The 57,671-nt window shown below is 53.3% G+C and carries 46 protein-coding genes and 1 tRNA gene (1 of these 47 running past the window's edge); 24 read left to right on the top strand and 23 right to left on the bottom strand.

Features of this window, described 5'->3' with window-relative positions; translation table 11 throughout:
- Together V8L71_RS10775 and V8L71_RS10770 are read left to right on the top strand one after the other, a co-directional pair.
- On the top strand, nt 1-1,891 hold the 3' portion of the coding sequence (locus tag V8L71_RS10775; protein WP_176304469.1) for a DUF294 nucleotidyltransferase-like domain-containing protein. 20 nt of this gene lie to the left of the window's left edge; the window shows 1,891 of its 1,911 coding nt (coding positions 21-1,911); its start codon lies off the left edge, out of view; it ends in the stop codon at nt 1,889-1,891.
- A 1-nt stretch (nt 1,892) separates the two neighbouring features.
- Nucleotides 1,893-2,618, top strand: a complete 726-nt coding sequence (locus V8L71_RS10770; protein ID WP_176304470.1) for a 3'-5' exonuclease — start codon at nt 1,893-1,895, stop codon at nt 2,616-2,618.
- A 70-nt stretch (nt 2,619-2,688) separates the two neighbouring features.
- Here the strand turns inward: V8L71_RS10770 and V8L71_RS10765 are convergent, their stop codons facing one another.
- From V8L71_RS10765 to V8L71_RS10750, 4 genes are all read right to left on the bottom strand, one after another.
- The gene (locus V8L71_RS10765) at nt 2,689-4,329 is read right to left on the bottom strand and encodes a BCCT family transporter (protein ID WP_176304471.1); all 1,641 of its coding nucleotides are present in this window, start codon (nt 4,327-4,329) and stop codon (nt 2,689-2,691) included.
- A gap of 241 nt (nt 4,330-4,570) precedes the next feature.
- A complete protein-coding gene (locus V8L71_RS10760; RefSeq protein WP_336274123.1) occupies nt 4,571-5,446 on the bottom strand; it encodes a glycine betaine ABC transporter substrate-binding protein in 876 nt (291 codons plus the stop codon).
- A gap of 140 nt (nt 5,447-5,586) precedes the next feature.
- Complete coding sequence (locus V8L71_RS10755) at nt 5,587-6,414, bottom strand: ABC transporter permease (RefSeq protein ID WP_176304473.1); 828 nt, start codon at nt 6,412-6,414, stop codon at nt 5,587-5,589.
- Nucleotides 6,414-7,616, bottom strand: coding sequence for a quaternary amine ABC transporter ATP-binding protein (locus tag V8L71_RS10750; protein ID WP_336274122.1), 1,203 nt, complete (start codon nt 7,614-7,616; stop codon nt 6,414-6,416). The genes V8L71_RS10755 and V8L71_RS10750 overlap by 1 nt, the downstream gene beginning before the upstream one ends.
- Before the next feature lie 419 nt (nt 7,617-8,035).
- Between V8L71_RS10750 and V8L71_RS10745 the strand changes: the two genes are divergently transcribed.
- Nucleotides 8,036-8,485 carry a hypothetical protein gene (locus tag V8L71_RS10745; protein ID WP_336274121.1) on the top strand — a complete coding sequence of 150 codons (450 nt, stop codon included), beginning with the start codon at nt 8,036-8,038 and terminating at the stop codon, nt 8,483-8,485.
- Nucleotides 8,486-8,647: 162 nt separating this feature from the next.
- Here V8L71_RS10745 and V8L71_RS10740 read toward each other — a convergent pair whose 3' ends face one another.
- The 5 genes from V8L71_RS10740 to V8L71_RS10720 all read right to left on the bottom strand — a co-directional run bounded on the left by V8L71_RS10740 (nt 8,648) and on the right by V8L71_RS10720 (nt 14,753).
- Nucleotides 8,648-10,048 carry a sigma-54-dependent transcriptional regulator gene (locus V8L71_RS10740; RefSeq protein ID WP_101145249.1) on the bottom strand — a complete coding sequence of 467 codons (1,401 nt, stop codon included), beginning with the start codon at nt 10,046-10,048 and terminating at the stop codon, nt 8,648-8,650.
- A gap of 11 nt (nt 10,049-10,059) precedes the next feature.
- Nucleotides 10,060-11,505 carry an ATP-binding protein gene (locus V8L71_RS10735; protein ID WP_336274120.1) on the bottom strand — a complete coding sequence of 482 codons (1,446 nt, stop codon included), beginning with the start codon at nt 11,503-11,505 and terminating at the stop codon, nt 10,060-10,062.
- A gap of 53 nt (nt 11,506-11,558) precedes the next feature.
- Nucleotides 11,559-12,755, bottom strand: coding sequence for a PQQ-dependent sugar dehydrogenase (locus V8L71_RS10730; protein WP_101145251.1), 1,197 nt, complete (start codon nt 12,753-12,755; stop codon nt 11,559-11,561).
- 130 nt (nt 12,756-12,885) lie between these two features.
- Nucleotides 12,886-13,761, bottom strand: coding sequence for an AEC family transporter (locus tag V8L71_RS10725; protein WP_008958165.1), 876 nt, complete (start codon nt 13,759-13,761; stop codon nt 12,886-12,888).
- A 77-nt stretch (nt 13,762-13,838) separates the two neighbouring features.
- Entirely contained in the window at nt 13,839-14,753 is a 915-nt protein-coding gene (locus V8L71_RS10720; protein ID WP_101145252.1) for a LysR family transcriptional regulator, read from the bottom strand.
- 190 nt (nt 14,754-14,943) lie between these two features.
- Here V8L71_RS10720 and V8L71_RS10715 point away from each other — a divergent pair, with 190 nt between their 5' ends.
- The gene (locus V8L71_RS10715; RefSeq protein WP_336274119.1) at nt 14,944-16,902 is read left to right on the top strand and encodes a ligand-gated channel protein; all 1,959 of its coding nucleotides are present in this window, start codon (nt 14,944-14,946) and stop codon (nt 16,900-16,902) included.
- A gap of 151 nt (nt 16,903-17,053) precedes the next feature.
- Here the strand turns inward: V8L71_RS10715 and V8L71_RS10710 are convergent, their stop codons facing one another.
- Nucleotides 17,054-19,186 carry a TonB-dependent receptor domain-containing protein gene (locus V8L71_RS10710; RefSeq protein ID WP_336274118.1) on the bottom strand — a complete coding sequence of 711 codons (2,133 nt, stop codon included), beginning with the start codon at nt 19,184-19,186 and terminating at the stop codon, nt 17,054-17,056.
- A 311-nt stretch (nt 19,187-19,497) separates the two neighbouring features.
- On the opposite strand from V8L71_RS10710, the gene V8L71_RS10705 reads away from it, so the two are divergent.
- The 5 genes from V8L71_RS10705 (at nt 19,498) to V8L71_RS10685 (ending at nt 25,234) form a co-directional block, all read left to right on the top strand.
- Nucleotides 19,498-20,409, top strand: coding sequence for an ABC transporter substrate-binding protein (locus tag V8L71_RS10705; RefSeq protein ID WP_431313177.1), 912 nt, complete (start codon nt 19,498-19,500; stop codon nt 20,407-20,409).
- Nucleotides 20,410-20,483: 74 nt separating this feature from the next.
- The gene (locus tag V8L71_RS10700) at nt 20,484-21,428 is read left to right on the top strand and encodes a FecCD family ABC transporter permease (RefSeq protein ID WP_336274147.1); all 945 of its coding nucleotides are present in this window, start codon (nt 20,484-20,486) and stop codon (nt 21,426-21,428) included.
- Nucleotides 21,429-21,466: 38 nt separating this feature from the next.
- Nucleotides 21,467-22,564, top strand: a complete 1,098-nt coding sequence (locus V8L71_RS10695) for a FecCD family ABC transporter permease (RefSeq protein WP_431313176.1) — start codon at nt 21,467-21,469, stop codon at nt 22,562-22,564.
- Complete coding sequence (locus V8L71_RS10690) at nt 22,561-23,388, top strand: ABC transporter ATP-binding protein (protein WP_336274115.1); 828 nt, start codon at nt 22,561-22,563, stop codon at nt 23,386-23,388. The genes V8L71_RS10695 and V8L71_RS10690 overlap by 4 nt, the downstream gene beginning before the upstream one ends.
- Before the next feature lie 34 nt (nt 23,389-23,422).
- Nucleotides 23,423-25,234, top strand: coding sequence for an ABC transporter ATP-binding protein (locus V8L71_RS10685; protein WP_336274114.1), 1,812 nt, complete (start codon nt 23,423-23,425; stop codon nt 25,232-25,234).
- 17 nt (nt 25,235-25,251) lie between these two features.
- Here the strand turns inward: V8L71_RS10685 and V8L71_RS10680 are convergent, their stop codons facing one another.
- Nucleotides 25,252-25,842 carry a hypothetical protein gene (locus tag V8L71_RS10680; protein ID WP_431313175.1) on the bottom strand — a complete coding sequence of 197 codons (591 nt, stop codon included), beginning with the start codon at nt 25,840-25,842 and terminating at the stop codon, nt 25,252-25,254.
- Nucleotides 25,843-25,987: 145 nt separating this feature from the next.
- On the opposite strand from V8L71_RS10680, the gene V8L71_RS10675 reads away from it, so the two are divergent.
- The 3 genes from V8L71_RS10675 to V8L71_RS10665 all read left to right on the top strand — a co-directional run bounded on the left by V8L71_RS10675 (nt 25,988) and on the right by V8L71_RS10665 (nt 30,124).
- A tRNA-Ile gene (locus V8L71_RS10675) sits at nt 25,988-26,064 on the top strand.
- A 346-nt stretch (nt 26,065-26,410) separates the two neighbouring features.
- On the top strand, nt 26,411-27,454 hold the full coding sequence (locus V8L71_RS10670) for a hypothetical protein (protein ID WP_336274112.1): 1,044 nt from the start codon (nt 26,411-26,413) through the stop codon (nt 27,452-27,454).
- A 669-nt stretch (nt 27,455-28,123) separates the two neighbouring features.
- Entirely contained in the window at nt 28,124-30,124 is a 2,001-nt protein-coding gene (locus V8L71_RS10665; RefSeq protein ID WP_336274111.1) for a TonB-dependent siderophore receptor, read from the top strand.
- Between the two features lie 77 nt (nt 30,125-30,201).
- Here the strand turns inward: V8L71_RS10665 and V8L71_RS10660 are convergent, their stop codons facing one another.
- From V8L71_RS10660 to V8L71_RS10650, 3 genes are read right to left on the bottom strand one after another with little or no spacing between them, the layout of a single operon-like run.
- Nucleotides 30,202-30,534, bottom strand: coding sequence for an AzlD domain-containing protein (locus V8L71_RS10660; RefSeq protein ID WP_336274110.1), 333 nt, complete (start codon nt 30,532-30,534; stop codon nt 30,202-30,204).
- The gene (locus tag V8L71_RS10655) at nt 30,531-31,253 is read right to left on the bottom strand and encodes an AzlC family ABC transporter permease (RefSeq protein ID WP_336274109.1); all 723 of its coding nucleotides are present in this window, start codon (nt 31,251-31,253) and stop codon (nt 30,531-30,533) included. Before V8L71_RS10655 ends, V8L71_RS10660 begins: the two co-directional genes overlap by 4 nt.
- Complete coding sequence (locus tag V8L71_RS10650; RefSeq protein ID WP_336274108.1) at nt 31,250-31,780, bottom strand: helix-turn-helix domain-containing protein; 531 nt, start codon at nt 31,778-31,780, stop codon at nt 31,250-31,252. Before V8L71_RS10650 ends, V8L71_RS10655 begins: the two co-directional genes overlap by 4 nt.
- A gap of 143 nt (nt 31,781-31,923) precedes the next feature.
- Between V8L71_RS10650 and V8L71_RS10645 the strand changes: the two genes are divergently transcribed.
- Nucleotides 31,924-33,228, top strand: a complete 1,305-nt coding sequence (locus tag V8L71_RS10645; RefSeq protein WP_336274107.1) for an MFS transporter — start codon at nt 31,924-31,926, stop codon at nt 33,226-33,228.
- Nucleotides 33,229-33,282: 54 nt separating this feature from the next.
- On the opposite strand, the gene sstT is transcribed toward V8L71_RS10645, so the two are convergent.
- The 3 genes from sstT to V8L71_RS10630 all read right to left on the bottom strand — a co-directional run bounded on the left by sstT (nt 33,283) and on the right by V8L71_RS10630 (nt 35,770).
- Nucleotides 33,283-34,506 carry a serine/threonine transporter SstT gene (gene sstT / locus V8L71_RS10640; RefSeq protein ID WP_336274106.1) on the bottom strand — a complete coding sequence of 408 codons (1,224 nt, stop codon included), beginning with the start codon at nt 34,504-34,506 and terminating at the stop codon, nt 33,283-33,285.
- Nucleotides 34,507-34,670: 164 nt separating this feature from the next.
- Nucleotides 34,671-35,012, bottom strand: a complete 342-nt coding sequence (locus V8L71_RS10635; RefSeq protein ID WP_336274105.1) for a hypothetical protein — start codon at nt 35,010-35,012, stop codon at nt 34,671-34,673.
- 134 nt (nt 35,013-35,146) lie between these two features.
- Nucleotides 35,147-35,770, bottom strand: coding sequence for a CDP-alcohol phosphatidyltransferase family protein (locus tag V8L71_RS10630; protein ID WP_336274104.1), 624 nt, complete (start codon nt 35,768-35,770; stop codon nt 35,147-35,149).
- Between the two features lie 274 nt (nt 35,771-36,044).
- Here V8L71_RS10630 and V8L71_RS10625 point away from each other — a divergent pair, with 274 nt between their 5' ends.
- The 7 genes from V8L71_RS10625 to V8L71_RS10595 all read left to right on the top strand — a co-directional run bounded on the left by V8L71_RS10625 (nt 36,045) and on the right by V8L71_RS10595 (nt 44,940).
- Nucleotides 36,045-37,694, top strand: a complete 1,650-nt coding sequence (locus V8L71_RS10625; RefSeq protein WP_336274103.1) for a DASS family sodium-coupled anion symporter — start codon at nt 36,045-36,047, stop codon at nt 37,692-37,694.
- 186 nt (nt 37,695-37,880) lie between these two features.
- A complete protein-coding gene (locus V8L71_RS10620) occupies nt 37,881-38,396 on the top strand; it encodes a CinA family protein (protein ID WP_336274102.1) in 516 nt (171 codons plus the stop codon).
- 40 nt (nt 38,397-38,436) lie between these two features.
- Nucleotides 38,437-39,258 carry an NAD(+) synthase gene (gene nadE, locus V8L71_RS10615; protein WP_336274101.1) on the top strand — a complete coding sequence of 274 codons (822 nt, stop codon included), beginning with the start codon at nt 38,437-38,439 and terminating at the stop codon, nt 39,256-39,258.
- 89 nt (nt 39,259-39,347) lie between these two features.
- Nucleotides 39,348-40,493, top strand: coding sequence for an exonuclease SbcCD subunit D (locus V8L71_RS10610; RefSeq protein WP_336274100.1), 1,146 nt, complete (start codon nt 39,348-39,350; stop codon nt 40,491-40,493).
- The gene (locus V8L71_RS10605) at nt 40,490-43,555 is read left to right on the top strand and encodes an AAA family ATPase (protein WP_336274099.1); all 3,066 of its coding nucleotides are present in this window, start codon (nt 40,490-40,492) and stop codon (nt 43,553-43,555) included. Before V8L71_RS10610 ends, V8L71_RS10605 begins: the two co-directional genes overlap by 4 nt.
- Before the next feature lie 153 nt (nt 43,556-43,708).
- The gene (locus V8L71_RS10600; RefSeq protein WP_336274098.1) at nt 43,709-44,452 is read left to right on the top strand and encodes a tellurite resistance TerB family protein; all 744 of its coding nucleotides are present in this window, start codon (nt 43,709-43,711) and stop codon (nt 44,450-44,452) included.
- A complete protein-coding gene (locus V8L71_RS10595; protein WP_336274097.1) occupies nt 44,452-44,940 on the top strand; it encodes a phosphatidylglycerophosphatase A family protein in 489 nt (162 codons plus the stop codon). Before V8L71_RS10600 ends, V8L71_RS10595 begins: the two co-directional genes overlap by 1 nt.
- 113 nt (nt 44,941-45,053) lie before the next feature.
- Here V8L71_RS10595 and V8L71_RS10590 read toward each other — a convergent pair whose 3' ends face one another.
- The 6 genes from V8L71_RS10590 to V8L71_RS10565 form a co-directional block, all read right to left on the bottom strand.
- Nucleotides 45,054-46,436, bottom strand: a complete 1,383-nt coding sequence (locus tag V8L71_RS10590) for an NAD-dependent succinate-semialdehyde dehydrogenase (RefSeq protein WP_336274096.1) — start codon at nt 46,434-46,436, stop codon at nt 45,054-45,056.
- Between the two features lie 249 nt (nt 46,437-46,685).
- On the bottom strand, nt 46,686-47,480 hold the full coding sequence (locus tag V8L71_RS10585; protein ID WP_336274095.1) for an IclR family transcriptional regulator: 795 nt from the start codon (nt 47,478-47,480) through the stop codon (nt 46,686-46,688).
- A gap of 96 nt (nt 47,481-47,576) precedes the next feature.
- Nucleotides 47,577-48,869: an NAD(P)/FAD-dependent oxidoreductase gene (locus V8L71_RS10580; protein WP_336274094.1), complete on the bottom strand. Its 1,293-nt coding sequence runs from the start codon at nt 48,867-48,869 to the stop codon at nt 47,577-47,579.
- Nucleotides 48,870-48,881: 12 nt separating this feature from the next.
- Nucleotides 48,882-49,610, bottom strand: a complete 729-nt coding sequence (locus V8L71_RS10575) for an amino acid ABC transporter ATP-binding protein (RefSeq protein ID WP_022522436.1) — start codon at nt 49,608-49,610, stop codon at nt 48,882-48,884.
- On the bottom strand, nt 49,607-50,272 hold the full coding sequence (locus V8L71_RS10570) for an amino acid ABC transporter permease (protein ID WP_022522437.1): 666 nt from the start codon (nt 50,270-50,272) through the stop codon (nt 49,607-49,609). Before V8L71_RS10570 ends, V8L71_RS10575 begins: the two co-directional genes overlap by 4 nt.
- 120 nt (nt 50,273-50,392) lie before the next feature.
- Nucleotides 50,393-51,181, bottom strand: coding sequence for an ABC transporter substrate-binding protein (locus V8L71_RS10565; RefSeq protein WP_198556143.1), 789 nt, complete (start codon nt 51,179-51,181; stop codon nt 50,393-50,395).
- 406 nt (nt 51,182-51,587) lie between these two features.
- On the opposite strand from V8L71_RS10565, the gene V8L71_RS10560 reads away from it, so the two are divergent.
- From V8L71_RS10560 to V8L71_RS10545, 4 genes are all read left to right on the top strand, one after another.
- Complete coding sequence (locus tag V8L71_RS10560; RefSeq protein WP_101147720.1) at nt 51,588-52,760, top strand: iron-containing alcohol dehydrogenase; 1,173 nt, start codon at nt 51,588-51,590, stop codon at nt 52,758-52,760.
- 76 nt (nt 52,761-52,836) lie between these two features.
- Nucleotides 52,837-54,258 carry a hypothetical protein gene (locus tag V8L71_RS10555; protein WP_101147721.1) on the top strand — a complete coding sequence of 474 codons (1,422 nt, stop codon included), beginning with the start codon at nt 52,837-52,839 and terminating at the stop codon, nt 54,256-54,258.
- Nucleotides 54,259-54,352: 94 nt separating this feature from the next.
- Nucleotides 54,353-55,951 carry a sigma 54-interacting transcriptional regulator gene (locus V8L71_RS10550; protein ID WP_336274093.1) on the top strand — a complete coding sequence of 533 codons (1,599 nt, stop codon included), beginning with the start codon at nt 54,353-54,355 and terminating at the stop codon, nt 55,949-55,951.
- Nucleotides 55,952-55,975: 24 nt separating this feature from the next.
- Nucleotides 55,976-57,439, top strand: coding sequence for an NAD-dependent succinate-semialdehyde dehydrogenase (locus V8L71_RS10545; RefSeq protein ID WP_336274092.1), 1,464 nt, complete (start codon nt 55,976-55,978; stop codon nt 57,437-57,439).
- Nucleotides 57,440-57,671: the final 232 nt, after the last annotated feature.

Raw genomic sequence — 57,671 nt, 5'->3', positions numbered from 1 at the left:
AATACGCCAGCATATGGGGCGGTTTCCCCCGTTTGATGGGCTGTCGGATGATCTTCTCGATGCCATCGCAGAACAGGTGGAAGTGAGCTATTTCAAAACTGGAAGTAGTATTTTAGAGCTCAATGAGACGTTAAGTGACCTTTGCTATATTCGCAGTGGCGCTGTAGAGGTCTATCGTAGCCAGGGAGAGCTATATAACCGCCTGGGTGAAGGCGATATTTTCGGTCACTTTAGCCTGCTGCGTAACCACAAAGTGCGCTTCCCAGCCCAAGCGATTGAAGATACTTTAATCTACTTTATCCCTAACGCAGTCTTCCAACGTCTGTGTGAAGAAGATGACCATTTTGCTGATTTTGTTGAGCTAGAACGGCCACGGCTAGAAACCGCCGCCGAGCAGCAAAAGAAATCCAATGACATGATGGTCACGCGGATACGCAAACTGCTGACTCGATATCCGGTAATGGTTGAAGTTTCTACCAGCGTTCAGCAAGCCGCTCAGCAGATGAGCGAAGCCCAAGCCTCTGCGCTATTAGTATTGAAAGAGGGGAGTGACAACCCACGCTTCAGCTTCAAAGACAGCGAGGGCCAAACATGGCAGATGTGCGGAATTATAACCGATAGTGATTTTCGCACTCGCATTGTGGCTGAGGGGCTATCGCCACAAACTAAAGTGGGCGAAGTGGTTTCCTCGCGCTTAATTACTATTCAATCAGATGCCTCGGTCTATGAAGCCATGCTGACGATGCTGCGCAGTAATGTGCATCACCTGCCTGTGCTCTATCGTCAGCGTCCGGTAGGCGTCGTGCATCTTTCCGATATCATTCGTTATGAAACCCATAGCGGTCTCTATCTGGTTAGTAATATTTTTAACCAATCCAGTACCCAAGGGTTAGCACGCTTAGCACCGGATGTACGCGCGGCGTTTGTACGAATGGTACAAGAAGGGGCCAATTCTCAGATGGTGGGTAGTGCACTTTCCACCATCGGGCGTAGCTTTACCCGCCGGCTGCTAGAAATGGCCGAAGCGGAACTAGGTCCGCCGCCAGTGCCTTACTGCTTTATGGTCAATGGGTCCATGGCGCGCAATGAGCAGAGCATTGTTACCGATCAAGACAATGCGCTGATCCTCTCCGATGAATTTGTTCCCGAACAGCACGACGCTTACTTTCACGCCTTGGCGAAAATTGTTAGCGATGGTTTGGACGCCTGCGGCTATACCTATTGCAAAGGTGACGTGATGGCGACCAATACACAGTGGCGCCAGCCATTAAGTGTTTGGAAGCGCTATTTTCAGGATTGGATGGCCAATCCGACGCCAGAAAGGCTGCTGCACAGTTCGATATTCTTTGACCTGGATAGCTGTTATGGCGAAGACCACTATGTAGAAACGTTGCAAGACCTGATTGCTGAAACAGCACCCAAATCGCCGCTATTTTTAGCCGCCATGGCGCGAAATGCCTTAAACCGCACACCGCCGTTAGGGTTTTTCCGTACCTTTGTTATGGAGCAGGACGGCAAGCATAACAACTCCATTAATCTAAAACGGCGGGGCACCGCACCGATGGTGGATTTGGTACGTATCCATGCCTTGGCTTGCGGCTCCAAAGCGCAGAACTCTTTCCAGCGTTTGAATGACATTGGAAACACCCAGTTATTAGCGACCGGGATGAGCGACAAATTGAGCTATGCGTTTGAGTTTCTGTGCATGTCACGATTGCGCCATCAAATGATCGACCTGCAAGAAGATCGTCTACCGGATAACAATATTGAACCGGAGAATGTCGAGGATAGCGAGCGCCACACCCTGAAAGACGCTTTCCAGGTGCTTAGCAATGCGCAAAAATTTCTGAAGTTCCGCTACCCGATGCCCGCTCAGCGGCAGGGGCGCTGAGATGTTTGGAATACGACCACGTCAGAAAATCACTCAGGCCGATTGGGCGGGCTATATGGCCCAGCGGGCTCAGCAGGCAGACAGTTCGGCGATCCAGCAGTTTTTCAGTACCCCGCTACCTGATCCGGAAACCCCGATTGCCGAGGTGCCTATGGTGGCACTTGATATGGAAACCACCGGGCTGGATGAGCGGCGCCATGCCATTGTCAGTATTGGTCTTGTGCCGTTTACCCTTAATCGCATTAAGCTTGCCGAGCGGCGCTACTGGGTGGTGAATCCTTCGCGGCCGCTGGCGGAAGCCTCGATTGCCTACCACCACATTACCCACTCAGAGATTGCCCAGGCGCCAGATTTAGACGTAATATTGGATGAGGTGTTAGCGGCGTTAGCGGGTCGATTAGTCGTCGTTCACTTCCGCAGTATCGAGCGGCCTTTTTTAGATGCCGCTGTCAAAGCTCGCCGTGGGGAAGGGGTGCTGTTTCCTATGATCGATACCATGTCGCTGGAGGCGCGGCTCCATCGTCAAACGCTTTGGGCACGTTTTCGTCGTTGGTTGGGCCGCCCACCGGTTTCGATACGTTTGCACGCTAGCCGCGAACGCTATGGTTTGCCTGCCTATCAAGGCCACCACGCCCTGGTGGATGCGCTGGCGACGGCAGAGTTACTACAGGCGCAAATTGCCACCCATTACCGGCCCGATACACCCTTAAAAGATATTTGGTGTTAAAGGCTATCAATAAAAAACGGGCAACCCACTGGGTTGCCCGTTTGCTTTACGGCGTAAGTAGACCGAAGGCTTAAACCGCTTTTGGCTCGCTCATCAACCCTTTGATAATGGCATAACACGCCACTAGCAATATGATGGTGAACGGGAAGCCGGTTGATACAGCCATGGTCTGGAGTGCCGTTAGGCCACCGCCGAGCAGTAGTGCAATGGCAATCGCGCCTTCAATGATCGCCCAGAACACGCGCTGTGGTTTCGGTGCATCGACCTTACCGCCCGCGGTAATCGAGTCGATAACCAACGAGCCGGAGTCAGAGGAGGTCACAAAGAAGATAATCACTAAAATGATCGCGATGAACGAGGTGATTTGTGACAGCGGCAGCTGCTCCAGCATGATGAAGAGCTGCAGATCGACGCCAGCGTCACGTACGGCTTCAATACCCTGGCTGACATATTGGTCAATGGCGGTGCCGCCGAAGGTGGTCATCCACAGTACAGATACCACAGAAGGCACGATCAATACGGATACCAGGAACTCACGAACGGTACGACCACGCGATACCCGGGCGATAAACATGCCGACATACGGAGACCAGGAGATCCACCATGCCCAGTAGAAGGCCGTCCAGCCTTGGCTGAAGTTGGCATCTTCACGGCCAAATGGGTTTGATAGCGCCGGCAGGTGAACCGCATAGTTCCAAAGGTTCTCAAAGAAACCGGTGGCAATCAGCAGCGTAGGGCCAACCGCGATCACAAAGAACAGCAGTAGCGCGGCCATTACAATATTGATTTTGGACAGCAGCTGCACGCCCTTATCGACACCCGCTAAGATGGAGCCAATCGCGATGATCGTAATACCAACGATCAGCAGGATCATGGTGATATCGCTTTCCGGCGCGCCGAACAAGTAGGTAAGGCCTGCAGCGGCCTGAGTGGCACCTAAGCCCAGTGATGTGGCTAGGCCAAATAGAGTGGCGAAGACGGCCAGAATATCAATGATATGGCCTGGCCAGCCCCAAACACGCTCACCCAAAATCGGGTAGAACACTGAACGCATGGAGAGCGGCAGGCCCTTATTGAACGAGAACAGTGCTAGCGAAAGCGCCACGACCGCGTAAATTGCCCAGGGGTGAAGGCCCCAGTGAAAGATCGTGGCCGCCATGCCTAGTGCAGCCGCCCCTGCGGCATTACCCTCAGCGCCCGCCAGCGGAGCCCAGTCTCCACCGTCAAAGGATGTGCCAAAGTGAGTCAGCGGTTCATTGACGCCGAAGAACATCAGGCCAATGCCCATGCCCGCGGCAAACAGCATTGAGAACCAGCCCATATAGGTAAAATCAGGCTTGGCATCGGCCCCACCAATGCGGATTTTACCTAAGGGAGAAACAATCAGGCCTAAGCACAAAATGACGAATATATTAGCAGCTAAAATAAAGAACCAAGCTAGATTGCCGGTCAAGAAGCCGAAAATGGCGTCATAAATAGGCGCAATAGTGTCTTGCAGCGCAAGTGTTAGCACCACAAACAGCAATACAACGACTGCCGAAATGCTAAACACCTTCCCGTGCAGGTCAAGATTGAGACCCATGGTGTTCGTGGTGATGTTGTCTTGCCCGATGACATAATCGGTGTCAATCAGATTCGCCGCACCCTGTGGGGCAGGTATGCCTTCAGAGACCTGCTCTTCAGGGGGGCGTTTATCGTCGTGGTTATCCACTGGAGCCTCTCTATTTCGATCAAGGTATGTCAATCAAAAGATGTTGAACAAAAACCAAAATGTGGTCATCAACCAACATTGCATGGCGTACGTTAAGGCGCACAATAGCAAATCTGTTAAAACAGTGTTCAACGTATTGTGAACCATAGCGCTTAATACGGTGCTTAACACAGCACTTAAAACGGTACTTACAACGACAACAGAGGGCCGAAGCCCCCTGCTATAGCTTGCTCGTATAGTTTTAGCTATCGAGCCACTGTTCCACTACGTCTTGGTTGTCTTCAACCCACTGCTTTGCGTTCTCGTAGGGGTCGCTGCCATCTTCCTGATTCATCAGCATGACTTCCCCCATCTGCTCTGGCGTCCATTCGAAAGCATCGAGAATGGCATAGGCTTCTGGCATGTCTTCTTCCAGGCCTTCGCGAACCGCGGTATGGATCTGCTCTGCACCACCGTAGACATTTTCAGGATCTTCTAGGTATTTGAGGTCAAAGCGGGCGAACATCCAGTGAGGCGTCCAGCCGGTAACAACAACGTTTTCTTCGTTATTAATGGCACTCGAAAGCGCTGCCGTCATCGTGGCGCCACTACCGCTACGCAGTTCCAGGTCAAGGTCATAGGTATCCACAACCTCTTCGGACAGCGACATTAAGCCTGCGCCGGGGTCAATACCGATGATCTCGTTATTAAAGCTGTCAGTGTTATCGTTAAGGTCAGCAATGGAGTCGACGTCGGTGTACTCAGGTACAACGAGGCCTAGCTTGGTGCCGTCCAGGTTGGGACCCAGGTCTTCTATGCTATCACCCAAGCGTTCCATGTAATCGGCGTGAGTGGTTGGCAGCCAAGCGGCAACGATAGCATCCGCATCGCCAGAAGAGAGCGCTTGGAACATGGCAGCAGCAGAAAGCGAGGTGAGATCCACCTCATAGCCTGCTTGCTCAAGTACTGCGGCAACCACGTTGGTGGAAGCAACTTCAGATGACCACTCGACGTAGGCCAGGTTAACGGTGCCTTTCTCTTCCTCGGCTTGCGCTGTACTGCTGATAGCGATGCCTGTACCAGCTAACAGTGCCAGTGAAGCGATACGGATACGGAGGTTCAATGTGCGATGTTTCATTCACTTTCTCCCTTGGGTATACATTTATTAATGTGACGATTTGCTGCCAAACACAGCATGCTTAGCCAGAAGCGACTTAGCAAGCGGTTGGCTCAACGCAGTCGCTTCTGCCGTTTTGCTTAATTGATGCATTTTTCCGGTTATCGGGTCTTTCTCAGTGATTGCGTCAAGCGGTCAAGCAGCATGGCTAGAATAACCACCGCAATGCCCGCTTCAAAACCATCGCCAGGACGCAGACGTTGAATAGCGCGCCATACTTCGCTGCCCAAACCATCCGCACCGATCATGGCGGCAATCACTACCATGGAGAGCGCCAACATGATGGTCTGGTTGATACCCGCCATGACTGTGGGTAATGAAAGCGGCAGCTGTACTTTGAACAGTTTCTGACCCCGTGTAGCGCCATAAGCATCAGCGGCTTCGATGAGCTCTACAGGAACTTGACGAATACCCAGCGTGGTAAAGCGAATCGCTGGTGGCATCGAAAAGATGACCGTCGCAAAAATTGCTGAGACGGAGCCAATGCCGAAAAACGGAATCGCGGGAATCAAATAAACAAACGCTGGCATGGTTTGCATGAAGTCCAGAATCGGCATTATCACGCGGTAAAGCCGATTGGATAGCGCCGCAGCGATGCCCACAGGTAATGCAATGACCACTGCCACCATGGTGGCAAATACCACCAGCGTGAGCGTTTCGATCATTGGATTCCAGAGGTCTAGGTTCCAAATCAACGCTAAACCAGCGACAGCGCCTATTGCTAAGCGAACGCCCGCCAGTTTCCAGCAGAGCAGGGCTATCAAACCGAGCAGTGCCCACTCAGGCAGCCACATTAGGCTGTCGTTTAAAAAATCAATGCCGGTTTGAGTGAAGCGTGAGATGCCACGGGTAACCAGGGAGTATTCGCTGGTCAACCAGGTCAGGCCGCTTTCAATCCAATCACCTAGCGGGATGCGTGGGATTTCCATTATTGCTCTCCTGCTCGTGCCAGTTCATCAAGTACTGCGCCTTTTACCACCACGCCAAGCAGTTGCTCTTGCTGATCAATCACGGCAATAGGGAAGCTCTTTTCACTAAACATGGCAAACAGGTTATGCAGCGGCTCATCCATAGGGACTTTGCGGAAATCTTGGGTTAAATAGGGAATGATTGAGTCAGCCCCTTCTTCAATCGCACGGCTAGCGGCATCCACCTCCAGCAGGCCGAGCAGACGACGGTCGCGATCAACGACATAGATAGAGTCGATAGTGTGGTCGCGCATACGGTGCAGGGCGGTACGCGGGCCATCGCTTTCGCGGGCGGTGGTGCGTAGCGGACGCATGGCGCTTTCAGCGGTCAGAATACGTGACCGATCAACCCCTTCGATAAAGCGCCGCACGTAGTCATCCGCAGGTTTAGTCAGAATTTCTTCCGGCGTGCCGATCTGCACCACTTCACCATCTTTCAGCAGCACGATGCGATCACCAATATTGAGCGCCTCATCCAGGTCATGGGTGATGAAGACGGTAGTCTTTTGCATTTTGGATTGCAGTTGCAAAAGCTCTTGCTGCATGTCTTTACGAATCAGCGGGTCGAGTGCGGAGAAGGCTTCATCCATTAACAGCACGGTGGCATCGTTGGCCAACGCACGGGCTAGGCCAACGCGCTGCTGCATGCCGCCGGAGAGTTGATTGGGGTAGGCGTCTTCCCAGCCCTCCAAGCCAACCTGTTTCAGCGAGTCATGAGCAATCTTGTGCCGTTCTGCTTTCTCTACGCCGCGAATTTCCAAACCGAACTCGGCATTCTGCTGCACAGTGCGGTGAGGAAATAGCGCGAAATTCTGAAACACCATAGAGAAGTGGCGGCGACGGCACTCCAGCAACGCTTTCTCTTTCAGCGTCGGGATATTTTCACCGTCGATGACGATCTCACCTTCGGTCGTTTCAATCAGGCGGTTAAGGCAGCGAATCAACGTCGACTTGCCTGACCCTGAAAGCCCCATGATAACCAAAAGTTCGCCTTCATAGACATCAAACGAAATATCCGATAGCCCCAGCGTCTGGCCTGTTTTCTCCAGAATTTCCGGGCGCTTCATTCCCTGGTTACGTAGCTCGATTGCTTTTTGAGGGTGCTTGCCAAAGACTTTGCTTAAGCCGCGCACTTTAATTTTGACGGGTCGTGTCTCGTCCATCGGCGGTGCCTTTTTGTTGAGCAGAATGAATGTGCATTGATGGCAGCGTTAGCCGCGGCACAACGTCATTCATAAAAGAAAAGATAACTTGTGTTGGTTAATTTATTAATAATTATTATACATAGGCAGGGCCTATGTGTCACAACGGCTCGCTCAACGGGGCAATTAACGCTACATGTGTCATTTTTTACCCACCTGATTTCAATCAGCTGCCGTCGATGCTGATATTTATTATTTTTTTAACGTTATGATTTTAAAGTTTTTGTTTTATTTATGTGGAAGTTGGCACATTAAATGAATGTGCTTGGTAGCCGAGTCACTATTTGTATAAGCCAAATTTTCATTTAATCAGGTGAACGTTTTATTAATTATATGTTGCAGAGTAGAGATTAACGGTTTCATCAATGGAGGTGGGTGATATGGATAATCAACATGACCAAATTGAAAGTCGGCAAGCTACTAAGCGCCCACGATGGTTAACGATGTGCATGATGGCAACAGCAGCAAGTGTCATCGTATTGGCTGGTTGCGGCGATAATGAAGAGCCAGCAACGCCCGCGGAAGAGCCTTCTCCGCTGGAGCAAGATGCCACCACTGAACCTGAGCCGAGCATGAGTGAAGAGCCTGCAATGGAGCAAGATTCAGGTTCAGAAGGGTCCATGACTCAAAGTTCAGGCGCGGAATCTGAAGAGCCTATGGCGTCTGAAGAGCCTATGCCTGAAGACACAATGGCTGAGCCCGCCACGGGAACAATGAACCCCGAAGAAGATGAAGCGGGTTTCGGTGAAGGCACTGACCCGATGCCGGGAGACAGTGAAGATACAGATACCACCCCAGATGACGATGGTGAGGAAACCAGTAATCAGTAATGGCTAGACATTAGTAATTGTTAGTGTACCGCTCCCTACGATGGTAAATCGCATCAGCTGTCTGTTCCCTGCGGCTGCTCCACACGGTTTGCCATCCTTTCCGCCCCCGCGCCCGCGGGGGTTTTTTTTATCCTGTTTAATCAGCTAGCAGGGTCGCGTTAATTACTCTTCATTATCTTCAAGGCGGCGGTAGAGTGTTCTGCGTGCGATGCCCAGCACCTCTGCGGTGCGCCGTTTATTGCCCCCTGTGGCTTCCAAGACTTTGTTAATATAACGTTTTTCGACTTCTTCCAAGCTGGGCCAGCGGATCGGAGGCGGGGCTGGCAGTTGGCCGCCCGCGAGTAGTTCGCCACTGACGGAAGGCACTATAGGCGTGCCGGTTTCCACCGTTGATTGCTCCCGCAGGCGCTCGGGTAAATCCTTGTGGCTTAGCGAGCCATCTTCGCTCAGCGTAACGCCGCGCATAATGGCGTTTTCCAATTCGCGCACGTTGCCGGGGTAGGCGTAATTGAGCAAATTACTGAGTGCTTCGGGTTCGATTTTCTCAATCTGCTTGCCCTGTGCCTCAGAGTGCTTATCGATAAGGGCAAAAACAAGATGCTCGATATCGGTGCCGCGCTCACGCAGAGGCGGGATACGCAGCGAAAAAGTTTCCAACCGGTAAAAAAGGTCGCTACGGAAGTTACCTTGCTCTATCTCTTTTTCTAGATTGCGATGGGTCGCAGCGATGATTCGCACATCCACCGGCTCTTCGCGCTCGCCACCCACTGGACGCACGGTTTTCTCCTGCAGGGCACGCAGCAATTTAGCCTGCAGATTAATCGGCATTTCACCAATTTCATCTAAGAACAGGCTGCCGCCCTGGGCGCTTTGAAATAGCCCTTTGCGCGCTTCGCTAGCGCCGGTAAAAGCGCCTTTTACATGGCCAAAGAACTCACTTTCCATCAAGTCGGCGGGAATGCTCGCGCAGTTAACTGGTACGAAGGGCTGGTCGTTACGCGGGCTTTCCTGATGAATGGCGCGAGCAAGTAGCTCTTTACCGGTGCCGCTTTCACCTAAAATGAGGATGGGGGCATCGCTTTTGGCTAACCGAGAGGCATCGTGAAACAGCGCCTGCATGATTTGGCTTTTACCCACGATGCCATGAAAGTGACTGATATCGGTATCGTGGAAGACTGCTAAACGCTGCCGTTCTAGCACACGAAAAACGGCTTCCCGGATTGCATCCAAATCGAGTGGCTTGGTTAAAAAGTCGTCAGCCCCGAGTTTTAATGCCTCGACCGCCTGATCAATGGTACCAAAGGCGGTAATCACGATAATGCCCAACTCACTGCCCGCTTGGCGGAGTTGCTGAAGTAACTGTATGCCAGTCATACCCGGCAAACGTACGTCGGTAATTACCAGCGAGACGGTGGTGTGGCTCAATAGGGCAATAGCTTCTTCAGCGCTAGGGACGCCCAGCGTGGTATAGCCTGCATCCTGCAGTTCTTCCTCTAATAACTCACGTATAGCGGCGTCATCTTCCACCACCAATAAAGGTAAAAGGTGTTCCTGATGGGTCACAAACGTTGTCCTCACGCGGATGCGGTTTCACTAAGGGGTAGTGTAATTTCAAAACCAGCGCCACCAAGGACGCTGTCAAACACGCCGATCGTGCCGCCGTGGTCGTTAATAATGCGATGTACCATAGAGAGCCCCAAACCACTGCCTTGGCCGACGGGTTTGGTGGTAAAAAATGGATCGAACACTTTGTGATGATGAGAGTCGGGTATGCCCGGGCCATCATCTTCTACCCACAGTACTAATTCGTGTTCTTGCTGTTGGGCTCGAACTCTGATGCGGCTTACGTCGGGCGCTTGCGCCGCATTTCTGAGTAAATTGGTCAGCACCTGAATAAGCTGCTGACCATTGGCGATTAAGTTGGGTGTCGGTGACGGTAATTCAATGTCTAGACGAATGTTGCGCGGTTCAAGCTCCTCTTCAACCAAATCACTGGCGCTCATAATAAGCTGATCGAGTGCTAACTCGCCTTTCTCTACGTTATGTTGACGGCCTAATTCCATCAATTGACGCACAATTTCAACGATGCGTTCCACTTCGCCGCGAATGCGGCCTAGCCTTGCGCGTTCGTCATCACCAATCACATCGCGGCGAGCCAGGCGTTGAGCTTGACCATTGATTACCGTTAGCGGTGCACCTATTTCGTGGGCAACCCCCGCTGCAAGAACACCTAGTTCGGCTAGTTTTTTCGATTTACGTAGACGCTTTTCAAGCTCTATTTCACGTCGCTGGCGGTCGTCGATTTCTTGGTCTTTCTCTGCCATCGCGTCCAGCATGCCATTTAAACCAGAGGCGAGGCGGCGATATTCGGTAGGGCCGTCTTCGGCGGCACGCTGGCTGCGGTCACCATCTTCCACCAGCAGCATTACGTGCAGCAGCCGATTAAGCGGGCGCTCGATATGGCGGCGAAACCCCCACCAAATACTAAATACAATCCCTGCAGCGCCGACCACAAATACCAACACGGCCACAATGCTAATAAAGCCAGTATAGCTCTCAATGCCGGTATTGAGTCGGTTGACCTGCAGCACGCCATACACAGTGCCATCTTGTGAGCGCAGGGGTGTCAACGCAGAGTAGTAATTCCACCCATCGTGCTGTCGATAGTTGCTATATAAATCATCGCGCTCAATGACTTGCTGAATTTCTTCCCGGCTGAAAATGTCTTTGCCAAGGCCTAGACCGTAAATGTCGCGCCCGTCGGTATCGAATACATAGGCGCCATAAATGCGGTGGAAGGAGAACGCCGATTGTAGCGCTTCTTCGAGCGGGGTGCTGCTGTCCGGCGTGACCGCGTAACTCAGCGAAGAGCTCAGCGTGCGGGTAATAATCTCTACTTCCGTTTGTAGCTTTGAGCGTACGTTATCCTCAAGCGATTTAATGGCGACTAAGCTAAACACCACTAGGACGACGAAAAGCGGCACAATTACCGTTAAAATTATTAAATTGCGTAGTCGCATGCGGCGCCCATAGTGGTGTTAATACATTTTAGTATCAGTAAATGCTTGAGGCGTTACTGTTTCGTTGGCGCCAAGCGATAAAGACCACCCTGTGGGGCATCGGTAAGCAGATAGATGGCATCGTCCGGGCCTTGGCGAACATCACGAATACGGCCAATGTCACCATTAAGAATCAGTTCCTCTTCGGCTACGTTACCATTCTCTAAGCGCAAGCGAAGTAGCTTTTCACTGCCGAGACCGCCAGCCAATAAGTTACCTTTCCACTCGCCAAACGCGTCGCTAGTCACTTCTGCAAGTCCGGCGGGTGCAAAGCGGCCTTCAAACACATATACCGGGTTCACCATGCCGGGCAGTGAGTCTTCGCCAATCGGTTCATTGGTGGCGTAGTCATTGCCCTGACTGACGTCCGGCCAGCCATAGTTATTGCCTGCTTCGATATGGTTAAGCTCGTCGCCGGTTCGCGGGCCGTGCTCGGATACCCAAGCTTGGCCGTTACTCAACACGGTCATGCCCTGAATATTACGGTTACCCATGGTATAGATTTCGTCCAGTGTGGCGTCATCGTCTACAAAAGGGTTGTCATCAGGCACGCCGCCGGTGGCGGTAAGGCGCAATGTTGAGCCCGCGTGGTCATCGCTTGCTTGGGCGCGAGGCGGCTCACTACCGCGGTCGCCAATGCTCATTAGCAGCGTGCCATCAGGTAGCCAAGCGAGTCGCGAGCCATAATGGCGGCCAGGCCCAGAGGCGCGGTCCTGTTCAAATAAGTGTTCTACCTCACCCAGTTCGTCGCCCAGCCATTGTACGCGTGATAGCGCCGAACGCGTGTTATTGCCATCGGGCTTGCTCCAGGTGAAATAAATCCAGTCGTTGTCACCCGCGCCATTGCCATCTTTGAAATCAGGGTGCAAAACGATATCTAACAGGCCGCCTTGGCCTTGCGTGCTGACGTCTGGCATGCCTTCCAGGGAGCGTTTTTCGCCACTTTCGGGGTCAACAAGCGTCAGTTGCCCGCTGCGTTCACTGACCAGCGAGCGCCCATCAGGTAAAAACGCAACCGCCCAGGGGTGTTCGAAACCCTCGGCGATACGCTCCATAGAAAGGGTTAAATGCTCAGTTTCAAGCGACGCCTCAATCACTTCTGCGTTCGCGTTGTTCATCGTAGCCGCCAGTATCAACCCGCTAATCCCCGCTACTCGAATCCCCGGCGCGAGCCAGAGGCGGGTAGAGTGACTCTTATTGGCATAATGCATAGCGTGCCCTCTGTGATGTTAATGCCCGTTATCATTAGTACCCGTTATTAATAACAGTCTAGCAGTGACTCTTCACTCACGTCGGGGTTCCGCTAAGAGTGCTTAAACGGCGTTATTGAAAGAAGCGGGCTTACATGAGTATGGCGAGCAGTACCGGTATATAAACCAACGCTAGCAGCGTTGAGCAGAACACTAGGCTGGCAACATAGACAGGTTCACGCTGAGCGCGTTGCGCAAATAGATAGTTAAATACCGCCACGGGCATACACATCTGCACTACTAAAATGCTTTGTGCGAGGGGGGGAAGGCCCACCCAGCCAGCGATCAACCAAGCGGCTACCGCAGCAAGGGGGATGCGCACTAAGCTAAACCCTAGCCCCGAACGCAGGTTTTTGACCTTGATACTGGCCAGTGAGACGCCCAGCGTAATCAGCATTAGCGGTACTGTGAAACCGGACATTAAATCTACTGTGTTCGCCAACCAGGGCGGCAGCGAGGTACCGGTCAGCAACAGCGCCATAGAAATAAGAATGGCGTAAACGGTTGGCGTTTTAACGAGGGTTTTGAGTGGATTACCTTGGCTATTAAGGACAGCGCCCAGGGTGAATTGAAATAACGAGACGGTAACCATCACCGTGATGCCATAGGCAAAGCCTGCGCTGCCAAAAGCGTAAAGCACCACCGGTAAGCCCATGTTGCCGGTATTGGGGTACATCATGGGAGCAATTAACACCCGCCAGCTGCGGCGCAACAGTTTCGCGACCAGAAAGGTCGCGGCCCCCATGGTGAGAATCACCAACGCGGCGGCCAGCATTGTCTGGCCAAAGGTGGTGGCATCAATGTCGGCGCCTGCCAGGGACGCTAATACCAGTGACGGTGTTCCGATGTTAAATACCAGACGGGTAATGAAGTCGACCGGGTAAGGATGGCCTAAGCGTACCCATAAATAGCCAAGCCCTGCACCGGCAAGTACGGGCGCCATGACGGCAAAAAGTTCGGCAAGCATTGACTGTCCTTGGCAATAATTAAGCGCCTATTGTCGTTAATAAGCGGGCTAACTGGCAAGGTAAACACTTAATGGGTCTATGCAGCGGCGGTGGACGTACGCCACTGGGCGGGCACTTGGCTGCGTAAAAACTCCAACAGGGCGTGAGTTCGGCGTGACTGGTGGCCATAAGCGTAAAGCAGCGTGATCGGTAAAGGGGCTGGCTCCCAGCCGTGCAGGCAGTTAATCAGCTCGCCCGGATGATGCTGTTCACGTTTGGCGGTTAACCAGTGAGCGAGTAGACCAATGCCCTGGCTACGCGCGATGGCATCAATATGGAGGGCGGTGAGATCCACCCTTAACCGTGAGCGGGGCGGGTTAAAGGTGTACTCGCCGTGTTCAGGATGTGAGAGCAGTAGCCCATTTGACGCTGAGTTCAAAAGGTCTATCCAAGCATGCTGATTAAGTTCTTCGGGGTGCTTAGGCATGCCAGCCCTTTCTAAATAGCGGGGGCTGGCATATAAACCACGGGTTAAATACCCCAAGCGTTCCTGATTAAGCCCGCACTCATGCGTTGGCCCCAACCAAACATGCACGCTATTACTGTGCATTTTAGTTGGCGGCGTTTCACGAGTGTGTAGCGTTAGTTCTACCTTGGGGTGCCGGTTCAAGAAGGCATCAATGGCGCTCGCTAACCAACTACGCGCTAAGGCACCGTGTACCTCAAGGGTTATTTCACCGCTGATCTCCTCACGCAGCTCCGCCAGCGCCTCCTGGCTATGGGCCGCCATCGCCAAAAGTTCAGTGCAGTAGTTGTGAAACAGCAGCCCAGCTTCCGTGGGGATTAAGCGGTTGGCTTGGCGTCTTAGCAGCGGCTGGTTAAGCCGAGCTTCCAGTTGACTGATGCGTCGACTTAGGGTCGATTTGGCTAAACCGAGCGTTTGCGCGCTGCGGGTCAAGCTGCCCGTGGTCATTACATCGGCAAAAGCGGTGAGTTCGTCAAAGTCATACATGGTCAGGCCCACGGGCAAAGGGTGAGGTTTAATTGTGCCACTGTTTGGTGCGAATGAAAATAATAGGCATTTGTGTTCCGTTTTGCTGAACGCACCGTCTCACCCCATTATGGAAAGAGTGTGCAAAAATGCAAATGCTAATAATTCCCATTTATAGGGCAATTGCTCACTTACATGAAGGACTTTTTCTATGTCTCCCTGTTTGCGCCGAACGCTGCTGGCTAGTGCTATCTCTACTTTTTCCAGCGGCCCCCTGTGGGCACAAGAAGCGCCACGGTTAGATGATATGGTGGTGACTGCCTCCGGCTTTGAACAGTCAGTTTCGGATGCGCCAGCGTCTATTAGTGTGATTTCACGCGAGGAATTGGAAAGAGGCCACTATCAAGATGTTACCGATGCGCTGCGCGATGTGCCCGGTGTGATCGTGACCGGTGGCGGCGCTGGGGATAACGGCCACGATATCTCTATCCGCGGCATGCCCTCCCAATACACGCTGATACTGGTGGATGGGCGCCCGCAAAATTCTCGTGAGTCTCGGCCCAATGGTAGCGCCGGTTTTGAACAGGATTGGCTGCCGCCACTGCAGGCAATCGAGCGTATTGAAGTGGTACGTGGGCCAATGTCGACGCTCTACGGCTCCGATGCCATTGGCGGTGTGATTAACGTGATTACCCGCAAAGTTGCCCAGGAGTGGCACGGTAATGTCCAGCTCGACACGGTACTGCAAGAGAGCAGTGATTCTGGTGACAGCCGCCAAGCCAATTTTTATCTGAGTGGGCCATTAATAGGTGATCGGTTAGGTCTCCAACTCTATGGTCGTACCTCACAGCGCGACGAAGACAACATCATTAACGGTTACGAAGATAAAAGCCTGCAAAGCCTGACGGCACGGTTCAGTCTTGCCGCCTCGGATAACCACGACTTTACCGCTGAAGCCGGTATTACCGAGCAGGAGCGTCAATCGCTGATGGGTAACTCGGCGCCCACAGAAGGCTGCCGAGGTGGCTGCACGGATAGCTTCAACGATTATACCAATCGGCATGTTGCTCTGACCCATAGCGGCCGCTTTGATATTGGCACCAGCGAAAGCTTTGTCCAGCGGGAAACCAGCGAAAACCCATCGCGGGAAATTGAGATCACCAACACCACCGCTAAAACCAGCCTGGTGATGCCGTTGGGTGCCCATATGCTCACCTTGGGCGCGAGCTACGAAGAGGAGTCGCTGGATGACAACACGACCAACCAGATTTCAGATCGTACTAACGTAGAGCAGCAACAGTGGGCTCTGTTTGTAGAAGATGAGTGGCTGCTGACCGACACTTGGGCGTTGACCGGCGGCATGCGGTTAGACGATGCCGAAAACTACGGCAGCCATATCAGCCCGCGGCTCTACAGCGTGTGGAACATGACGCCGAACTGGACGTTGAAAGGCGGAGTTTCCACCGGCTTCCGTTCGCCTAACCTGCGCGAAGCCACTGCTGACTGGGGGCAAATCAGCCGAGGCGGTGACGTTTATGGTAACCCGGATTTAGAACCAGAAACCTCGCTCAATAAGGAACTGGCGCTGCTGTATGCCAATGACGCCGGGCTAAGTGGCGGTATCACACTGTTCCATAATGACTTCAAAGATAAAATCACCCGCATTGCCTGCCCCGAAGGTGTGTGTGCTGATGAACCCAACCAGTTCGGCAGCGATCCTACTTATCGCATCAACATTGATGAAGCGGTCACACAAGGGGTAGAGGCAAGCATAGCGGCGCCCCTAGGCGAGGCAGTTGAACTAACAGCCAGCTACACCTTTACCGACAGCGAGCAGAAGAGCGGTGAGTACGCAGGCGAACCGCTCACCCAGCTCCCGCGCCATCAGGTATCGGCCACGCTAGATTGGCAAGTCTCGCCCAAGCTGCGCCAGTGGACCAAAGCGACCTACCGCGGTGAAGAGAGCCAGCCCAATACCGGCCCCTCGCAAAGCGCCATTGTGGCACCTTCCTACACCTTTATAGATGCAGGCGTGGGCTATCAGCTTAATGAAACAACGCAGCTCAACGCCGGCATCTACAACCTGTTCGACGAAGCGATCGATTACGACGAGTACGGCTATGTAGAAGATGGCCGCCGGGTTTGGTTGGGTCTCAACGTTGCGTTCTAAACCAGCTTCTCAATCATAGGTGCACTACTGCAGCGGCTATCCAGCGATAGCCGCTTTTTTGGCTAAGAAGAGCGCGTGCTAATTATCAAAAAAGCCCCGGCGCATAGCCGGGGCAGAAGTCAGCATTGAAACAGTAGCGAGCTGAAACGGGTTAGAACTCGTAACGGGCGGACAGCCACAGGCGGCGGCCTTCCTCACTATTGGCGTATACATTGCCAAAGCTAGTACCATCGCCATAGGCGCGGTAGTCAACGAAGTCTTTATCAAACAGGTTGTAGATCGTGGCGCTTAGGTTAAGGCTGTCGGACACCGCGTAATTACCGCCCAGGTGAAACAGTGAGTAGGCTTTAAAATCACCTAAATCATCATAGGAAGGAGCGCCACGAACGCTTTCACGATTACGGTAGCGTTCGCTGCGGTACTCCGCGGAGAGCCACGTGTCCAGTTTCGCAGTGGTTTGCCAGCGCAGCGTGGCATTGACCGCGTGCTCTGGGGTATCGGTAAGCGGATCGCCTTCATTTTCGCCGCTTTGCTGTTCACTATCGGTATAGGTGTAATTGGCATTCAAACGCCAATCGGGATTGAACTGATAGCTGGCGGCTAGCTCGATGCCCTGGGTGATGGCTTCATCAATATTGATATCTTGGCCATACAGACCGTCGGGAATCAGCGGATCGTTTTCGATCAAGATATCGTTGCCACTGGCGATCTTGTCGTCAAACTGGTTGTAGAACAGCGTCGCGCTGGCGGTGAAACCCTGTTGATTATCGTAGTGAGCGCCGATCTCGCTGCTGGTGCTGGTTTCCGGCTCCAAGTCAGGGTTACCGATGGTCAGCACGGTACCCTGTCCGGTGACACCATTAATGCCAGCGTGTAGCGCATTAAGCGTTGGGGTCTTATAGCCGCGGCTAACACCGCCTTTTAGCGTCCACTCCGGGGTAGTATTCCAAACCAAGTAGCCGCGTGGGCTGAACTGGCTGCCAAAAGCATCGTGGTGGTCATAGCGACCGCCTAGAGTCAGGGCTAAGTCCTCTTGCAACAGCCACTCATCTTCAGCAAATAGCGACCAAGTGGTTTGCTCGAAAGTCTCCCCTGCAAGGCCATCATCAAGTTCTGCATCCCACCACTGCATCCCTACCGTGGTCATATGATTGTCTAACGGCATGATGAACTTGCTATCGAGCACCGTATTAGTGGTCTCAAGCTCGCGCGGGTCCCCGCCGACAATGCCTGGAAAACCGTCGTAAGCCTCACCTATTGCGCCTGGAATGGTGCGCCCTTTGGTTTCGGTGGTATTGCGCATTAGGCTAGTTTCCAACGTGCCTGATGCAAACCGACCCGTGTGGCCAATCGCGACTTGTTCACGCTCAAAGCGCAGTTCGTCAGAGTAGCCAAATGCTTCGCCTGGTTCCGGGTCGCAGCTACGAGTGCGTCCGTCAAGCGTGCCTAACTGGCATTCATCGTTGTTATAGCGCTGTCGGTTTACTTCACCATCAACCCAGAGGTCATTGTTGTCATCCGGTGTCCAGGTCAGCTTGCCGCCCAGGTTGTAAATATCGCCCTCGACCGGGCTGGGGCCGCGCTGGCTTACTTCAATCGGGTCACCGTTCTCGTCGCTATAGACAAGCTCGGAGGCGTCGCGCTCATAGAAGCGTCCGCGCAGTTGAACGCCCAGTGTATCTGCCACTAATGGGCCACTGGTATAGAGGTTGATTTCCCGGCGGTCGCCAAAATCACGATCCTGGTTAAAGGTATTCTCAACGCCCACGGAACCTGTCCACTCACGGCCAACGCGGCGGGTAATAATGTTGATGACACCGCCCATGGCATCGGAGCCATAAAGCGTCGACATCGGCCCACGAATAACCTCAATGCGCTCGATGCTGGATACGGGGGGGAAGAAGCTGGTCGAGGTTTCCCCAAAGCCGTTAGGCGTAACGCTGCCCGCCGCATTCTGACGCCGTCCGTCGATCAGTATCAATGTGTAGTCGCTCGGCATACCGCGGATGCTGATATTACTGCCACCCGTTTTACCCACTTGGCCACCTACATCGACGCCTTCAATATCGCGCAGGGCATCGGCAATGCTAGTGACACGCGTGCGCTCAAGCTCCTCACGTGAGATCACCGAGATACTAGCCGGGGCGTCTACCATGGCTTGCTCAAAGCCACTGGCAGATACCACCATATTGTCTAACTGAGTAGTGTCTTGCGCATAGGCGCCCGAAGAGACAGCGGCTAGTGCAATGGCACTGGTTAATGTGCGACGCGTAAAGTCTTGCATGAAAACCCCTTGGTAATACGATTCGATTGCTTATGATATTAATTATCAAATAGGGTTGAGAGTCTAAAAAGAAAAGTTCCTATTTGCGATGCAAAATTGAGGAACGATTTGTTGCATAAAATGAAACGTATAAGCCGGCGATGGGTTGCAAGAAGTGGAACGTAGGATTCTACCGAATAGTAGTGCAGGCGCTTTTGAGAATCGTTACTATCTATCTCAACGTTTTGTCTTGAGAGAAAGCTATGTGGGTTAAAACGATATCAAAAACTGCCAGCCTTGCGACTATTCACGCTAAGAACCAGCGTCTCAGCATGGCTATCGCGCTGTGTGCCTTGATCTTCACTGTTTTAGGGGCAACTACTGCGCAAGCTCGCACACTAGAAACCGCTTTTGGAGAAGTAAGCGTTGAGGGAACCCCGGAGCGCGTTGTAACGCTGTACGAAGGTGCGCTGGACGCCGCCGTGGCGGCAGGCGTGAACCCACTAGGTGCTGTTACCACCCGTGGTGGCGACAACGTGGCGAGCTACATTGAAGCGCATCTTGGTGACGACCGGCCGGCGATTATGGGTGTGGTGCGGGAGATCAACATCGAAGCCGTGTTGGCGCAGCAGCCGGATCTGATTTTGGCCCCCGCCCAGCTCTCTGATGAGCAGTATCAGCTGCTTTCACGCATTGCGCCCACAGTGGTGCCACCAACCCAGCCACTTGCACCGGATAACTGGAAAGACGAAGCCCGCCTTTACGGTGAAGCGCTTAATCGACAAGAGGCGATTGCAGAGGCCATTGAGGCCGTGGAACAGCGCGCTGCAGATGTGGCCGAGGCAGTGGAGGCCGCAGGCGTTGGTGGCAGTACGTTTTTAGTTCGCTGGATGCCCGGTGGCCCAATGGTCATGTCGCAAAACCTCTTCTCAGCAGGGCTTTTAGCCCAAGCCGGTTTGGATGTTCAGGACGGCGGATTAGTGGGTGAGCGTGGCGTGCATAGCGATGTACTTAGTTTGGAAAACCTTTCACAAGTAGACGGCGACTGGCTTTTCCTGGCAACGCTAAACGAGGATGGCCAGGCGGCATTGGAAGCGGCCAAACAGAGCAGTGCCTTTACGCGGCTTAATGTCGTGCAGCAAGAGCGAGTGGTTCCGGTAGATGGCCAACTATGGACCAGCGCCAACGGCCCGCTAGCGGCCCAAGCGATCCTTGATGATATAGAGGCGGCGCTATTGCCGTGACAGTTCCGTCTTTTGCAACGACTAACCTCCGTACCCATCCGCGTACGCTGATACTGCTACTCCTCACCGCCTTAATGGCGGTGAGCCTCGCTAGCCTACTGATTGGCGCGGGAAGTGTTGGCCCCGGTCGGGTGTTGGCGCTACTTTTCGGTGCCCAGGATAGCGAAGCGCATTTTATCGTGTGGGAGCTGCGCGCACCGCGAACGTTAATCGGCATCGTGGTGGGGATGGCGTTAGGGGTGGCGGGGGCGCTGTTGCAAGCGGTGGCGCGCAATCCACTGGCTGAACCGGGCCTTTTAGGCGTTAGCGCGGGTGCGGCATTTGCCGTGGCGCTGGCGCTAGTGCTCGGCGCCAGTGCCGCTACCTTGCGTATTGCAGTGGCGCAGCTAGGTGCGTTGGTGGGCTGCGTTTGCGTATTGAGCGTGGCGCGCTTTCGCGGGGTAGGTAATGATCCTATTCGGCTTGTGCTCGCCGGGGCTGCGTTTTCTGGGCTGCTGACCTCACTCACCTCATTGATACTGCTTTATGATCAGCGCGCCGCGGATGAAATTCGCTTCTGGGTGATCGGCAGTTTGGCAGGCCGCCGCTTAGACGACTTGCTAGCGGTGCTGCCCAGTATGTTGGTTGCGGCTATGGTCGTTATATTGACCGCCCGGCCATTAGCCGCGCTGGCCTTAGGCGAACGGGTTGCGTCGGGATTAGGTCACCACCCTAACCTTATTCGCTGGCTGGTCGTGGCCTGTGTGGCGCTATTGGTTGGCGCGGCCACTGCTATCGCCGGGCCAATCGCCTTTGTCGGGCTGGTGGTACCGTTTGTTGCACGGGCCTTTGCCGGGCCTGATATTCGCCGCACGCTGCTGTTTTGTCTGCCCATTGGGCCACTGATCGTGTTAGCCGCCGATATCATTTCGCGTGTTGTGGTCGCCCCTTCAGAGTTACCGCTGGGCGTACTCACTGCGCTATGCGGTGCACCTGTATTGATAGCGGTCGTGCGCGCGCGCCGCCTACCGATGTTATGAGCCGGTTCATGAAAACCACATCAATTAAATCCACCTCTATGCCTTTCATTCATGACACCCAAGCAGCTTTGGGTGACAACGACTCAGTCTCGCCGCCCCAAGGGTACTGGCGATTCGCTTGGCGCCATCAACAGGGCGCGAAAAGCGTACTGTTTGAACAGCGTGCGGTGGTGGTCAATCTGGGCCTATTCGGCGCGCTGCTGGTCGCCAGCGTTATTTATCTAAGTCTGGGCAGCGTTAAGGTCGCCCCGACAGCGGTGTTACAAGCGCTGGTGGGCAACGCTGACATGATGGCAGCCTTTGTGGTGCAAGAGCTACGCTTGCCACGGTTGGCTGCCGCCTGTTTTACCGGTGCTGCCTTCGCACTGGCAGGCATTTTGATGCAAACGTTAGCCCGCAATCGCCTAGCGACGCCGGGTATTATCGGCATTGATAATGGCGCAACGGCGTTTGCCGTGGCATCCATCGTCGGGATAGGTGTTTCAATTGCACCGCCCGCCATGGCATTGGCAGGAGCGACCACGGCGGCAGTGCTTACCTTTGGTTTAGCGGCGGGCAGTGGCACCCAGGGTTACCGTTTTATCGTTGCCGGGATTGGCGTTGGTGCGGTATTTGGCGCGGTGACGCAGCTGCTGCTCGCCCGGGTGGCGATTGATACCGCCAACGCCGCCTACCCCTGGACGGTCGGCTCGCTTAATGCCCGACCTAGCGGCGCGCTACAGCTATTAATGCTCGGGTTAGCGTTAGGGCTGGCCACCGCTCTGGTGCTGGCCCGTTCACTAACGCTGCTACGTTTTAAAGATGCCTCCGCCAGCGGTTTGGGGGTTAACGTCAAACGACGCCGGCTGGAAGTGCTGCTGCTGTCGGTTGCGCTGACGGGGTTGGCGGTCGCTGTTGCCGGGCCAGTAGGTATGGTGGGGCTAATTGGCCCCGAAATTGCCCGGTCGCTCTCGAGTTCACGGGGGGTACCTATCATGGCGGCAACGCTGGCGGGGGCATTAGTGATGGTGATCGCTGATTTAGCCGGGCGCACGCTGCTCGCTCCCATCGAGATTCCGGTGGGTATTGTCACTGCAGTGGTGGGTGGCCCCTGGCTACTTTGGATATTAATGCGCCCGCAACGGAGCTACACATGAGCCATTCCCCGTCGACATCAATGTCCTTATCAATGCCTTCGCTGGCGACCCAATCGCTCGGCATGAGTTATGGCGCCCGGCAGGTGATTGATGGCTTGGATATTACCCTACCCAGCGGCCAAGTCACCGCCATTGTGGGCCCCAACGGCTGCGGAAAATCGACGCTACTGGCCGGGCTTGCGCGCCTGCATAAACCTGATAGCGGAACGGTGTTGCTGGACGGTGCCGATATTCAGCGCCTGCCCACCCGCCAGTTGGCGATGCAGCTGGCGCTATTGCCTCAAGAGGCCGTTGCGCCTGAAGGCTTAACCGTGACCGAACTGATCCGCTTTGGCCGTCAGCCCCATCAAGGGTGGCTCCGCCAGTGGTCAGCGGAGGACCAGCGAGTCGTCCAGCATGCGCTGGCTGCAGCAGGGCTTGAGCAACTCGCCGATCGGCCGATTGACGCGCTTTCCGGTGGTCAGCGGCAACGCGCCTGGATTGCAATGACCATCGCCCAGCAAACGCCGCTACTGCTGCTGGATGAACCTACTTCGGCACTGGATCTTGGCCACCAGATCGAAGTGTTCGAACTGGTTCAGCACCTCGCCCATCACGGTCGCACTGTGGTGATGGTACTGCACGACCTCGCCAGTGCCTGCCGCTACGCGGATCACTTAATCGCCATGCGGGAAGGGCAAATTGTGGCGGAAGGGCCGCCCGCCACCGTGGTCACTCAAGATTTAGTACGCACGCTTTATCAAGTAGAGTGCACACTATTAACTGATCCTGATACCGGTAGCCCGCTGCTTGCCAATGTGCGGCGCTCATCGGTGAGTGGCTAGCTTAGACCTACAACAATCTTAGAAAGGAATACTTGTGTCCTCTCCTGCGCACAGTTTTCAAGCTTTGGTGCGGCTACTGCGCTACGCCAAGGGCTATCGGCGACGCATTATTGCCGCCACTACCTGTTCAGTTATCAACAAGCTGTTTGATATTGCCCCAGAGATTTTGATTGGTGTCGCCATTGATGTGGTGGTGAATCAAGAGCAGAGCTTTGTGGCAAGTTTAGGATTTGAAACGCCCCAACAGCAGATCACGATGCTGGCGGTACTGACGTTCTTTATCTGGGCAGGGGAGTCGCTGTTTGAGTACCTGTTCCAGATTCTATGGCGCAACTTAGCCCAGCGGCTACAGGCGGATATGCGCCAGGATACTTATGAGCAGGCCCAGCGGCTGGATATGGCGTTCTTTGAGTCGAAAAGCTCCGGCCAGCTTGTGGCCACCATGAACGATGATGTGAACCAGCTTGAGCGCTTTCTGGATGGCGGAGCCAACGCGCTGATTCAGGTGATGGTCACCGTGGTAGCCGTGGGTGCGGTGTTCTTCGTGCTTTCGCCGCTAATCGCGCTGCTGGCGTTTACCCCGATTCCGCTGATTATCTGGGGGGCGTTCTTCTTTCAGCGTAAAGCTGGGCCACTTTACAGCGACGTGCGTGAGAAGGTCGGTGATTTGGCCAGCCGGTTAACCAATAACCTCAGCGGTATCGCCACGATTAAGAGCTTTACCAGCGAAGACCGCGAAGCCGAGCGCCTGCGCGATGCCAGCGAAGCCTATGTAGAAGCTAACCGCCGCGCGATCAAGGTTAGCTCCGCGTTTATTCCGGTCATTCGCATGGCGATTTTGGCAGGCTTTCTCGCCACCTTTACCGTGGGCGGCATGATGGCGCTCAACGGCTCACTAAATGTGGGCGCTTACGGCGTGTTGGTGTTTCTAACCCAGCGACTGCTCTGGCCGCTCACCGGCCTGGCTCAGGTGATTGACCTGTTTGAGCGTGCCATGGCGAGCACGCGGCGCATTCTTGACCTGCTCGAAGTGCCGATTACGGTCAAAGATGACAGCACCACACCACTTACCCAGCCAGTACGCGGTGAAGTAACGATTGATAATGTGAGTTTTCACTACGCGGCCAGCCTTGTCGGGGTCGATGGCATTCACCTGCACGTGCCAGCGGGCAACACCTTAGCGCTGGTGGGGGCGACGGGATCGGGGAAATCCACCTTGATCAAACTGCTACTGCGTTTTTACGACCCGGAAAGCGGGCGCGTACTGATCGACGGGCAACCAATTACCGACGTCAGCATGAACTCGCTACGCCAGTCGATTGGCCTGGTCAGCCAGGACGTGTATCTTTTTGAAGGCAGCATTCGCGACAATATCGCCTACGGCAAACCTGATGCGGACGAAGCGGCGATTATCGATGCCGCCAAAACCGCCGAAGCGTGGAGCTTTGTCGAAACGTTGCCCCAAGGGCTGGACACGCCAGTAGGTGAGCGAGGCGTGCGGCTTTCCGGCGGCCAGCGCCAGCGGCTTTCTCTAGCCAGAGCGCTGCTTAAAGACCCGCCTATTTTGGTGCTGGATGAAGCCACAAGCGCAGTGGACAACGAAACCGAAGCGGCCATTCAGCGCTCGCTCAAGCGCATCGCCCATGGCCGCACGGTGATTATGATTGCCCACCGGCTCTCTACCATCGTGCATGCCGATGAGATCGTCGTGATTGAGAAAGGCCAAGTGGCTGAGCGCGGCAGCCACACAAGCCTGTTGGAAGCTAATGGCCACTACGCCGCCCAGTGGCGAGTACAAACCGGCGAAGCCCAGGCGGGGGATGTGGAAGTACTTAGCAACTTTTAACGACTATCGATTAACTATTACCTATTAACCAGGAGCGCATTGAGGGTGACGGGCACATGCTCGTCAATCTCTTGATAGCCCAGCATCGACAGCACGGTACGCACTGTAGTGTTTTCCATCAGCGCTCTACCATCCATCGCCATGGGCTCCGCGTGGGTCACGCGTATCTCATTCAAACCTTCGCGAGTAAACCGCAGCGGCACGGATTCCTGCTGGTTAATCATGTCGGACTGAACGCGAAACTCCAGCGTCTCCACCAGTGATTGACCAATATCTAAGCTATCCAACCGCTCGGGTGGCATCTGCGCCACCAGCGTCACTAAAGTGGTATTGGCCAACAAGCCTATCCACGGCGGCAGCTCGCCAAAGCGCTCAAGCACATCCGTTTGGCTAAGTTTTAACGGCAAGCGCAGAGTGCCATCGCTGGAGATATCGCCCTGCAGATCACGCACTTGGTGGTGATGAGTTTGCGGTGCTTCGCCGTTCAACTGAGTAATCGACGCCTGCACCTGGGACTGGGCAGGGTCAAGCTGCCAATCCGCGTGCACGGGCAGCGCCAACAATAAAGGAAATAGAGCAATCAATGCTTTCACAGCGCGTCTCCGCATAAAGAACGGTTCACAAGAGCAATAACTACCCACCCAGACCCTGTGGCTGGCAATAAGTGCCGCAAAAAAGTCCCGCAATGCCATTAAGATAGCACGATGGGGGTAGCCTCTCTCCGCCACATTCGCTATTATATGCACGCTTTTCGGGCCTATAGCTCAGTTGGTTAGAGCAGGGGACTCATAATCCCTTGGTCGTAGGTTCAAGTCCTACTGGGCCCACCATTTCTATATTTGCTTCCTCCTTCTTCGTTTGCTCCCCCAAGATCGCAGGTTCGACCGCCGAGCGATTAATTTTGCGTGTCTGAGATACAGAAAATTCCCCGGCTGGGGCTATCAGGCTGCCGTCAACTAGTCATGATTGTTGACTAGAGGACGTAATCGGTGGTTTCCTGCTCATAATATCAAGTAAAATTAAATCTCTGATGAGTAATTTGAGTGCTTGTGTTTTTACATGTGCGGACAAGTAAGCCCCGAGATAGAGAGGGCTCGACGCGAGTTGAATCAAAAAGGGACGGGTACCAACTAGCGCAAAAGGTTGTGAATAGGTGGTATCCAGGGGGAAGGCATTGTGGGGAAATTTAATTGTATCTTTTCTAATAAAATAAAAAATGGTTTTGATAAGTGTCTATTTATAATGAAAAAAGAAAACTATTATTTCACTATGATGAAAGGTTTATGGGAGTTTTATTTTGTTAAACCATTTGAAAGTTTTAGGTTTTCTTTATTAGACTCATTTTTGTTGATGAGTTTTAGTATATATATAGGTGTTTTTTGTGGAGTTTTATTTAAAAATTACGTGACTGTCGTTGACGGTTCGATCTTTATTGTATCTGCAGGTTTTGTCGCTGCTTCTCTTAGTTACTTGGCAATTGAAAGTGCTAGAGAATTAAGGGAAAAAGAACTGGAGCGAGTGGATTTAGAAAAAATGGCTGATTTTAGTGTCGAGGTCACAAAAAAGCAAAGAACGGTTTTTGATTTAGGGTCTAAAATCTTCGACGAAATTGATTTATATTTGGATATTTTAGAAGAAAAAGATGATGAAGAAAGTATTTACTTGAATTCATTTGATGAAAATGACGACGACGAAGTTATAGAGCAGTTAGAAAAAATGGAAATAGTTTACAGTAAAAAAACATCTAATAAAATTAGTAAGATATTTAAGCAAAGAAGTAAATTTGTTGACAAAATCAATGAAGTCTATGATGCAAATAATAAGTTAAGTGTTTTGTATTTTAAAATTGAAAGTAATCATGCTCTGGATAATGTTGATATAACAAGTTTGAGCACTATTTTTGATAATAACTTTGATGATTTTAAAAAATCTAGAAGAAGGGTGTATAAAGCTATAGATAAACTTTATTATGATGACATAGTTACCAAAGAAGAAATTTCATCGTTTAGAGAATTTGTTAAAAGTCAAAGAAAAGCATTTGTTTATCAAGAATTCCCAGATCAAATGCTAGTTTATGATGAAGTCGTGTCGATGTTACGAGCACCTGGGTTAAAAGTTTATAAGAAGTCTAATCGTTATTTAATTGTTCAGAATATATGTTTTATGATTTGTTCTTTCGTTATAATGGTGGCATTTGTTAATGGTTTTAAGCTTAAGTAAAATATAGGTTGTAAATTTTTTGTATTATTTTAAATCAATATTTTTGAGCGGTGTTGTTAAGAAATTAAAGATGGTTTTTAGCTGTCTTGAAAATGTTAGTGAATGTAAGGTTTGTTTGTGTATTTCTTTATAGGTTGAATGTGGTTTTTAGTTGTTTTTTTATAATATTTTTATATAGAAATAGTTCTTTGAATAGCTAAATTTTTAGGATTTTTTTAGTTTCTTAATGTCCACAAAGGGTCAATCTTTGTGAAGGGTATAGACTAGTAGAGGCAGGTGCGATGTGAATAAGTATTTGAAAAACGACCAAAGGCAATTATTGGCATGCTATTCACACGGCTCATAGCCCCTTGATCGTAAGTTCAAGTCCTGCCGCGCCCACCAATTTCATGACAAATCCGCCATGCCTCTCGTAGAAGCACACTTGGCGTTTTTTATGCCTGCGTTCCTTCGCCTACCTGTCGTGAAACATTCCGTTCCACAGCCCTGTCTTGCCTCATCGTGCTTATTGTGGATGTGAATAAAAATCCGTATCATTCGCTTTACTATAATAGAGATACGCTTTTTATCACCTTTGAGGCCCTCTTCATGCTCCGGAACACTAAGCCCTTCGCGCGTTTACCGCTCGCTGTCGCTGTGCGACGTTCACTTATCCTACCTCTAGGCGGCATGCTGAGCGTTGTTCCGCTCACGGTGCTTGCTCAAGAAGAAGCCACTTCCAACGACACCGTGGTAGTGACTGCCACTGCGCTAAAGGTGGATACACCGCTTGTAGAAACGCCGCGTCCGGTTTCTAGCGTTGACCGTGAAGAGTTGGAAACCCGCAACGTTCAGCAGCTAGATGAAACGTTCCGCTATCGTGCGGGCGTGCTTTCTGGCCACTATGGTAGTGATAACAACACCGATTGGCTCAAGGTGCGTGGCTTTGATCAATCTACCTATCAAGATGGTCTGCGCATTTACCGTGAAGGGTTTTATCAGTGGCTACCCGAGCCTTATGGGTTGGAGCGTATTGAAGTCTTCAAAGGGCCGTCATCGATTCTCTACGGTGAGGCGCCTCCTGGTGGTTTGATCAATGCGGTAAGCAAGCGTCCTACCGAAACGCCCCAAGGGGAAGTCAATTTGCAGCTTGGCAACCGCAACCATCGCCAAGTTGGGATTGATACCAGCGGGCCGCTGGGTGAGTCAGACGATGTACGCTATCGCTTAGTGGGTATGTACAAAGAGCGCGATGGCGATTTAAACGCGACGGATAACGAGCGTTATTACTTTGCGCCGAGCCTAGCGGTGGATTTTAGCGAAGACACCACCGTCACCTTTTTAGCCAGTGTGCAAAAGGATGACGGCGTACCGGTCAACGGATTTAAGCTACCCTATGGCACCGTCCAAAACACACCTTTCGGGCGTATTGATCCGCAAACCAATTTGAGCGAGCCAGGGTACGATAAGGACACACGTACCCAATGGGGGCTGGGTTATGAGCTTCAACATAACATTAATGACACCTGGGCATTTGAACAAGATTTGCGCTACAGCGAGCTAGATTTAGAGCTGCGCAGCACCTATGCGCTGTCTATGGTCGATGATCGCCGTGCTTCACGCGGGTTGGTATATCGTGATGGCTCCATCGATAGCTGGACTGTCGATAACCGCATGGTGGGTACTTGGTACGGTGATCGTACCGAGAATACGCTGCTGCTAGGGGTTGATTACCAGAACCTAAGCCTGAGTGGCCAGGAAGGGGACGATTACGCATTCGGTGAGCCGATCGACATTTTCGACCCGGTTTATGGTAACTACACACCAATTGCTCAAGATGATCTGTTGAGTCGGGAAATCGACAAAGAGCAGACTGGTTTATATGCCCAAAATCAACTGCGCATAGATGACCGTTGGGTGCTACTGGGTGGTGTGCGTTACGACCAAGCCGAAACGGACAATAGCAACCTGACGGCGGGCACGACCCAGCGTTCAGATGATGACCAGGTATCTTGGTCAGGTGGCGCGATGTATTTGGGTGAAAACGGTGTAAACCCTTATATCAGCTATACTGAGTCGTTTGATCCGGTGGGTCGCGTTGACAGTGATGGCGAGCTTTACGACCCCCGTGAAGGGCGGCAGTGGGAAGCAGGTGTGAAGGTGGCTCCCTTTGGCTGGGATGGCTATGTAACGGCCGCTGTTTTTGATCTACAAGAGAGCAACACGCTGGTGAACTCACCGGCAGGCTTCCAGGTACAAGAAGGGGAGCGCACCTCTCAGGGTTTTGAGCTGGAAGGTGTTGGCTATGTGACCGATAACCTTCGAGTGACAGCGGCATACACCTACAACGATTCGCGCTTGGAAGAAAATGAACGTGCGCCGTTAATTCCGCGTCACCAAGCTTCCACCTGGTTGGATTACGCCTTTACCGGCGGTGCGCTAAATGGCGTTACCCTGGGCGGTGGCATGCGTTATGTGGGCAGTACCGTTGATACCAGTGTCGCAGATAACACAGAAGTGGATAGCTATACCCTGGTGGATGCCATGGTGGGTTACGAATTTGCCGATGGCTGGGAAGCTCAGGTCAACGTTAATAACCTCACCGATAAAGAGTATGTCGCAAGCTGTGAATACTGGTGCTACTACGGCGAATCCCGCAGTGTGATCGGCAGTGTGAAATATAGCTGGTAAGAGGTAAGCCTTTCTTCTTCGCTAAGCCCGGCCACTCGCCGGGCTTTTTGTTGCCTGTGTTAAACGCACAGGCCTTATCAAATGTAGGCTATCACCTGCACTAGTCCAAATACTGCTACCCCAGCCGCCACTGGCCAGCCCAATGAGCGTAATTTCCACCATACCAATAGTGTCACAGTGAGCCCGATGGCCGTTGCGAACCAGGAGATCGCGCTTGGGTTGACCGGCATGATGGATACACCCAGTACCGCCGCAATCATCAGCGGGCCGAGAATGCCAAGCCACTGAGGCATGTTATTAATCCCCGTGGCGCTGTTTAAACGGCGTTGCATCCAGAGGAAAGGCACTACGCGCATGAGCAGAGTCCCCAATGCCGAAACCACGACGGCTAGCCAGAGTGCACTGCTCATGGGTTACACCTCCTCGTTTGAAACTTCACCATATAAAAACAGATCGCGCCGCAGGCGGCTGCCAGCGGAATGGCCACGTTGCTCCAACCATAAAAGGTAAACAATAGCGCGGAGATAATGGTGCAGCTCAGCGCCAGCGCCCAGCGCTTGTCGGTAAAGCGCGGCGCGACCATGGTCAGAAATAGCGCGGGCAGGGCGAAGGGCATCACTTCACCGAGGAGTGGCCAGCGGGCGGTTAACGTTTCCCCTGCCGTTGCTCCGACCATGGTGCCGACTATCCATACCCCCCAAGCCAGCAGTGAGGCGCCGACAAACCAGCCAAATCGTTCAGGGGCAGGCAACTGTGGAAGCCGCGTAAGCGCTAGGGCAAATACCTGGTCTGTGAGGCCATGCATCAGCCAGGGCCAGTGACGGCTGCGCGGTAATAAGTCTGCTAGGTTCGGTCCATAAACCACATGGCGTACGTTTATGAGTAGCGTCATCGCTACCACCAGCCAAAGCGGAGAGCCCGCCGCCACCATGCCAACAAATAGAAATTGCGAGGCCCCGGCGTAAATCAACGCAGAGATCGCGGCGGCTTCCCACATGCTAAACCCCGCCTGGGTGGCGACTACTCCAAACGAGAGTGAAACAGGAACATAGCCGCCCAGCAGAGGAATAGCTTCCCGCACGCCTTTGAAGGCGTTGCGGATTGGGGAGTGGTTGGCAAAGTGGTTCATGGCGTGTCGCCTTTTATGCCGTAGGTGATGGTCATCATCAAGGTGGCTTCTGCTTCTTGGGTACGATAAAGATGCGGCTGGTCAGCGGCGAAAGTGATCGTATCCCCTGGCCGAAGCTTTGTAGTGGCTCCTTCTGGCCCTGCTTCAAGCCAACCGCTAATCAACGTCAGCGATTCGCGCGTGCCGGCGGTATGGGCTTCAGCATGTCGAAGGGTTTGGGGCGCGCAGCGCATCCAATAGGCATCCACTTGTGGGGTATCTTTGCCCTGATCAATTAAGCGTACCTGCACACCATCTTCTCCTAGCGGTACGGTAATGGGCGCCACTAACGTGCCGAAAGGGACATTGAGCTGCACCGCCAGCCGCCAGATAGTATCCAGCGTAGGATTGCCGTTGCCTTGTTCCAGGCGACACAAATTAGATTTGGCAATGCCCGCGTCATTGGCTAACTGCGAAAGTGACCAACCCCGAGCTAATCGCAATGACTGTAAATGTTGGCCTAAGGTGCTAAGGGATAGCTGATCCATTGTGAGTTGCCCGCTGTTCTTTATATAGAACGTTCTATATAAAGAACGCTAGCCTGTCAACGAAAATGTCATGGCTTCAGCTGGCACCCTTTATGCATCTGATTAATGCATTACTCTTAGGTCAGTTGCTACGAGGAAACGCAATGCGTTCATTGGTAATGCTCAAACCGGTTAAATCGATACTGCAGAGCGTGGCGTTGTTGCTGCTGGGCAACGGCTTATTGAATACGCTGCTAACGCTGCGGGGGACTGAGGAGGGCTTTTCCAGTGCGGTGCTAGGGATGATCATGTCCGGCTACTTTGTCGGCTTTATCTGCGGCACCTGGGTGAGCGGGCGCTTGATCCGCCGTATGGGTCACATCCGTACCTTTGGCTTCTGTGCCTCTATTTGTGCATCGGTAGCGCTTCTGCACCTTATCTTTGTTAACCCTTGGGTATGGTTGCCGTTGCGGGTGGTCTACGGGCTTTCGTTTATTACCTTAATCACCGTGATTGAGAGCTGGCTGAATAGCCAAGCCGCCAGCCATGAGCGGGGGCGTATTTTCGCGGTTTATATGGTGGTTAACTTGGGCGCTTTAGCCATTGCTCAGCAGTTGCTGCGGCTCTCTTCGCCGCAAGGCTTTTTGCTCTTCGTGGTCATCGCTATTTTGATCAGTTGGGCGCTGCTACCTATCACCCTCACTCGCCGCGTTCAGCCTACCATTCCCGAGCGACCCAAAAGCAGCCTGCGAGCATTGCTAGGCTTTGCGCCACTAGCGGTGGCTTCAGCGGCATTATCGGGGCTCGCCATGGGGGCTTTTTGGTCGATGACCCCGGTCTATGCGACACAGCTGGGGTTTGATATTGGCGGCGTTGGGCTGGTGATGAGCGTGGCGATTATTGGTGGGGCGTTGCTGCAAATCCCTATTGGGCGTTTCTCTGATAAGCATGACCGCCCACGTGTGATGACCTGGGTGGTGCTCTTGGCAGCGCTGATCGCCGCGGGTATGCCTTTTGCGCCCAGCCATGAAGTGCTGCTGGGGCTCTATTTTATCTGGGGTGGCCTGGCATTTTCCCTCTACCCCCTGGCGGTGGCGCAGCTAATCGACCAACTGCACCCGGATGAAATTGTTTCCGGCTCGGCGGATATGCTGGTGATGCATGGCGCTGGCTGTGCAGTGGCGCCGATTGCGGCGGGCTCACTAATGACGGCAGTGGGTAGCCACGGTCTGCCGATCTATATCGCCTGTGTGTTTACCCTACTGGGGTTGTATGCCATCTATCGTCGCCGCCACGTAACGGCATTGATTACCCACACCGCACATTTTGAGCCGATGGTACAAAGCAGTGCAGGGGCATTAGAAATGATCTTCGATGACACTCAGCGTGATCTATTCGATGATCCGAGTTTTTATGAAGAGGATGAGCGTGAGCGTTTGGCTGGGCTTTTTAAGCCATCCAATAGTTAATGTGGGCAGCGACCGGGAGTGGTACTGACGACAAGCCACTCCCGAACGGAGCATTTACGAACGCTTCGCCTCTTGTGACTGGCAGGCGGCAGCGGTGAAGAGTACATCGGTAGAGGAGTTGAGTGCGGTTTCGGTTGAGTCCTGCACCACGCTAATCACAAAGCCAATCGCCACTGCCTGCATGGCCACTTCGGTGGGAATGCCAAGCAGGTTGGCGGCCATGGGAATCAGCATCAGTGAGCCACCCGCTACGCCTGAAACGCCGCAGGCCGCCAGCGCTGAAACCACGCATAGCAGCAGCGCCGTGGCGAAATCAACATTAATGCCCAGCGTATGAGTCGTGGCCAGGGTGATCACCGTAATCGTAATGGCCGCACCGCACATATTGATCGTTGCGCCCAACGGAATCGAAATAGAGTAGGTGTCAGGATCAAGCTTCAGGCGGCGGCAAAGTTCTAGGTTGACCGGAATATTTGCTGCTGAACTGCGGGTGAAAAAGGCGGTAATCGCGCTCCCCCGTAGGCACGTAAATACTAGTGGATAAGGGTTTTGTCGGGTAGCGACGTACACTAGTAGCGGATTGCTCACCAGCGCGACAAACAGCATGCAGCCCACGATTACACCTAACAGCTGTGCGTAGTTGAGCAGTGCTTCAACGCCAGACTCTGCCAGCGTGCCTGCCACCAAACCCAGGATGCCCAGCGGTGCTAAACGAATGACCAGGGTAACTATGCGGGTAATTGCTGCGGATAAATCGTTTAGTGCTTGGCGGGTGGTGTCGCTGGCTTGGCGCAGCGTTAAACCCAGGCCGATGGCCCAGGCCAAAATAGCGATAAAGTTAGCCTCCATCAATGCACTAACGGGGTTGGCTACGGCGTTCAACAGCAGATCGCGCAGGACGCTAAAAATATCCCCAGGTGGGGTGCCTTCCACTTCACCTGCATTCAATGAAAGCTCTGTAGGAAAAAGAAAACTGGCCGCCACCGCGATGAATGCGGCGATCAGCGTGCCAACCACATACAGCACCAGCACAGGGCGCATGTGGGTAGGTTGGCCTTTTTGATGAGCAGAGATGGCTGCCGCCACCAGTACAAACACCAAAATAGGTGCCACTGCCTGTAAAGCGGCAATAAATAGCTGGCCCAGTAAAGACACATCGCTGGCAACGCCCGGTGCAAACAGGGCGAGCAATACCCCGGCAACGATACCGATTAAAATCTGCGGGATAAGGCCCAGCCGTAAAAGCGGCTGGAAAACTGCGTGGGCGGTGGCGAACATTGCGCAACTCTCAGGTAGTGAAAAGGAGGGCATTACGGCGATGGGCCACTAACGCACCTGAAAGGGGCGTTATTCTATCAGTTGCTTGTATGCTGCGGGCATTCATCAAAAATGCCCCTGCCGAGAACGCGGCCAGGGGCATTGATAAAAGCTAAATTAGCGGGTCAAGCCGCAACAACGCGAACTTGTGCCGGTGCTGTTTTGGGTGCTTTGCGCATTGGTTCGTCATTCTCCGCGAGCAGTTCACTCCCGGTCATCTCTGACGTCATTTCAGCTTTCATTTCTTTATGGCCACGCTGTGTTAAAGCCAGAACTTCAGGGGAAGTGCCCCATTTAAGCAGCATCTCATCCAGCAGTTGCTCGGCTTTTTCAGCTTGCCCCCACTGGCTAAGCAGTTGGGCAATCGCGTAGTCGCACTCGGGAGTGTCGAACAGATCATCCTTGATGTCTTGAATGGCGATTTGAAGGCCTGCCTGGGAAAGGTCGTTTAACGTTTCGCTATGCATATCACGGCTCCGTGTGATTGCGACAGCGGTTAACCTGAGGTAACCGCCTGAATTTGAATGGTACGTGTGAGGTACGAAACTGAGCTTAATATAGCCGCCAATGAGAAGCAAATGCGTAAACAGCCCAGGGTGCGCTAAGGTTTTTCAGGCCTGCGCAGTGTCCAGTAACCTCCCCATAATCTTGTTGCCGTGGTGATGAGACAGGCAATTGAGAACAGTATAGCCAGTATTGAAAAGTGCTTCGGGAATAGGCAAAAAACCACCAGCGCCATCACCGTTTCGGTGCCTTCGGTCAAACCTTCTAAATAGTAGAACGCTTTATTGGGGAAGTGAGGGCGCTCTATTGCCTGCTGTTTGGCCGCAATCGCAAACGCCAAAAACGAGGTGCCGGTGCCGATAAAAGCAAATAGCAGCAAGGCAGCAGCGAGTGCGTTTTGGGCAGGGTTTGCCAGCGCGAACCCCAGCACCACGGCCGCGTAGAAAACAAAATCGAGTCCGATATCAAGAAAGCCGCCAGCGTCGCTCGTAAGACCACTGAGGCGTGCCAAGGCCCCGTCCACACCGTCACCGAGTCTGTTAAGCACAATGACCAGCAGGGCCAACCCATACTGCTCGAATGCCAGCAGCGGTAATGCGGAAATGCCGATTAAAAAAGCAGTTAGCGTCACTTGGTCAGGCGTTATGCCTACTTGCTGCAAGGGGCGTGCGATGCATTTTAAGGGGCGATGGGTAAGCGGCATTGTCCAGCGGTCGAGCACTCGATTCTCCTTAATCTTAATGCATCACTATTTATTTAATAGTTGCGCTAACTTACGCGGGCAATGCACTTATGTCACTGTTAGTAAGCGCTAATAATAAAACTAAAGTCGTTAGACTTTAGTGGTAATTTTGGGCAAATGACTGGACTAATTGCCTATTGCAGTTAATAAAGGGCGCCAAAGGAGATCCAGTATGGCCCTTGGGGCGGCTCATTTATCGCAAAGCTGCCGCCGACCTTTTCTTTTCACTCTGACCGCAAGTGGCGCTTACGTTATGCATAAAACAGCCCTGATGACGGTATGGGATCAGCTATGGCACTCCCACTACCAAGCCAAAAAACTCTTGATGTGCGCGCTGCCCACGGGCGGTGCCGCGAAGGCGGCGGCTTCCAGTGCCAAGCGCGAGCCATCTCATCAACCTAAGCCACCTGCCTATACCAACCCACAGAAAATTGGATTGCTGCTTGGACCGCTGCTGTTCGCTTTTGTGGTGATGTTCTTTCACCCTGAAGATTTAAGCTTTGAAGGGCGTATGGTGTTGGCCACTACGTTGTGGGTGGCGGTGTGGTGGATCACCGAAGCTATCCCCATTCCTGCTACCTCGCTACTGCCCATTATACTATTACCCATTACCGGCGCACTGGATGGCAATACGGTAACGGCGGCGTACGGCAACCCAATTATTTTCCTGTTTCTGGGCGGTTTTATGATCGCCTTAGCGATGGAAAAGTGGGATTTGCACAAGCGTATCGCCCTGTCGATTATTGCCGTATTGGGCACCAGTATTAATAGCATTGTGTTCGGCTTTATGGCCGCGACCGGCTTTTTATCGATGTGGGTATCTAATACAGCGTCGGTGATGATGATGCTGCCTATCGGTACCGCGATTGTTTACCAGGTTAGCCAGGAACTTGAAAAAAGTGATGGGGACCACAGTGACGAAATCGAAAAATTCAGTAAGGCTTTGATTTTTGGTATTGGCTACGGCGGTACCATTGGTGGCCTCGGCACGCTGATTGGCACGCCTCCGAACATTATCCTGGCGGCGATTGTTAATGAGCTGTTTGGTATCGAAATCTCTTTTGCTGGCTGGTTAATGTTTGCTTTCCCTGTCGTGCTGGTGTTGCTGTTTAGCGCGTGGCTGCTACTGACACGGGTATTTTTCAGGATTGAATTTAGTCACTTGCCGGGTGGGCGGGAGCTAATTCACAAAGAGAAAGAGGCCCTGGGTAAAACCAGTTTTGAAGAGAAAGCGGTGCTGGTGGTCTTCCTGTTTGCGGCCTTTATGTGGATTACCCGCTCGTTTTTATGGCAAGGCCAGATCATTAATATCCCCGGCATCAATGACACCATGATCGCGGTGGTCGCGGCCCTGCTGCTGTTTTTGATCCCTTCCAAAAATAAAGGCGGTTGCCTGTTGGGTTGGGATATTGCCAAAGATGTGCCCTGGGGCATTTTACTCCTGTTCGGCGGTGGTTTAGCGATTGCCGCAGGGTTTGGCTCTTCGGGCCTGGCCGAGTGGATCGGTGGGCAAATGAGCGTGCTGGAAGGCGTTAACTTCTTGCTGGTTATTCTCATAGCGACCGGCATGGTGTTGTTCCTTACTGAAATCACCTCAAATACCGCCACGGCCACGATGATTCTGCCGGTGCTAGCGTCGTTGGCCCTTGCACTGGATATTCATCCCTTTGTACTGATGGTGCCCGCCGCCATGGCCGCCAATTGTGCCTTTATGCTCCCGGTGGGTACGCCGCCTAACGCGATTATCTTCGCCACTGGTAAACTCAAAATCATTGAGATGGTGCGCACAGGCTTTTGGATCAACATTATTGCCATGCTACTCATCGTCGCGGCGGTTTATTTCTTGTTGCCGGTGTTATGGAACGTGGATCTAACCAACTATCCCGATGCATTTCGGCGCTGATATAACCCATTAGCAAATCACAGCCTCGCCTTCGGGCGGGGCTTTTTTATAGCTGTTTTGACGTTAATTCACGCACATAAACAATGTTAATAATGGCGACAGGCTTTAGACAAATAACGGTGCTTAACTATAGTGCCTCAAAGGTGTGAATGGAGTCAGAGGTATGACGTTATAAGGAGATAAGCAATGGAACTGCTTGAAAAGATTAGTGAGTATCTAAAAAAGCACGAACTCAAAATGGCCACGGCTGAATCGTGCACGGCGGGGCTAATTGTTTCAGAGCTAGCGGGCATACCGGGTAGCGGGCAATCGATCGATTGTGGATTGGCTGTTTATTCACCCGAGGCCAAAAATCGCTATTTAGCTGTCAGTTTTGACACCATCGATACGTATGGCCTGACTAGCGAAGTCACCTCACGCGAAATGGCGTTAGGCGCTTTAAACAATAATGATGCCAATGTTGCCATAGCGAACACCGGTATTGCGGGCCCAGAGCCCCATGATGATATACCGGTGGGAACCGTTTGCTTTGCCTGGGCGTTTCGACATGCCCAAGAGGTATACATGATAGTGGAGACGAAACGCTTTTCAGGTGATCGTAATGAGGTACGTCTTGCCGCTGCGCACTATGCGCTAGAAATGTTGCCAAAGCATCATGGTGATGTATTGGCAGGCAAAGCGCCCCGCGTTGATGAATCTTAATGATGAAATCTCTATCCATAACCGGAAGGCAGGAAGCCACATGACTAACCAAGTAACTCAGCAGCGTATCCAGGCAGATTTGCAGGTAAAAGCATCGATTGAGCCGCAGTATGAAATTGAGGCGCGCGTCGATTTTCTGTGCAGCCAGATGATAGAGACAGGACAGCACGCGCTTGTGTTGGGGATTAGCGGCGGGGTGGACTCCACCGTTGCTGGTCGTTTAGCCCAACTGGCCGTCGAAAAGGCCCGCGAAAAGGGGGTTGAGGCACGCTTTTATGCCATCCGGCTGCCTTACGGCGAGCAGAAAGATGAGGATCACGCTCAACAGGCACTAACGTTTATTACCCCTGATGAAGTGCTTGATATCAATGTGAAGCCAGCCAGTGACGCCTTGCTAGCGTCCTTGGAGGAGGGTGGATTAACGTTTCAAGATGCCGCCCAACGCGACTTTGTATTAGGCAATATTAAGGCGCGTCAACGCATGGTGGCACAGTACGCGGTTGCTGGCGCCAAGTCGGGTTTAGTGGTGGGAACCGACCAAGCAGCAGAAGCATTGATGGGCTTTTTCACCAAGTATGGTGATGGCGCCTGCGATCTGGTGCCGCTGACAGGGCTTACCAAAGGACAGGTGAGAGAGGTCGGTGCTGCGTTAGGCGCGCCCGTTATACTGGTAGAGAAACAGCCCACTGCTGATTTAGAGTCGCTTAAACCTCAATTGACTGACGAAGAGGCATTAGGCGTCACTTACACCGAAATCGATGCCTTTCTTACCGGTCAGCAGGTTAGCGAACAGGCCTACACCACCATTACCAACACCTATCAACGCACCGATCATAAACGCCAGCTCCCCAGAACGCCGTAACGACATTTTCTATAAGCTCAACGCTAGCGCTAAACGCAGCGCCAATAGGTTGCTATGATGCCGCGACACTATTGGCTGTTGAGCTTGTTATGCGTTTACTCCACACCGCTGATTGGCACCTGGGTCGGCTATTTCACAACCTTTCGTTGCTGGAAGACCAGCGCCATGTGCTTAACCAGCTCATCGAAATAATTGACCGGGAAAACGTCGATGCGGTGCTGATTGCGGGCGATATCTACGACCGTTCGGTGCCGCCTTCGGCGGCGGTAACGCTGCTCGATGAGGTGCTGCATGCGCTATGCGAGGTGCGCAAGCTGCCGGTCATCATGATTTCAGGCAACCATGATGGCGCCGAGCGGTTGCGCTTTGGCGCGCGCCACCTACGCCAAGCCGGGCTGCATATTCTCTCCGATTTAGCTGAGTTTGCCACGCCGGTTACGCTGACCATTGACGGCCTCGAAGTGGATATATTCGGCATTCCTTACGCCGACCCTGAGCATGTGCGCAGCCTGTTTAACGTGGAAGTGCGCGACTTTGACGGCGCCCATCGCTATTTGGTCGAGCAGATTAGCGAGCGCCGCCATGCAACACGCCCCTGCCTACTAATGAGCCACTGCTTTGTAGATGGCGGCAGCGCGTCTGATTCTGAGCGCCCGCTAACGTTAGGCGGTGCCGAAAGCGTGGCTTGGGAGCCTATGCAGGGCTTCGATTATGTGGCGCTTGGCCACCTGCACGGCCCGCAGTATCGCGGCGGTGAGCATATTCGCTATAGCGGCTCCTTGCTCAAGTACAGCTTTTCCGAAGCCAGCCAGAGCAAAGGCGTCACACTGGTGGAAGTAGGCGCGAGCGGGATAAAGCACATCGAACAGATTCCGCTAATACCCAGCCGTGAAGTGCGCGTATTAGAGGGTGAGATTGATGCGCTAATCTCCCAGGGAAGAACGGATGCACAAGCAGACGATTACCTGTTGGTGCGGTTGACCGATCGCCACGCCATCCTCGACCCCATGGGCAAACTGCGTGAGGTGTACCCCAATGTGCTGCATCTGGAAAAGCCCGGCATGCTGGAAGCACGAGGCACTCAGCAACTTGACCGCGAGCGGTTACGCTTTGATGCCCTAGATATGTTTAGTGACTTCTTCACTCAGACCAGCGGTGATGCCATGAGCGATAAGCAAGCTAGCGCCATGGCCGAGTTGATTAACCAGCTGCAGCGCGATGAGGCCCAAGAATGACGCCGTTAACCCTTACCATGCAGGCGTTCGGCCCCTTTGCAGACACAGAAAACATCGATTTCACTGCGTTAGGAAGAAGCCCGCTATTTCTGATTAATGGCCCAACAGGCGCAGGCAAAAGTTCGATTCTGGATGCGTTATGTTTTGCGCTCTATGGCCAAACGACGGGTAACGAGCGTGAACCTTCTCAGATGCGCTGCGACCAAGCGAACGCCACGCTGCTAACGGAAGTTACGCTTGATTTTCGCTTGCGCGGGGCGGATTACCGGGTACGCCGCGTGCCGCAGCAAGAGCGCCCCAAGGCACGTGGCGAAGGCACCACCACCCATAACGCGGAAGCGCAGCTATGGCGCTTAAACGCGGATGGCGAGGTAGAGACTTGCTTGGTGGCGCGCAAAGTCAACGATGCCACCGCTGAGCTGCAAACCTTGATAGGTCTGGATGCCAACCAGTTTCGCCAAGTGATGGTGCTGCCCCAAGGCAAGTTTCGTGAACTGCTGATAGCTGACTCCAAAAAGCGCGAGGAGATATTTTCCCAGCTGTTTCAAACGCAAATATTTCAGCGTATTGAAGAGCGTTTGCGCCTTCAGGCCAATCAAATTGAACGGGAAGTGAAAGAGCATCGCCAACATATCAGCGGCATTCTCGCCGGTGGTGAGCTGGAGAGTGAAGCGGCTTTAGAGCAAGAGCTTGCAGCGTTGACGCCCCAGGTCGAGCAAGCGCGAAAGGACTTCGAAACCGCCCAACTGCAGCGACGTAAAGCCGAAAAACAGCGTGATGATGCCCAGGCACTTCAGCGTCAGTTTGAAGCGCGGGATAGCTTGGCGGCTGAAAAAACGCGCCATCTTGAACAGCAAAGCCAGATCGTCAGCATCCAGGGCCATTTGACTCAAAGTGAGCACGCTCAGGCGTTGCGCCCCCAGCGTACGGCGTTAATCCAGGCGCAGCAGGCGCTAAGCACCGCGCACGCGGAACAGCAGAAGGCAGACGCCGCACTGAGCAGCCAGCGCACTAGCGCGGAGCAGGCGCAGCGTGCATTTGAGGCGGCCCGCGAGCGTCAGGCAGGGCTTCCTGAACTGCGCGAGCGCCATCGCCAGTTGAGCGAGTTTATTCAAAAAGGCCAACAATTAAGCGAACTACAGGCGCGATTCCAAACGGCACAAGCCGCTTGGCAACAAGCTGACGGTGCCCTCAAGCGCGATGAGGCGCAGTTGGACACCATTCGCCAACAGGGCGAGGCGGCAGGCGTTAATCTCGAACGATTACAGGCGGAACGCCAGCAGCTGGCCAGCGCCCCTGTTGAGCTACATCGCTATGAAACGCTGCTAACCCAACGTAAAGAGCTGGATGCGCTAACCGATCAGGGATGCGAGCTCACCACGCAACAACAGCAGGCAACAGCAGCGCTAGATCAACGGCGCAGTGAGTCAGAGCAGGCGGAACGCTTCGCTACTGAGCAGGAGATGCGGTGGCACCAAGGGCAGGCCGCGCTGTTAGCGCTCACTCTTGAGGATGATGCCCCTTGCCCTGTCTGCGGCAGCCTGGCGCATCCGGCCCCGGCCGTTAATAACGCAGACATCGTCACCAAAGAGCAGGTGGAAGACGCGCGCTCAGCCCAGGCGCAGGCCCGCCAATCTTTCCAGGACGCTGAACGCCATCACCAGCAGCTAGCGCAGCAGATAAGCTACCACAGCGAGCAAGTACAGCGACTCATTCAGCAGTTAGGCAAGTGGGCTAGCCAACCGCTGAATGAGCTACAAAAAGTCTGTGATGAGTTGCATCGCCAGGTCTCTCGGCAGACAAGCGTTGAGCGCGAGATTAGCCAACAAATCACCGCCCGTGATGCGTTAAGGCGTGAATGGGGCGCGCTAGATAAACAGCTTAAAGCCCAGCGGCCCGCGGTTGAAAAAGCCAAAGAGGACGCGTTAAGGCTAGAAAGCCAGCGCGATCAGTTGAGTCAGTCACTGCCTGAAAATGCCCGTGACCCCATCGCAATGCGCCAAACGCTCACGGAACTTGAGCGACAAGTTACCCAAATTGAACAAGCCTGGGAAAGCGCTCAGCAGGCGCTGACAAACAGCCAAACCCAACTGGCGCGAGCAGACGAGCAGCTAAGGGGAGCCAGCGAGCGAGTCGAGCAGGCTAAACAAACACTTGAACAGACCCAAGTAGAGTGGCAGTCAGCGCTTCAGGCCAGCCCCTTTGAGGATGAGGCTGCCTTTCAGGCAGCCCAACTGGATGACGCTCAGCGTCAGGAGCTCATTCACCAGGTAGACACGTACCAGCGCCGTTTGGCCGAATTAGAAGGGGCGCTGCAGAATTACCACGCTCAACTGGCTGAAAAAACGCCCCCCGATTTGGCTACGCTTTCTAGTCAAACCGAGGCCGCCCAAGCGGAAGAAAACACCCAGTTAGAGGCGTGGCGGATGCTGGATGGTCGCTTAACCACGTTGCATGGCATCCGCCAAAAACTGGCCAAGGCGCACACGGCTCAGGCTGAACTTGAAGCCCAGTATCAGGTGTGGGGCACGTTGAGCGAGGTCGCCAACGGCCGCACCGGGCACCGCATTAGCCTGCAGCGCTTTGTGCTGGGGGTGCTGCTGGATGACGTTCTGATTCAGGCTTCTGAACGGCTGGTACGCATGAGCCGCGGGCGTTATCAGTTGGTGCGCCGCGAGGATCCCACTAAGGGCAACAAAGCGTCAGGCCTCGAGCTGGATGTGGCTGACACTTACACCGGCAAGAACCGTTCGGTAGCAACGCTTTCCGGCGGGGAGTCTTTCATGGCAGCGCTGTCGTTAGCGCTGGGCCTTTCGGATGTAGTGCAGGCTTACGCTGGCGGTATTCAACTGGATACGCTATTTATCGATGAAGGGTTTGGTAGCCTCGATCAGGATGCCCTGGATCAAGCCATTGCCATGCTTAGCGAACTGCAAATGGGCGGGCGCATGATTGGGGTGATTTCCCATGTCAGCGAGCTCAAAGAGCAAATGCCCATCCGTATAGAGGTGAGCGCGAGCCGGCACGGGAGCTCGGTGGAAGTGAAGGGCGCACTTCTTTAATTTCTAAGGTATTTAAAGACTCAGGCATTTAAAGGCTATGACATTTAAAGCCCAAGCCAGCGTTAGTTCATGCTGCGTTCATATAGAATGATTTATAAAGTGTGTTAATCGACAAACGAGCTCTAAAGATAATATCGACTTAGGAGTGCAAGGATGAACGCAAGCAAGATTTTACAGCAGCTGATGCAGCAAGCCGGCGGCAGCCAGAAGGGCGGCAGTAGCAGCGGTGTCGATGTTAAAGGCATGCTGAGTGGGCTTTCTAAGCAATTAGGCGGCGGTAGCAGTGGCCAAGGAAGCGGCTCTTCTAGCGGCTTCGATGTTAAAAGCCTGCTCGGTGGCAGCGCCATGGGCATGTTAGTAGGCTCTAAGCGCGGCCGCAGCATGGGTGGCAAAGCGCTTAAATATGGCGCCATTGCCGGGGTAGGCATGCTGGCGTGGAAAGCTTGGCAAAGCTCTCAGGCGGCAAAAAATGACAGTGGTCAGCAAAATACTGCTCAGAATGCCTCAGAGGGTGAACGGGTTGAAGTCCTCAGCGGTGAGATCCAAGAGCGTCGCAGCCTGGAGCTACTGCAGGCAATGATTATGGCGGCACGTGCCGACGGTCACATTGATGAGCAGGAACAGGCGTTGATTACCGAGCAGATCGATGCCTTAGGTGCCGATCAAGAGATGCATAACTGGGTAGAGCAGCAGTTAAAAGCACCGCTGGATGCACAGGCGCTGGCTCGTGAGTCAGATTCCCCTCAGGCGGCACGCGAGATGTACCTGATTAGTGTGGCAGTGACCGACGATCAAAACCCTATGGAACGCGCTTGGCTGGACCAGCTAGCCAGTGCCCTTAACTTACCTAAAGAGATGACGGCCGAACTGGAGCGTCAAGCTGAGCAGGCGGGTTAATGCTGGATACGTTTAATTTTTGGTTAGCGACGGGCTTTGGACTAGGGCTAGCGCCGATTGCACCCGGTACGTTTGGCTCTCTGTTGGGGATTCCCTTGGCGTGGTGGTTATTGAGCCGCCCATTGGGCCAGCAAGGGATCGTTATGGCGGTTCTGTTGGTGCTGGCAGTGCCGGTTTGCCACGTTGCCGCCTGGCATTATGATGGGTTGGATCATGGCAGTATTGTCGCTGACGAGTATGTAGCCTTTCCGCTTGCGGTTATTGGCTTAGCGGCAGCGCGTCATCCCGTGGTAATGGCGCTTGGGTTTGGTGTTTACCGCTTCTTTGATGCGTTAAAACCACCGCCGATTCATCTAACTGAGTTTGTGCATGGCGGTTTCGGTATTGTTTTAGACGATGTTGTCGCAGCGTTGATAACGTGGGTGATTATGGCGATAGGCATAAAGCTATGGCAGCGCCGAGCGTCTGAACAACATTTAAGCTCTTAATCTAAGCTCTTAATCATACGCACAACAAAAACGCCGCAGGCCTGATGAAGGCCTGCGGCGTTAGTTTTTTACAACTCACAACTCACAGCATGTTGTTGCGGTTGCTCACCGTATTACTCTTGAACGACGATAACTGATTTGGCATTGACGAACTCAAGCATGCCAAAGCCGCCGTGTTCACGACCGTAACCGGAGTCTTTAACACCACCGAAGGGCATCTCCGGTGTAGCGACACCAAAGCCGTTGATAAACACCATGCCAGTATCGAAGTACTTGCTGGCAAGCTCTGTTGCGCGCTTAACGTCTTTAGAGATGATGCCCCCGCCCAGGCCGTAACGGCTGTCGTTGGCGATACGCATCGCATCTTCATCATCTTTGGCGCGAATCAGCGCGGCAACCGGACCAAAAAGCTCGTCGTCGTATGCTGGCTGACCGGGAGTCACGTTATCCAGCACAGTGACCGGGTAAAATGCGCCTTTACCGGATGGCTTTTCACCACCGCAGAGAATCTTCGCGCCTTTGCGAACGCTCTCTTCCACTTGGTCATGAAGGCCGTCGCGCAGGTCAACGCGAGCCATGGGGCCAAGGTCGCTACCCTCTTGGGTCGGATCACCCGCCTTTAGTGACTGCATGCGTGCAACGTAACGCTCTTTGAACGCTTCATAATTTTTCTCGGTCACTACAAAGCGTTTGGCTGCTACACAGGTCTGACCGCCGTTGTAAACACGCCCTTGAACGCAGGTGTCGATCGCCACATCCATGTCGGCATCATCAAGCACCAGGTAGGCATCGTTAGAGCCCAGCTCAAGCACGGTCTTTTTGAGGTGCTCAGCGGCTTTGGTGGCCACTTTGCGACCTGCGCCGTCGCTGCCTGTCAGGGTGACGCCACGCACCGCAGAGTGAGCAATGACTTCATCGGAAATGTCATGAGAGATCACGAGCGTACGGAAAACGTTCTCGGGAAGTCCCGCTTCACGATAGATTTTTTCCAACAGCAGGCCGCTACCCGTTACGTTTTCAGCGTGCTTCAGCAGGACGCCGTTACCCGCCATGATATTGGCGATAGAGTAGCGAACTACTTGGTAAGCGGGGAAATTCCAAGGCTGAATGCCGTAAATGACGCCCATGGGTGAATAGGTCACAAAGCCACGCTCACCATTGCCGGGCTGGCGCTCTTCATCGGCTAGCTTCTTAGGACCATGTTCCGCGGTGTAGTCACAAATAGCGGTACACAGGTCAACTTCCTGGCGCGCTTGTTCAGGTAGTTTGCCCATTTCTTTGACCATCAGGTCAGCAAGCTCTTCTTTGTGCGCTTGCATTGCTTGGCCAATCGCCTTCACCGTTTTGGCGCGGCTTTCTAGTGACTCCAGGCGCCAATCGAGAAAAGCATCGTAGCAGGCATCGACTACCTGCTTGGCTTCAGCACTGCTCATGAGTGCGTAAGTATCGAGTGCTTCACCGTTAGTCGGGTTGATCGTCGTGATGCTGTTGCTCATAAGATCTCCTATTTATAGATCAACGTGTTGGTCATGACGTCCAGCTCCTGGACGCTTAATCGACCGGTCTATTTCTAATACAGAACCACTCTAGTACAAACTGAGCGCCTCTGCATAATAGAGGTACTCAGTGTGGGGCATTGATTTAATCAATCAGTTCCTTTTATTGCTCAGTGAATTTTTATAAGTTTATTTTGTTTCTCCGAGGTGTAATGGTGATTCTAAAAATATTCGGCTTAATCAATAGTTTTAGCTACGCATCCGGGCCGCTTTGGTAATGGCGCGGGCACACTCCATTAACGAGGGCGCGAGCTGTTCCAGGGCGCGGTCGAGAGTCCAGCGGCTGCTGGGCGTAGTGATGTGTACGGCAGCCACCGGTAAACCCGCGGCGTTGCGTATCGGTGCGGCAATATTGATATCGCCGAGAAAGTATTCGGCGTCGTTCCAGGCGACCCCGCGTAAGCGGCATTCACGGATCAACTCGCTAAGGGTGTCGATATTAGTAATCGTGTTGGGCGTATGGGCCTTTAGCTCACAGGCGGTTAAATAGTCGTGAACCTGGGTGTCGTCCAGCGCCGATAAAAATGCTCTACCGGAAGCGGAGCAATACATTGGCACGCTGCTGCCCACCGGCATATGAATGGGGATGTAGTGACGGCTGGTAAAACGGGCCATGTAGATCATATCGAGCCCGCAGGGTTCGGTGAGCGACACGGTTTCCAGGCAGCTGTTGCTCAGTTCCGAGAGGTAGGGGTTGGCGCAATCGACCAGTAAATCGGCTTCTAGATAATTGGCGGAAAGCGTCATCAGTCGGATGCCGAGCCGGTATTTGCGGCTGGCGGGCGCTTTGACCAGGTAGCCGAGCTGTTCGAGCGTGTGGGTGATGCGCTGCACCGAGCCCATGCTCAACCCTGAAAACTTGGCGATTTCTGAGAGGCTGAGCTCGCTGTGCTGGGCGTCAAACAGCTCGAGCAGGTCAAACGCTTTCGCAAGCGATTGATTGAACTGCGGCGAGCGTGGTTCGTTGGCGTTGGCGTGCTTCATGCTTTTATAGAATTCCTTACGTGTTCCCCTTGGGGGCTAGGCCGCAAGGGGAGCGTATCAACATCTTGTGTGTTGGTATGGAAGCGTCTGGGCGGTTTAGCGCTCCAGCCAGTCTCTGGCCCGATAGTAATTGACCACCGTTTCAACATACAGCCTTTGTAGGCCGTGCAGGGGAATCGGCTTGATGGGAGTTAGAGGAAAAGGTAGGGCTTCCTCCAGGGAATGTTCACCTAGGTGCTCTCCCAATAATTTACCCAGATGGCTGCCCATGGCCACGCCACGGCCGTTATAGCCCAGCGCCACGGTGAGCCCTGGCTGGGGCTCGTGTACATGGGGAAGCGAATCCTGGGTGATGGCGATACGGCCTGCCCAGCGAAAGGAGATCTCTACGTCCTTTAGCTGTGGGTAGAGTTTGATAATGGCGTTTTCTAGGTGCCGAAAGTCGTTGGGCTTACGTGGGTCGTTGAAGGAGCCTCGACCGCCCATCAGCAGGCGGCCGTCCCGATCGCGGCGAAAATAGAGCAGCAGCTTGCGGGCATCTGACGCCACTTCGCCACCGGGCAGAATATGATTGCCTTCCTCTGCCGTAAGGGGGCGGGTGGCGATCTGATAGCTATTGGCGGCGATTAGGCTGCTGGCGAGTTTAGGTTGCAGATTGTCACTGTAGCCGTTGGTGCAGAGCAGAACCCGCTCTGCCTGAATTTCCGCACCGCCTTCCGACATGACGCGCCAACGACCTTCGGCACGGGTAAGAGAGCTTACGCGAGTGTGTTCATGCAGCGTTGCTCCACTATCGTGCGCTGCCTGTGCCAGCCCGCGGGCGTAGGCGAGCGGATTCAACCCGCCAGCCCTGGGGTCTACCCAGCCGCCAAGATACTCTGAAGTGCCGAGACGCTCGGCGCACTGCTGCTGATCTAGCCAGGCGATGTTTACGCCGCGCGTTTGCCATTGGCGAGCACGGTATTCAATCGCTTTCAGGCTGGCATGGGTAACCGCGGGTTGAATCCAGCCGCGCTGCTGGGCGTCGCAATCAATGTTGTGCTGCTTTATAAGGTCAAACACCACATCGGCATTGCGGGCAGAGAGCTCTATCATGCGTTGGCCGCGCTCTTCGCCATAGCGTGTGATGAGTTCATCTGGGTCGTATTTGAGGCCGGGAATGACTTGGCCGCCGTTACGGCCTGACGCGCCCCAGCCGATGCTCTCGGCTTCCAGTAAGGCGGTGCTTATGCCGCGTTTGGCGAGTGCCAGGGCGGCGGAAAGGCCGGTAAATCCGCCGCCGATAATCACCACATCGCTGCGCTGGGCGCCCTGCAGCGCTGGGTAGTCTCTGCCCGCGGGGGCTGTGTCAGCCCACAGGGAAGGGGGCATATGAGATGGGTTTGCCATCCTTGGTCTCCGCTAATGGTTTAGCACGCGGCGCAGAAAATCCTGGGTGCGCTCGTGGGAAGGCTGGGTAAGCAGCGTGTGGGCGTCGCCGGATTCGACAATTTGCCCGCCATACAAAAAGCAAACGCGGTCGGCGACTTCCTTGGCAAAGCCCATTTCATGGGTGACGACCACCATGGTCATGCCTTCGTTGGCCAGGTCACGCATGACGGTTAACACATCGCCCACCAGTTCGGGGTCGAGGGCGGAGGTGGGTTCATCGAACAGAATGGCTTCCGGTTGCATGGCCAGGGCGCGGGCAATGGCGACACGCTGCTGTTGGCCGCCGGATAGCTGCTGTGGATAGGCTTCGACTTTGTCGCCTAGCCCGACTTTCTCCAACAGCGCGATGGCGTTGGCGTGGGCGGTTTCACGGGGTTCGTTTTTGACGAAGATCGGCCCTTCCATCACGTTTTCGACCACCGTGCGGTGAGGGAATAGGTTGAAGCGCTGGAAGACCATGCCGACTTGAGTACGCAGGTCGTTAATATCTTTGCTGACCACATCGACCTGGCGGTCATTGATCGTAATGCTGCCCTGATCATAGGACTCCAGGCCGTTGATACAGCGAAGGACGGTCGACTTGCCAGAGCCTGAGGGGCCTATCAGACACACCACTTCACCCTTGGCGACCGTTAGGCTGACCCCTTTGAGCACTTCTACGTCGCCAAAGGATTTATGAATAGCGTTGATATTGATCATGATTTGCCTCCTTTCGCTGACTTGCCGAAATAGCGCTCTAGGCGGTTAACGCCAAAAATCAGCGGTAGACTAAGGCAGAGATAGAGCAGGGCAACGAGGGTATAGACTGTGGTGTTCTGAAAGGTGGAGGCGGCAATTAACTGCCCGGCCCGGGTCATTTCGGCGACAGTGATGGTGGAGGCTAGCGATGAGTCTTTCAGAATCATGACGGCCGTATTGCCATAGGGTGGCAGCGCAATGCGTATCGCCTGGGGCAGTACGACGCGGCGCATGATGAGCTTGCTTTTCATGCCGATGGATCTGGCGGCTTCAATTTGCCCTGCTTCAATCGCTTCGATACCGGCGCGGAAGTTTTCCGCCTGGTAGGCGCTATAGGCGACGCCAAGCCCGATAATACTTGCCTGGAAGGCGCTAAGTTGTATGCCGAGTTCGGGGAGTACGAAGTAGATATAAAACAGTTGAACGATAATCGGTAGGCCGCGCACCACATTGATGAAGGTGCCTGCAGTGAGCGACAGCGCCCGCACGGGCGAGAGCTTCATCAGGGCTAAGAGCAGGCCGAGCAGGGTGCTTAGCAGTAGGGCGCCAATGGTGATCTGCACCGTAATCAGAGCACCTTTTAATAGAATGGGTAGAAAGGCGGTGATGTCCGAAAACTCCATGGGAAGCCTTTATTTTGCATGCACTTCTTCAACTACCCCCGAAGAGGCAGTGAAGCAGTGCTGGGGTGATCATTAGCAGGCTGTTTCGTTAACGCTGCCGGTGGGTTACCTGGGTGTGGTTTACAAGCCCCACTCTTCGAAGATGGCATCGAGAGTGCCATTCTCTTTCAGGTGAGCAAGCGAGGTGTTCACTTGTTCCAGCAGTTCGGTGTTTTCCTGGTCAACCGCAAAGCCGATATGGCCAACCATTTCCTGCTCGTAGTTGTCTGCTAGCTGGAGTTCTGGAAAGCGGTCTTGGCTGAGGTGGTAGCTCATGATGGGGGCATCACCGACACCCGCCACGATGCGGCCTAACGAGATGTCACGCATCATGTCTGCCCAAGAGTCGTAATTGCGGATCTCTGGAAAAATGCCCATGTTGTTGAGCTGTTCGACGTAGGTGGTACCGACCTGGGCGCCAGTCACTTCGCCTGAGAGGTCTTCCAGTGTGTTGATCTCGCCATCGTAGTCCTGACGGGTAACGACCCCTTCGCCATAGGGGTAGACATCATCGCTGAACGCGACCTGTTTGGCGCGCTCTTCGGTCTTCAGCATTGCGGCGGAAATTATGTCGATATGCCCAGCGGTCAGCGAGGGTATCAAGGCGTTGAACTGAGACTCCTGAATAGTGACCTCATAGCCCATATCTTCGCCCAGTGCATTGACCAGATCGACCATCGCGCCGGTGATCTCATTGGTTTGCACGTCCAGGAACGTAAACGGAATCCCGCTTGGCGTTCCGCCTGCTTTTAGCACTTCCTGTGCGTTTGCCGTAGTAGCACCAAGCGATAAGGCTGCGCCCAGTACCGCCGGTAACAGCATCGCTTTTTTAAAGTGAAGAAGAGGTTGGCTGTTGGATGTGCGTTTCATTGGGTCACCATTGAGAGTGTTGGGGATTGTTATTTACGCCTTGTTAAAAGCTATTCGGTAACGTCATTTCAGAGCCTAGGTGAGTTTTATTTATCGGCAAGAGTTATTATTTATCGCATAGCGATAAAAATATCTGACATGTTTGTTTGAAGGGCGTAGTTACCTTGCTCGGGCCAATATGTGGTTACGTTGATGAATTAAGTCATCAAAATGTCGCTATTCGATGATTTTTTGCATCCCATATACCTGCATGATTTTATCTTTAATTTTTTTATCAATTAAATCAGTTGGTTGTTTGTTTTTTTTGGTTGGCATGGCGTTTGCTAAGTAAAAAATAGCCAGCGTTATTCTCGGTTTGATAATTGAGCTGGTAAAACCACCAATAAAAGCTAATAGGAAGCGCCATATGCAGTTAACTAGCTTTAATCAAGTGAGTAGCTTTAAAAGCGCCGGGAAGCTGATTACCGGCCATGGGGCCGCTCAGCAGTTGCAGCCTTATGTTCAATCGTTGGGTATGCAGCGCCCCTTAATCGTTACCGATAGTGGTGTGGTGGCTTCAGGCACGCTGGATATGATTACTGAGCAGCTCACGGCACTAAAGGTGACCTATGAGGTGTTTGATCAGGTAACGCCCGAGCCGGAAGTAGAAATAGTCGAAATGTGCACCCGTGCTTTCAATGCTGGCAAGCACGACAGCGTCATCGCTGTAGGCGGCGGGAGTGCCATGGACATCGCTAAGTGTGTAGCGGTATATGCGCACTACGAAGGTCCGCTGGAGGCGTTGTTTGGCGAGAACAAGGTTGACCAACGCACAATACCTTTGATCGCCATGCCCACCACGGCGGGCACCGGTTCTGAAGTGACCAATATCGCGATTCTGTCGGATAAAGCCCAACAGATGAAAAAGGGCATCGTCAGTGACTGCTTATTACCGGATGTCGCGATTGTCGCCCCTGAGCTTACGTTGAGTTGCCCACGTTCTGTGACAGCGGCCAGCGGGGTGGATGCGTTAGTCCATGCAGTGGAGGCGTATCTATCTAACTTTGCCACGCCGATTACCGATGCACTGGCGGTTAAGGCAATGAACCTCATTGTGCATTCGCTCCCCAAGGCGTTTGCCAATCCCAACAATCTCCAGGCCCGTGAAGATATGGCCACCGGTAGCCTGCTGGCAGGCCTTGCCTTTGGTAATGCTGGCGTGGGCGCAGTCCATGCATTGGCGTATCCGTTAGGTGGGCGCTACCACTTGGCCCATGGGGTGACGAATGCGCTGTTACTGCCCTTCGTAATGGAGTGGAACAAGCTGGCCTGCGTCGAGCGCTTTCGGGGCATTGCGGTGGCCTTTGATGAACCCGTGGCTGGGCTTTCGGATGATGCTGTCGCCCAAGCGGTTATCCAGCGCATGCATAAGCTGTGTGCTGATGTGGAGATTCCTTCCGGTTTACGCTCGTTTGATATTCCTGAATCCGCCATTCCTGAGTTGGCCGCCGAGGCCATTAAGGTGGAACGTTTGCTGCGTAATAACCCGCGGGTATTAACGCTTGCGGATGTTGAGGCGATTTACCACGCCGCTTATTAATTCGTCGCTAATTAAAACGCTATAACGACAAAACGTTTATTAAAAATACTAACAACTTTAAACAGGAGTCCATGCCATGAGCGCTTGGAAGCAACGCGTTGACGGTGAAGAAAGCCCGTACACACCATTAGGGCCGTTTAAGCTACGCCTGCCGTTTTACCATTATCGTTTTGAACTGCCCGATTACCTGCAAGGGCTTTTGATGTGCGCGGTGGATCTTGCCGCGATCCCATTGATGATGCAGCTACTGGGCATGCCGTTTGAAGCGGCGTTGGCCATCGTCATTTTAAATGGCTTGCTTTATTTGCTGCATCACCTGTTGGGTGACCCTGTCATTCCAGGGTGGATCACACCTGCTATTCCGCTGTTGATGGCTTATGTGTCGACCTTTCCCGAGGGGGTAGACAGGGTGCATGCGCTGATTGCCTTTCAGATGATGTTGGGGGTACTGGCACTGGGCCTGGGGGTAACGGGTATGGCCAGTAAAGTGGTGCGGCTCATTCCTTCCGCCATTAAAGCGGGGGTCATTATGGGCGCGGGCTTAGCCGCCATAGTGGTGGTGTTTGATGAAGGCGGTCGTTTTGAGCAGTACCCCTTTACCATTGCGATTGCCGTAGGTGTCGCGTTTTATCTGATTTTCTCTCGCCATTTCAACAAGCTGAAAGCGCAGGGCGGCCTGTGGGGTGCCGTGGGTAAACTGGGTATTTTCCCGATTATCGTGCTGGCGATTGTGGTGGCTCCACTGTTTGGTGAAGCGCCCTGGCCAGACGTTGAGTGGGGCTTTAGTCAGCCTGATTTCGCGCTGATGTTCAGTGAATACACGGTATTTGGCGTTGGTTTACCTCCGTTGATGATGTTTTTAACGGCCATTCCGACCGTTATTGCGGCCTACATTGTGCTATTTGGCGATGTGCTTCAAAGCAAGGCACTTTTGGAAGAAGCTGATGAGAAGCGCCAGGATGAAAAAATCGACTATAACCCTAACCGCGCTCATATGATTTTTGGTGGGCGTAACTTTGGGATGAGTATTTTTGGCCCTGATGTGGTGATGTGTGGTCCGCTCTGGGCAGCGATGCATGTGGTAACGGTTGAGCGTTACAAGCAGGGCAAAGCGGCGATGAACTCTATCTTCGGTGGTTCTGGTTCATTTCGCTGGGGGACGAATACGGGGCTGTTGTTGCTGCCGATCGTGAGCCTGGTGGAGCCTATTCTAGGAATTGCGCTGGCGCTGACGCTGTTGATTCAAGGCTATGTCAGTGTGCGCATCGGCATTATGGAAGCGCGCAGCCAACGGGACTTGGGTATCGCGGGCATTATCGCGGCCATGCTGGTGATAAAGGGCGCTACCTGGGCCTTTGGGGTGGGCATTTTGCTTTGCGCGTTAATTTACGGTAAGCGCTTCTTCTCCGGTGAGGTGGATAAAACTTTCGTTAAGGATTGGGATGAGGCATCCCAGCCCGTTGAGGATCCTGAGCCGGAAGTGCCATTGCGCAAATAACAGTCTCTGCCTTTATAGTGGTTTAATCGCCAAAAGGTTGGAAAACCAGTGTTCACCGCTTAGGCGGTGGACCTGGCCTGTGAGAGGAACTGTTATGCAACGGATCGAAGAGGGGCTTTCACTGGAAACCGCACTGCCGTTATTTGATTTACACGGCACTGATGCGGTGGAAGTCTTTGATACCCAAGGTCAGGTCATTGGGGTGTTGACCCGTACCGATATCGAAAAGGCGCAGTGTGATGCGACGTTGGGCCAGTTGGTGGGCGAGTGTATTCGCTACCGTGTCACCGGTATTAAACCGCCGGTGGAAGCTGAAAGCGTAGATGCGTTTGGTTTTGACCAAGAGCCGATGCGTTCACTGTTGGATGCTTTGCATGACGGGGTTTATATCACCGATGCCAACGGTATTACGGTAACGATCAATAAAGCCTATGAACGTATCACCGGCATTTCGCGCGCTGAGGTAGTGGGCTTTCATATGGCGGATTTGGTGAAGGCAGGGTTTATTTCCAAATCCGCGTCGTTGGAAGTCATCCGTGAACGCCGCCCGATTACGCTGGCGCAGACTATCCATAACAGCCGCAAGATCGTAGTCACTGGAACGCCTATGTTCAGTGCCGATGGCTCGATTGCTTATGTGGTTACCAGTGTTCGGGATATCACTGAGTTGCTACTGGCGAAACATGCCCAAGAGCAGCTAGAGCAAATTCAGCGCATCCGCGAGGCATATAAAGTGCCCGAGGTTATGGCGCTAAGCGCGCCGGGGGTGATCACTAGCCAACAAACGGAGCCCTGCTTTGCGCTTGCCAGTCGAGTCGCGAAAACAACGGCGAAGATTCTGATTCAAGGTGAAACAGGCACCGGTAAAACGCTATTGGCCCGCTATATACATCAGCAAAGCGACCGTGCGGATGGACCTTTTATGGAGCTTAACTGTACGGCATTTCCTGAAGGGTTGCTGGAAGCGGAGCTGTTTGGTTACACCGCAGGCGCATTTACCGGGGCGTCCCCTAGAGGCAAACAGGGGCTATTGGATGTGGCTCATGGCGGTACGCTTTTTCTGGATGAAATTGGCGATTTACCTCTCGCACTGCAGGTAAAACTACTCAAAGTGGTGGAAGAGAATCGCTACTTGCCGGTAGGTGGGACAGCTTTTCGTCATGCCAACGTACGTCTGATTACCGCTACTCACCAGGATTTAAATGATCGGGTAAAGCAAGGGCTCTTTCGCGAGGATCTGTTTTATCGCATTAGCGTGGTGCCGCTATGGCTGCCCCCTTTGCGGCAACGGCGCGATGAGGTGATTCCATTGCTGAACTATTACCTAGACCATTTTAATCAGTTGCATGGGGTAGAAAGGGGTTGGAACCCCGAGGCGTTGGAGTTGCTTTCTAGCTATTCGTGGCCTGGCAATATTCGTGAGCTGATCAACTTAACCGAGCGTTTATCCGTCACGGTTTTAGACGATGAGATAACCGCAACGGCACTGCCGAACGAGATATTCCCAAGCACTCTGTTTAGCCAACCGCCCGTGAGTGGTGATCTTCGCCAGCAGGTAATGCAGTTTGAACAGCAAGTCATTCAACAGGCGCTTACTCGCCATGGCACGACCCGAGCGGCAGCCGCTGCATTGGGTATCGATCAGTCTACGCTGGTCAAAAAACAGCGACGTTGGCGTCAAGAACTTATCTAACCTTCACTTTGAAAGGAAAAAATAATGTCTATCTCCAAGCAAACGTTTTTTAAACAAAACGCGTACATCAACGGCCAGTGGGTGGCCGCAACGGATGGCAGTAGTGTCGCGGTCACCGACCCTGCTAGCGGTGAGACGCTTGGCCATGTCCCTAGCTTGAGCGCGGAGCAAGTCAGTCAGGCTATTGAAGCTGCTAACGCCGCATTGCCTGCTTGGCGTGCTAAAACCGCAGCGGAACGTTCGCAGCTTTTAAAACGCTGGCATGCACTGATTATGGAAAATGAGGCGGCGCTAGGCGAGCTGATGACCTTGGAGCAAGGAAAGCCGTTAAAAGAGGCACGCGGTGAAATCGGCTATGCGGCCAGCTTTATCGAGTGGTTCGCTGAGGAGGCGAAGCGCTTATACGGCGATACTATTCCCGGTCATGCGACTGATAAACGCATCATTGTTACCCGCGAGCCGGTGGGCGTTTGTGCGGCGATTACGCCGTGGAACTTCCCTGCGGCCATGATTACCCGCAAGGTGGCGCCTGCCTTGGCGGCGGGTTGTACGATTATCGTTAAGCCCGCTATGGAAACCCCGTTGACGGCGCTTGCGCTAGCGGCGTTAGCCGAGCAAGCGGGCATTCCTGCCGGGGTGATTAATATTGTTACCGGTGATGCCAAAACGATTGGCCCCGTGCTGACCGATAGCCCGATTGTGCGCAAACTGAGCTTTACCGGTTCTACCCCAGTGGGCGCGCATTTAATGGCTGCCTGTGCACCAACGGTCAAAAAGGTGTCTCTTGAGCTTGGCGGTAATGCGCCGTTTATTGTGTTTGACGATGCCGATATTGAAGATGCGGTTACTGGGGCGCTGGACAGTAAGTTCCGTAATGCCGGGCAAACCTGTGTCTGCGCTAATCGTATTTATGTGCAAAGCGGTGTTTACGATGCATTTGTTGAACGTTTGGCCCAGCGCACCAGTGAACTGAGTGTCGGTAAAGGTAGAGACGAAGGCGTAGAGGTGGGGCCACTCATCTCTGAAAAGGCGGTAGAGAAAGTTGAAGCCCATTTGCAGGATGCACTCGATAAAGGTGGTCGCTTAATCACCGGTGGTAAGCGACACGCCTTAGGCGGTACCTGGTTTGAGCCAACGGTCGTGGCTGACGTAACCGCTGACATGGCATGTGCTCGCGAGGAAACCTTTGGGCCACTAGCGCCGGTATTCAGGTTTGAAACGGAAGCGGAGGTTATTCGTCAGGCCAATGATACGGAGTATGGGTTGGCGGCGTATTTCTATGCTGAAAGCGTGTCACGGATCTGGCGCGTATCGGAAGCATTGGAGTATGGCATGGTGGGCATTAATACGGGACTCATCTCGACCGCTTCGGCGCCTTTCGGGGGTGTCAAATCGTCGGGCATCGGTCGTGAGGGGTCACGCTATGGCATTGATGAATACACCGAGCTGAAGTATCTGTGCTTGGGTATTAAGCAAACGGCTGAGTAGAAAAATTTAGTCTGATTAGGTTAACTTTGCGTGATTTCCACGAAAACGTAGGAGCGTTTGATGAAGCCCACAGACTTTTGATCTGCGGGCTTTATATTATGACGTTTACTACTAAGTGACTTCGCATAAATTATCGTGTATAAATAACAAAGATCCATCAGAGTAAAATACGGAACCATGTCTCGGCGCTTACGTTTTGTTTCTTTAACACCTGACCAGCAACGACTCTTAA

This window comes from Vreelandella indica (assembly GCF_037070225.1).
In the GTDB taxonomy this organism is placed as follows: Bacteria; Pseudomonadota; Gammaproteobacteria; order Pseudomonadales; family Halomonadaceae; genus Vreelandella; species Vreelandella arctica.
Note: the sequence above shows the minus strand (reverse complement) of the source record. Positions and strands in the feature narration are given on the sequence as shown.

Coding starts and splice junctions, on each gene's coding strand:
- V8L71_RS10770 (WP_176304470.1), top strand. CDS start 1,893: ATGTTTGGAATACGACCACGTCAGAAAATCACTCAGGCCGATTGGGCG.
- V8L71_RS10760 (WP_336274123.1), bottom strand. CDS start 5,446: ATGAAACATCGCACATTGAACCTCCGTATCCGTATCGCTTCACTGGCA.
- V8L71_RS10755 (WP_176304473.1), bottom strand. CDS start 6,414: ATGGAAATCCCACGCATCCCGCTAGGTGATTGGATTGAAAGCGGCCTG.
- V8L71_RS10750 (WP_336274122.1), bottom strand. CDS start 7,616: ATGGACGAGACACGACCCGTCAAAATTAAAGTGCGCGGCTTAAGCAAA.
- V8L71_RS10745 (WP_336274121.1), top strand. CDS start 8,036: ATGGATAATCAACATGACCAAATTGAAAGTCGGCAAGCTACTAAGCGC.
- V8L71_RS10735 (WP_336274120.1), bottom strand. CDS start 11,505: ATGCGACTACGCAATTTAATAATTTTAACGGTAATTGTGCCGCTTTTC.
- V8L71_RS10730 (WP_101145251.1), bottom strand. CDS start 12,755: ATGCATTATGCCAATAAGAGTCACTCTACCCGCCTCTGGCTCGCGCCG.
- V8L71_RS10725 (WP_008958165.1), bottom strand. CDS start 13,761: ATGCTTGCCGAACTTTTTGCCGTCATGGCGCCCGTACTTGCCGGTGCA.
- V8L71_RS10720 (WP_101145252.1), bottom strand. CDS start 14,753: ATGTATGACTTTGACGAACTCACCGCTTTTGCCGATGTAATGACCACG.
- V8L71_RS10715 (WP_336274119.1), top strand. CDS start 14,944: ATGTCTCCCTGTTTGCGCCGAACGCTGCTGGCTAGTGCTATCTCTACT.
- V8L71_RS10710 (WP_336274118.1), bottom strand. CDS start 19,186: ATGCAAGACTTTACGCGTCGCACATTAACCAGTGCCATTGCACTAGCC.
- V8L71_RS10705 (WP_431313177.1), top strand. CDS start 19,498: ATGGCTATCGCGCTGTGTGCCTTGATCTTCACTGTTTTAGGGGCAACT.
- V8L71_RS10700 (WP_336274147.1), top strand. CDS start 20,484: ATGGCGGTGAGCCTCGCTAGCCTACTGATTGGCGCGGGAAGTGTTGGC.
- V8L71_RS10695 (WP_431313176.1), top strand. CDS start 21,467: ATGCCTTTCATTCATGACACCCAAGCAGCTTTGGGTGACAACGACTCA.
- V8L71_RS10690 (WP_336274115.1), top strand. CDS start 22,561: ATGAGCCATTCCCCGTCGACATCAATGTCCTTATCAATGCCTTCGCTG.
- V8L71_RS10680 (WP_431313175.1), bottom strand. CDS start 25,842: ATGCGGAGACGCGCTGTGAAAGCATTGATTGCTCTATTTCCTTTATTG.
- V8L71_RS10665 (WP_336274111.1), top strand. CDS start 28,124: ATGCTGAGCGTTGTTCCGCTCACGGTGCTTGCTCAAGAAGAAGCCACT.
- V8L71_RS10660 (WP_336274110.1), bottom strand. CDS start 30,534: ATGAGCAGTGCACTCTGGCTAGCCGTCGTGGTTTCGGCATTGGGGACT.
- V8L71_RS10655 (WP_336274109.1), bottom strand. CDS start 31,253: ATGAACCACTTTGCCAACCACTCCCCAATCCGCAACGCCTTCAAAGGC.
- V8L71_RS10650 (WP_336274108.1), bottom strand. CDS start 31,780: ATGGATCAGCTATCCCTTAGCACCTTAGGCCAACATTTACAGTCATTG.
- V8L71_RS10645 (WP_336274107.1), top strand. CDS start 31,924: ATGCGTTCATTGGTAATGCTCAAACCGGTTAAATCGATACTGCAGAGC.
- sstT (WP_336274106.1), bottom strand. CDS start 34,506: ATGTTCGCCACCGCCCACGCAGTTTTCCAGCCGCTTTTACGGCTGGGC.
- V8L71_RS10635 (WP_336274105.1), bottom strand. CDS start 35,012: ATGCATAGCGAAACGTTAAACGACCTTTCCCAGGCAGGCCTTCAAATC.
- V8L71_RS10625 (WP_336274103.1), top strand. CDS start 36,045: ATGCATAAAACAGCCCTGATGACGGTATGGGATCAGCTATGGCACTCC.
- V8L71_RS10620 (WP_336274102.1), top strand. CDS start 37,881: ATGGAACTGCTTGAAAAGATTAGTGAGTATCTAAAAAAGCACGAACTC.
- nadE (WP_336274101.1), top strand. CDS start 38,437: ATGACTAACCAAGTAACTCAGCAGCGTATCCAGGCAGATTTGCAGGTA.
- V8L71_RS10610 (WP_336274100.1), top strand. CDS start 39,348: ATGCGTTTACTCCACACCGCTGATTGGCACCTGGGTCGGCTATTTCAC.
- V8L71_RS10605 (WP_336274099.1), top strand. CDS start 40,490: ATGACGCCGTTAACCCTTACCATGCAGGCGTTCGGCCCCTTTGCAGAC.
- V8L71_RS10600 (WP_336274098.1), top strand. CDS start 43,709: ATGAACGCAAGCAAGATTTTACAGCAGCTGATGCAGCAAGCCGGCGGC.
- V8L71_RS10595 (WP_336274097.1), top strand. CDS start 44,452: ATGCTGGATACGTTTAATTTTTGGTTAGCGACGGGCTTTGGACTAGGG.
- V8L71_RS10590 (WP_336274096.1), bottom strand. CDS start 46,436: ATGAGCAACAGCATCACGACGATCAACCCGACTAACGGTGAAGCACTC.
- V8L71_RS10585 (WP_336274095.1), bottom strand. CDS start 47,480: ATGAAGCACGCCAACGCCAACGAACCACGCTCGCCGCAGTTCAATCAA.
- V8L71_RS10580 (WP_336274094.1), bottom strand. CDS start 48,869: ATGGCAAACCCATCTCATATGCCCCCTTCCCTGTGGGCTGACACAGCC.
- V8L71_RS10575 (WP_022522436.1), bottom strand. CDS start 49,610: ATGATCAATATCAACGCTATTCATAAATCCTTTGGCGACGTAGAAGTG.
- V8L71_RS10570 (WP_022522437.1), bottom strand. CDS start 50,272: ATGGAGTTTTCGGACATCACCGCCTTTCTACCCATTCTATTAAAAGGT.
- V8L71_RS10565 (WP_198556143.1), bottom strand. CDS start 51,181: ATGAAACGCACATCCAACAGCCAACCTCTTCTTCACTTTAAAAAAGCG.
- V8L71_RS10560 (WP_101147720.1), top strand. CDS start 51,588: ATGCAGTTAACTAGCTTTAATCAAGTGAGTAGCTTTAAAAGCGCCGGG.
- V8L71_RS10555 (WP_101147721.1), top strand. CDS start 52,837: ATGAGCGCTTGGAAGCAACGCGTTGACGGTGAAGAAAGCCCGTACACA.
- V8L71_RS10550 (WP_336274093.1), top strand. CDS start 54,353: ATGCAACGGATCGAAGAGGGGCTTTCACTGGAAACCGCACTGCCGTTA.
- V8L71_RS10545 (WP_336274092.1), top strand. CDS start 55,976: ATGTCTATCTCCAAGCAAACGTTTTTTAAACAAAACGCGTACATCAAC.